We start from the raw sequence: 57671 nt of genomic DNA, 5'->3' as shown, positions 1-57671 counted from the left end.
ACAGTATCAATTCCTATATGAACTAATATTTCAACTCCATCATCTGAAACCATACCAAATGCGTGCTTTGATTCAGTAAGCACAGTTATTTTACCATCACAAGGAGCTACAACAACATTACTATTAGGAATAATTGCAATTCCATCTCCCATTAACTTTTTTGAAAATACAGAATCGTTTACTTTCTCAATCTTAATACTGTTACCACTCACTGCTGCATGTATCTTATAGCTTTTATTCTTCTTGAAAAAACTTAACACAGAAATTCCCCCTCATTAAATATACTTTTTACTTTTCAATACAAAAAAGGCATAAATCCTCAGGATAAAAATATCCAAGAACTCATGCCTAATTTAATAGTTACACGTTTCAAATTATATACTCATTATAAAACCTTCTCAAAAATATTGCAATATTTATTTTAATTTTATTTTTTAATTCGACAATATTTATTATGCTATTTAAGCTTGTGATTTATTTTTTTATGAAAAGGCTGAATCACTAGAATATAGTTCTTCAGCCTTTCCAAATTAAAAATATTGTATTCTTATAATACAGCTATTACTTCTATTTCAACTTTAACGTCTTTTGGTAATCTAGCAACTTCTACACAAGCTCTTGCTGGTTTATTTTCTCCAAAATATTCAGCATAAACTTCGTTTATAGCTCCAAATTCATTCATATCTTTTATAAATACTGTAGTTTTAACTACATTTGAAAAATCAGCTCCACTTTCAGCTAATATAGCTTTAAGATTTTTTAAAGATTGAGCAGTTTGAGCTTGTACATCTCCTTCAACTACTTCCATAGTTTCTGGTACAAGAGGAACTTGTCCAGATACAAATAATAAGTTTCCAGCTTTTATAGCTTGAGAATATGGTCCTAAAGCTGCTGGTGCATCATTAGTATGTATTACTTCATGTTTCATTTTAAAATCCTCCTAATTCGTTAATCTAATACACATAAAATGTATCTTCATACACTATTATACTATTTTTATTATATATTATATACACTTTTTATTATAATTCTATAATTTTAAAACCTTTTTCTTCTATAGCTTTCTTTATTTTAGCTATATGGTCATAATCTATTGTCTCTAATATAAATTCCGCACTTTGTTTTCCTAGAGCTTCCCCTGCTGATAATTTACCTTGATTAGCACTTAAAATATTTCCACCATTCTCACTTATTATTCTAGTTAGTTCAGCAAAGTTTCCTGGCTTATCTTCCATAATTGTACTAAATGAATATCTTCTTCCTTCTTTAGCTAAAGCAACACCTATTATTCTATATAATGAATTTATGTCTATATTACCACCAGATATTATACAAACTACATTTTCATCTTTTGCTGGTACATACTTACCACTTAATATAGCAGCTGTACATACAGCACCAGCACCTTCTGAAACTATTTTTTGACTTTCCATCATAAATAATATTGATTCTGCAATTTCTGTTTCTTCAACCACTACTATTTCATCAACTAATTCATTTATTATTTCAAAAGTTAAATCTCCTGGAGTTTTAACAGCTATACCATCAGCTATTGTAGTATCATTAAATGCTGTTGTTACTTTTCTATTTTTTATTGACTCTTTCATTGAAGGTATATTTGCAGTTTGAACACCAACTATTTTTACATTAGGATTTAATGCTTTTGCTGCAACAGCAACACCAGATATGATTCCTCCACCACCAACTGGGCATAGTATAGTATCAACTTTATTGTCTAGTTGTTCGAAAATCTCAAGAGATATAGTTCCTTGTCCTGCTATAACATATTTATCATTGAATGGATGTAAGAAAGTTGCTCCTGTTTCTTTTTGTATTTCAACAGCTTTTGCATATGCATCATCATAAACCGCACCATTTAAAACTACTTCTGCTCCATAACCTTTAGTTGCACTAACTTTTGCTAAAGGCGCAGTTGCTGGCATTACTATTGTAGATTTTATACCAGTCATTTTTGCTCCTAATGCAACACCTTGAGCATGATTTCCTGCACTTGAAGCTATAACTCCATTTGCCTTTTCTTCATCTGTTAAACTTGCTATTTTGTTACAAGCTCCTCTTAATTTAAAAGAACCTGTTTTTTGAAGATTCTCACATTTGTAAAACACATTTGCTCCTGTCTTTTCACTAAGTTTAACGCTTTCAAGTAAGTCAGTTCTTTTTACTATGTTCTTGATGGTCTCTCTAGCTTCTTTCACATCTGTTAAGGTAACATTTATCATTTTATTCCACTCCCGTAAATCCAATTTTTGTTTATTACTTTCTATATAATTCTATATCTTTTTTTTTTAAAAATCAACATGTAAACGATTTTTATAATTTTTTAATTAATCACAAAAAAACTAAAAATACAACAATTGAATACAATAAACATATGTCTTCAATTCATTTAAATTACATTAAATGATAATTTAAAAATATTTTTTACATTTTTATCAAAATAACAATATGTCCTTTACTATTTTTATTAAAATTTGTATTTTATATTATTTTATTCACTTAAAAACTGTTTTTTTAACTTTATTTAATATTATTAAAGTTAACAAAGTAGTATAAAATATGTCTTATTAAACAACTTCAATATAAAAGAAAGTTTTACTTTATTTTTATTCAAAGTTAGAAAACTATACATTTGTAATAAAATATAATAAAAAAACCAAAGTATTAATTAAATCAAAGATTTATTTTGTATAACAATCATTTTTTATTAAAAGGTATTTTTTATTTTAACGTATAATTAATAAGGTTAAATAGCATTATTATTTTAATTTTATACTTTACTTTTTCTATAAACCTACTATAATTAAAGTATAATCATTTTGCTAACTTGTTTATTTTATTATAAAAATGTGAAACTTATTACATAAGGAGGAATTTAACATGAAAAATCATACTTATAAAGAAATCAAAAACATATATGGAAAAATAAGCCCTTTTGAATTTAAGGACAAATTAATAGATATTGCAAAATACACTGCAAAAGAAAATAATAGGGAATTACTTGATGCAGGTCGCGGAAATCCAAACTGGACTTGTTCAACTGCTAGGGAAGCCTTTTTTACTTTTGGTCATTTTGCCATTACTGAAACTCGTTCTAATTGGGATTTAGGTCACTTAGCTGGAATGCCTCAAAAAAAAGGTATTAAAGAAAGATTTTTTAAATTTATAAATGAAAATATAGATATGCCTGGAGCATACTTAGCTAGAGATATTATAAACTTTGGTATAAATGAACTTGGATTTGATGGAGATGAGTTTGTTCATGAACTAGCTGATGGAATTATTGGTGATAATTATCCACTTCCAGATAGAATGTTACCTCATATGGAAAAAATAGTACACGATTACCTAGTTCAAGAAATGAAATACGATATATCAGGTAAATATGGTGATGTAGAGATTTTTGCTGTTGAAGGTGCTACAGCTGCTATGTGTTATATATTTGATTCATTGATGGCAAATGAACTTCTAAAAAAAGGAGATACTATAGCCTTGATGACTCCTATATTTACACCTTATCTTGAAATACCTAATCTTCCTCGTTATGACTTTAAAGTTGTAAATATAAATGCTAATGAAGTTGATGAAAAAGGTGCTCACACATGGCAGTATACAAAAAAAGAATTAGAGAAACTTCGTGACAAGTCCATTAAAGCTTTATTCGTTGTTAATCCTAATAATCCTGCTTCTATAGCTATGGATGAGACATCTTGTAATAATCTAATAGATGTAATTGAAAATTATAATAAAGATTTAATGATAATATCAGATGATGTCTATGGAACTTTTGTAGAAGACTTTTCATCATTGATGTCAAAATTACCTTACAATACTGTCGGAGTTTATTCTTATTCAAAATATTTTGGAGTTACAGGATGGAGACTTGGCACATTTGCACTTCATAAGAAGAATGTTTTTGATAAAAAAATAAATGATTTAACAGGAGAGCTAAAAAAATCAGTTGATAAGCGCTACAGTGATATGAGTCTTAATCCTTCTAGTCTTTCATTTATGGAAAGAGTTGTTGCTGATAGTAGACTTGTTGCTCTTAACCATACTGCTGGTCTTTCTACTCCACAGCAAGTACAAATGGCGTTTTTCTCTGCCTTTGCATTGATTGACAAAGTTGACGCTTATAAAAAACTTAATATGAGTATCTGTCACAGACGTCAAAAACTATTGTTTGAAGCTTTAGAGCTTCCAATTAACGAAAATAAAAACAATGCTGCATATTATACTCAGTTTGATATTGAAGAATGGGCTAAATTAAACTATGGAGAAGATTTATTTAAATTTATAAGTAAGAATGCCTCTCCAGTAGATGTCCTTTATAAATTAGCTAATGACTATTCAGTAGTATTACTTAGTGGAAATGGATTTTATGGCCCTGAATGGTCAATTAGGATATCTCTAGCAAATCTATATGATGAAGCTTACACTAAGATAGGAAAAGCTATAAGGGAAATACTAAATGGTTATATTGCTGAATGGCAAAAAATAAAAAAATAATTATATTACACTGAAATATCTAAATTATATGAATAAAAGAATTTATGTAGACCTTAACTACTTTTTTTGATATAATCCTATCGGAATTATAAATTTTATTTATGAAAGGCAGAGAATAGTATGAGTATTAAGAAAAAAGTTGCCATAGTTTTTACTGGTGGAACTATATCTATGACAGTAGATGATAAGGTAGGAGCTGCTATACCAACTTTATCAGGTGAACAAATATTATCAATGGTTACCAATATTGATAAAGTTGCAGACGTTGAAGTTTTTAACTTTGATGAAATTCCAGGACCTCATATAACACCTTATAGAATGATGGAATTGAAAAATTATGTAAATGATTTATTAGCAAGAAAAGATATTACAGGAGTTGTAATAACACATGGTACAGATAGTTTAGAGGAAACAGCTTATTTTCTAGACCTTACAATTGACAACATAAAACCGGTAATAGTCACAGGTGCTATGAGAAGTAGCTCTGAACTTGGATATGATGGTTCAAGTAATTTATCTGCATCAGTTTGTACTGCTGTATCCAAAGATGCTATGGGAAAAGGAGTCCTTGTAGTTTTAAATAATGAAGTATTATTAGCTTCTGAAGCCACTAAAACAAATACTCTTTCTTTAAATACATTTAAATCTTTAACTAGTGGACCATTAGGGATAATTGACTGCAATGAACTTGTCCTTACAAGAGATATTGTAAATAGAACAATTATAGACACGGATAAAGTAGAATCTAAAGTTGCTTTATTTAAGGCATATGTAGGAGAAAATGCTGACTTTATAAGATTTGCTGTTGATAGTGGCTATAAAGGTATAGTTATTGAAGCAATGGGTAGAGGTAATATTCCTCCACAAATGCTTTCTGGAGTTGAATATGCTAGAGAAAAAGGACTTCCTGTTGTTATAGTTTCTAGATGTCATTCAGGTAGAGTGTTTGATAGTTATGGTTACTTTGGTTCTGGTAGAGACTTAAAAAATCTTGGATGTATATTTGGTGGAGACCTTCCAGGTCAAAAAGCTAGAATAAAACTTATATTAGCACTTGGAAAAACTGATAATCTTGATGAAATCAAAGATTTTTTTGAAAAAGGAATCTATTGTTAATTATAACAATGTTTAAAACAACAATGAGAGTGTCTAAGAATGAACTTTTTAGTTCATGAGGCACTCTTTTTTGTATGAAATCAAATCTATTTTCATAATTTCAACAATGAAAAAAGGCTTATCTCTATTTTGAGACAGCCTTATTTATTTTATAACTTTATATTTTTATTCATATTTTTTAGCTATTTAACAACTACATTGACTAATTTTTTAGGTACAGCTACAACTTTAACTATAGTTTTACCTTCAACTAATCCTTTTATTTTTTCATCTTCTAAAGCTACCTTTTCCATCTCTTCTTTAGATATATTTGAGTTAACAGTTAATTTTCCTCTAACTTTTCCATTAACTTGTACAACAACTTCTATTTCATCTTTTACTAAGGCTTTTTCGTCGTATTTAGGCCAATCTATATCAAATACACTTCCTTCTTTACCTATCATAGTCCATAATTCTTCACCTAAATGAGGTGCAAATGGTGCAATTATAGTTACTATAGTTTGTACACCCTCTTTTATAACTGCTTCGTTTATATTATCTAACTCTTTATATTTATACATATCATTTATTAATTCCATAAGAGCTGATATAGCAGTATTAAATCCGAATTTTTCACTTAAATCAGCAGTAACTTTTTTAAGTGTAGAATGTATAGTATATCTCATATCTTTATCTTGAGAATTTAATTCTCCAAACTCTACATCCTTTTTAACCACATCTGCTAACTCGTCAACCAATCTATAAACCCTATTTAAGAATCTAAAGCATCCATCAACACCTTGCTCTGACCAGTCTAAATCTCTTTCTGGTGGTGCTGCAAATAATACGAAAAGTCTTGCAGTATCTGCTCCATACTCATCTATTATATCCATAGGAGATACTGTATTCCCTTTAGACTTACTCATTTTAGAACCATCCATAAGTACCATTCCTTGAGTAAGTAAGTTTTTAAATGGCTCATTGAAGTCTACCATTCCCATACTCTTAAATGCTTTTACAAACCATCTTGCATAAAGTAAATGCATTATAGCATGTTCTACTCCACCTATATATTGGTCTACTGGATGCCATCTATTAACTAGTTCCTTACTAAATGGTTCATTTTCATTATTGCTATCTACATATCTTAAGAAATACCAAGAAGAATCAACGAATGTATCCATAGTATCAACTTCCCTTCTAGCTGGCTTTCCACAGTGAGGACAAGTTGTTGGCATAAATTGCTTTGAAGTAGTAAGTGGAGATTCCCCTTTTCCAGTAAATTCAACATCTGTTGGTAAAAGAACTGGTAAATCTTCTTTCTTAACTGGAACTATTCCACATTCATCACAATAAACTACAGGTATAGGACAACCCCAATATCTTTGTCTTGAAACTAACCAGTCTCTTAATCTATAATTAATAGTTCTCTTTCCTCTACCTTCTTTTTCTAACTTATCTATTATTCCTTCAAATCCTTCTGAAGCATCTAATCCATTAAACTCTTCTGAATTTATCATTTTGTTATCTTCTGTTATTACATCTATTATTTCTAAATTGTATTTTTCAGCAAAATCTCTATCTCTTTCATCATGTGCAGGAACTGCCATTATAGCACCTGTTCCATACTCAACTAATACATAGTTAGCTATCCATAGAGGAACTTTCTTACCATTTAAAGGATTTATAACATATCTACCTATAAACATTCCTTCCTTTTCTACATCAGCTGCTGTTCTTTCTATTTCTGTCATAGTGTGCATTTTTTGAACAAAAGCTTCGACATCTGCTTCATATTCAGTACCAGCAACCAACTCTTTAACTAACTCATGCTCTGGAGCAAGTACCATATAAGTAACTCCATAAGTTGTATCTGGTCTAGTTGTGAATACTGTCATAGATTTATCAGTTCCATCTATATCAAAAACTAAATCTGCTCCTGTACTTTTACCTATCCAGTTTTTTTGCATTATTTTAACCTTTTCTGGCCATCCATCTAATGTATCTAAATCATTAAGTAATTCTTCTGCAAATTCAGTAGTCTTAAAATACCATTGCTCTAAGTCTTTCTTTAATACTGTTGCTTTACATCTTTCACATGCTCCTTGAACAACTTGCTCATTTGCAAGAACAGTTTCACAAGAAGGACACCAATTAACATAAGATTTCTTTTTATATGCAAGTCCATGCTCTAAAAACTTCAAAAATATTTCTTGAGTGAATCTATAGTATTCTGGAGTTGAAGTCGCTACTTCTTTATCCCAATCATAACTAAGACCTAATAAATTTAATTGCTCTTTCATTTCTTCTATATTTTCCATTGTCCATTTGTGTGGATGTATTCCATGTTTTATAGCTGCATTTTCAGCTGGCAAACCAAAAGAATCCCATCCCATTGGATGAAGTACATTATATCCTTCCATCTTTTTGAATCTTGCGACAACATCACCTATAGAATAGTTTCTAACATGTCCCATGTGTATCTTTCCAGATGGATAAGGGAACATTTCTAATGTATAATAATTAGGTTTTTCAGTTTGTGCAGTATCCATTTTATATTGGTTATTGTCTTTCCAAATTTTTTGCCATTTCGATTCTACTTCTTTAAAATTATATACGCTCATATTTTACCTCCTATTTTTAGTTGTGTACAACTACCTTATTTAGTATTATTTACTTATAATTTCCAAATAATTCTTTGAAAATAAAAAATCCTCGTCACTAAACTTGCGTTTAGGGACGAGGATAAATCTTCGCGGTACCACCCTAATTAGCCTACTTTATATAGACTCTCTTAGATAGCTTTTAATCCAGCTATGGAGAATAGATTTCAATCTAGTAAGTTCAAAGTTATATAATATTAGTTCCCACCTTCCACTAACTCTCTGAAAAAATATAATCTTTTACTGCTCTAGTCTATTCAATTTAATATAATTTTTTAAATTTTCTAATTATAATAACATATATTATCATGTTTATGCTAATGTGTCAATATCTATATAAGGTGCATCTTTCCATAATTTTTCTAAATTATAAAATCCTCTATTTTCCTCATTAAATACATGAACCATTATGTCTCCATAATCAAGAAGTACCCATTGAGTTCCTTGTCCTTCTTTACCTCTTGGCTCTAATCCTAGTTTTGCTAATTCATATTCCACATTATCAGCAATAGCTTTTACCTGTCTCTGAGAAGATGCTGTAGTAATAATAAAATAATCACACAAACTAGAAACTTTTCCTATATTTATTATAACTGTATCTTGACCAAGTTTATCTTCTATGACATCATATGCTATTTTTGTCATTTGTTCCACTGTCATATAAAAATTCCTCACTTTCCTAATTAAAATACACTTAGTTATTGTAACATATTAATACGATTTTGTAACATAGTCAACTTTAAATTTATTAATATGTTTGCCTTTATGTAGTTTTTTTATAATAACTTTTCTTTAATTAGATAGTTTCTTGCCATAACTGTTCTTGGATGTATCTCTTCTTTTTTATTGATGACAAATATTAAAGTATTATTAAAAGAAGTTAAAAGTGCTTCATCAAGCTTACCTCCATAAGCTAATTCTCTTAATGTATCTACAACTGGGAATTTTCTTCCTTCTTCAATTAAGTCAGCTATGTAAATTATTTTTTCTAAAAGAGACATATCCTCTCTTCCTGTTGTATGGTATTTAATTGCATTTATAATATCTTCATCTTCTACTTCAAACTCATACTCACATATGTATGCCCCAATTACACTATGAGATAAGGAGCGATTTCCATCCTCTATTGGGTCTAAATATATTTCATACTTATTGACATAATCCTCTATTTCCTTGTCACTTAAATACTTTGCACAATCATGAATCATTCCTGCTAAATACGCTTTTTCCTTGTCACATCCATAAATCTCACATAATTTTTCAGCGCATTTTGCAACATTTTTTGAATGGCTAAGCCTCCCCACTGGTAGCATTTGATTTAATCTCTGGTTAATATTTTCTAAGTTCATTTAATCATCTCCATATTGATATAGTTTATTTTCATATAAATAATTCTCTACATTTTCGGGTACTAAGTAACGTATTGACTTGCCTTCATTTAGCTGTTCCCTTATATAGGTGGACGATATATCCAGTGATGGAACATAAACTGTTATAATGTCAGCATTATACTTCTTAGTTAGTTTTTCTATAGTCTCTTGTGACCTTAACAAGCTAATTCCTGGTCTAGTAGCAGCTATAAAAGTAGCTAACTCAAAGTTTTTCTTTACATCTTTCCACTCTTCAACACTACAAATAGCATCTGCACCTGTTATAAAATAAATGTCTGCATTTTTGTATTTCTTCTTTAAGTATTTTAATGTATCTATTGTATAAGTCCTTTTTTTTCTTTCGATTTCTACTTTTGAAACTAAAAAATCTTCGTTGCTTTCAGTTGCTAGAAGTGTCATGTTATATCTATCATACTTGTCTGTAGTGATACATAATTTATGTGGTGGATTTCCTGATGGTATAAAGATAATTTTGTCAATGTCATACTTGTCTCTAATAAATTCTGCTGTTGCTAAATGAGCATAGTGTATAGGGTCAAAAGTACCTCCCAATATACCTATTTTAATTTTGCCTTTATGGCGATTAAATTTCTCTAGTTTTTCAGTATTTTTCAACTCTGCCATCTTAACTAGATTTTCACTTCTCATATTTTGTCTCCTTTTAATGTTATAATACTATTGTACCATTATTTTTTATTTCTTAAAGGTTATAATTTGTTTTTTTGGGTATATAATTATATTTATACACTAAAAAATGCTTTAAAAAATAATTATTTAACATGGTTTCACTTTACTTTTTAATAAAAATAACTTTTTACTATTTTGTCTTAATTTTGATAAAATATAACATATAAATATAAGTTTTTTATTAAATTTTATTAGTTGTTTTTGTTAATATAATTACATACAAAAAGGGAGGATTTATGGGCATAATTACGAAAATAGAACAACAAAAAAGAAATGATGATAGAGTTAATATTTATGTAGACGATAAATTTTTTATTGCTATATTTAAAGAACTTGTTTATACATTTAATCTAAAAAAAGGGAATGAAATAAATGAAGAGGAATTAAAACCCATTTTAGATGATGAAATGTATATAAAAGCTAAAAATAAGGCACTAAATATTTTATCTCATGCTGACCAGTCTGAAAAAAAAATAAAAGAAAAGTTAGCATCAGAATTTGATGAGAACATAATTGAGAGGGTTATAGATTTTCTTAAAAATTATAATCTAGTAAATGATAGTGTACTAGCCCAAAAAATAGTTAACACAAATGTTAACTTAAATAAATGTGGCAAAAACAGAATTAAGCAAAATCTATACAATAAAGGTATCAATAGAAGTACAATTGATGAAGCAGTATCTGAATTAGATAAGGATACTGAATTTGAAAATGCTATGTATCTAGCAAAAAAAAGGTATGAAAGAGTAAAGAATGAAGATAAAAAGAAAATATATCAAAAAATTTCTCAACATCTTTCCTATAAAGGCTTTGATTATGATATTATTAAAAGAGTTTTAAATAAACTTTTAAATTTTGATGAATACGATATATAAGTATAGATACCAAGGAGGTAAATTATGAAATTAATTATCGGTGGTTTAAGCTTTTTATTAGGATTATATAATATATATCAATTATATAGAGAAGATAGTATGAGATAAATATTATTTTTAGATATAATATTTATTATGGAGGAGAAATAAAATGAAAAGTCAAAGAAGATTTAAAATTTTAGATATTGATGTATACCTACAACCATTTGAATCTGATATAAAAAATCGAATGAAGCATTATAAAGATATGAAAGCAAAAATATTAACCAACTATAAAGATTTTAGTTCTTTTGCAAATGCCCATCTTTACTATGGCTTTCATCAAACAAATGATGGATGGTTTTATAGAGAATGGGCTCCAAATGCAGACAGCTTATCATTAATTGGAGACTTTAATAATTGGAACAGAAAATCTCATCTTCTAAAAAAAGTGAGTTCTGACAATTGGGAAATATTTATTCCTGGTAAAGATAGCTTACCTCACAAATCAGAGGTAAAGGTACAAGTCACTGCAAACGGAAAAACATTTGACCGTATACCACTATATATAAAAAGAGTAATTCAAAAAGATTTTGGTGGATTTAATGGACAAATATGGCAACCAAATACTTCATTTATCTGGACTGACAGTGAATTTGACTTAAAAAACATAACTTCTCCACTAATCTATGAATGTCATATAGGTATGTCTACTGAAAGCGAATCTATTGGAACTTATAATGAATTTACTGAAAATATACTTCCTAAGATAAAAAAAGCTGGCTACAATACTATTCAGCTTATGGCTATTATGGAGCATCCATATTATGCATCTTTTGGATACCAAGTTTCAAATTTTTATGCAATCTCCTCTAGGTTTGGTACTCCTGAAGACTTAAAAAATCTCATAAATACTGCTCATTCAATGGGGATTGCTGTTTTATTAGATTTAGTTCACTCTCATGCTGTAAAGAATACTTTAGAGGGAATAAATGAGTTTGATGGAAGTGAACATCAGTTTTTCCACTCAGGTTCAAAGGGAAATCATCCTGCTTGGGGTACAAAACTCTTTAACTATGGTAAACCAGAGGTAATACATTTTTTACTTTCAAATATAAAATTTTGGTTAGATGAGTACCATTTTGATGGCTTTAGGTTTGATGGTGTAACTTCAATGTTATATCATAATCATGGTCTTGGAGTTTCATTTGATAGTTATGAAAAATATTTTAGTATGAATACAAATATTGAAGCCATAACATATCTTCAATTTGCAAATGAATTAATAAAAGAAATTAAACCTAATTCAATAAGTATTGCAGAAGATATGAGTGGAATGCCTGGTATGTGTATCCCTATAAAAGACGGCGGAATTGGATTTGACTATAGACTTTCAATGGGAGTACCTGATTTTTGGATAAAAACTATTTCTAACTTATCTGATGAAAACTGGGATTTAGGTAAAATGTGGTATGAGCTTACTACTAGACGTCCTAGTGAAAAAAATATAGGCTACTGTGAATCTCATGACCAAGCATTAGTTGGCGATAAAACAATTATTTTTTGGTTAGCTGACAAAGAAATGTACTGGAATATGGAAATAAACTCAAATAACCATGTTATCAATAGAGCAATGTCTCTGATTAAACTAATTAAGTTAATAACTTTTTCTCTAGCTGGTGAAGGGTATCTAAATTTTATGGGAAATGAATTTGGGCATCCTGAATGGATTGATTTTCCACGAGAAGGCAATAATTGGAGCTATAAGTATGCCAGAAGACAATGGAGCCTTTCAGAGGATAACAATTTAAAATATAAACAATTATTAAATTTTGATAAAGCCATGCTTGAACTTACAGAATACAGTGATATTTTTATCCAAAATAGCCATGAACTTATACATATGGATAATGATAAAAAGATTTTGGTGTACAGTAAGGGCAAATATTTATTTATATTTAATTTCCACCCTAATCTAATGCAATCAGTTGATATTTCAAAGTTTCAAAATACAAACTACAAAATGATATTAAATACTGATATGGTAGAATTTGGAGGAAACACAAAAAAAGAAAACTTAATAGATTATGATGTATACTTTAGCTCAACTCCACCTTCTTCTAAAATACCTATTGCCTCTCGTACAGCAATAGTGCTTTTAGATAGTAGTATTTAAAGTTGGTTTTCCCAATATAATAACACTCACATTAAAATAAATACTAAAAGCCAAATAACAATTTAAATACAAAATGTTATTTGGCTAATTTAGTTTATTACTATTTAACTATCTTTTACATTCAGTGCTATAATTTCCAACTTTTAATTTGTGGTATTATATTCATCTTAACAGTTTGAGTCTTTAAAGCTTTTCTAAATTTCTCAGCTAAAGAATTCTTTAAACATTTTGCTAGAAGCACTCTTTAAGTCTTCTATAGACTCCCAATGTTGTATCATAATCCACTTTTGAGACTTTTCATCATATAAAAGCTCCGTATCAATAAAACCAGATTGAATAGAATGAAATTTTAGTTCACTTTATATTTATTTTATACATTTTTTCAATACCTTAGAAATAGGAAGCGCTATTATAAGACCTATCAATACTTGCATTAAATTACCTGGTATTGAAGTAAGAGGTACTATAAAATTACCATAAAGTATAACTTCTGTTACATAATATCCAAATAGCATCCAAATTGATGAGACACATATTCCTATTACATTGATTAAAAAATTATTCCCATTATTACCATTTGCCCATGCAATCTTTCCAAGTAAATAACCCATAACTCCTCTAACTATAAAGGTAAACGGTGCCCATAAAGTCCACCCAGATATCAAATCAAAAAGTGACATACCAATAGCCCCTGATAAAGCACCTTTTTTACCTCCAAATACTATTGCTGATATGAACAACATTGCAGTTCCTAAATGCACAAGCCCACCATTTATAGATATTGGTAATCTTATATTTATAAATTTAGTTGCAATAAATACTAATGCTATTAATAGTGAGGTTTCCACCATGTCTTTCGTTGTAAATTTTTGCTTAGCTGTAACTTCCATACTATATCCCCCTATCTATTAAAAATAATACTTATTAAATAAATTTAACAAATTTCCATTTCCTTTGAATCCTAATGCACTTAAACTTTTATCCAAAACATTTAGTACATGTTCTATTTTATTTAGATTTGCATTCTCTCCCATATGACCTATTCTTAAAATAGTATCCATATATTGATTTAATGATGTTGCAACAAGTGTATTATAATTTTTAAACATGTAATCAGTAAGCTTTAAAGCTCCTATACTTTCAGGAATTTTTATAGCTGTAACTGTGTTAGAATACCCTTCTTCTAAAAATAATTCTAGACCATATTCCTCAATAGCTTTTCTAACACTATAAGCTATTTTTTCATGTCTATTTAATACGTTTTCTATTCCCTCTTCTAATATATTATCAAAAGCTTTATCAAGCCCCATTATGTCACTTATTGGCATTGTGTAAGGGAAGTATTTTTTTTCATAATAGCCTTCCCATATATTTAAATTACAATAAAAACCTATTACATCAGTTTTTCTATTTTTTATACAATTTTTTGCATCCTGACTTATCCCAACTATAGTAAGTCCTGCTGGTGCAGAAATAGCTTTTTGTGAACCACCTAATATTATGTCTATTTTAGATTCATCTACACTTAATCTTTCTCCTACCATACCTGCTACAGAATCAACTACAGTTAATATGCCATGTTCCTTAAGTAATGGGCATATTTTACTTACATCATTTAGTACACCAGTTGGAGTATCACAATGCACCACTGTTGCATACTTAAAGTTACTATCCTTATCTAAAAATGCTTTTAATTCATCAATATCTATACTTTTTGTATATTTACTTGAAAAAAGCACATATTCTCCACCATACATTGTTACAAAATCTTTAAAGCCCTCTCCATATATACCATTATCAATTACAAGCACTCTGTCTCCCTTTTCTGTAAGTGATGCACAAGCTGCTTCGAGTCCTAATATGCCTTCACCACTCAATATGTAAACATCATTTTTTGTACCAACTATATTACTAAACTTTTCACATGTCTTTTTATAAAACTCAACAAAATCAACATCTATATCTGGATTTGTTGTCTTTTCTGCTCTTGCTAACCTTACATTTTCCCTAGTTTCTGTTGGCCCTGGTGCATAATTAATCTTATTGTTCATATATATCAGCTCCTCTTTATTTTCTATACAATTATTATACAAAATTTTCATTTTATATGGTACAATTTTATATTTTTCTAGAATTGTACCAATACATTTTCTAATATGAATAATATCAGCCATTAGACATATTCTTGATTACACAATAAAATACAGAGCAAACATCATTTTAAATTGTTTGCTCTGTAACTATACTTCAATCTATTTAATTATCTTTATTATATCCTTTTTTATTACCTAAAAACCAACCATAAATATTTATATTTTATTCACTATATCTTACTCTATCAATAAGAGATTCTTTATTAAAACTTCGTCCTATCAAATAAGTTGTTATAAATTGAGCTATAAAAATACATATAACCATCAGTAGGATTGGTACTATTGGCAAAGAATACGTTGCATAAGATAATCCAGTCTTTTTTAGAACCATAACGGCAATATATCCCAATATCCCCCCAAATAAAATACTTCCTATCATCATTCCAGAAGTATAAGATATCGCCTCTGAATTAAGCATTTTTACCAATTGTTTATTAGTAAGACCAATCGCTTGAAGCATGCCAAGTTCTTTCTTTCTAGTAACTATGCTAGTTATCATTGTATTTACAAGATTCATAAATCCAATCACACCTATTATACCTGTTAGTGTGTATCCCATTATTTTTATAAATGAAATAGTAGCCTTATTTGATTCAATTCTACTATCTATAAAATCTGTTTCTAAAAATCCATTAGATTTAGCAATTTTCTTTATACTATCTTTTACTTCTTGATACTGCCCTTCTTCAGTATATATTCCCAAACTACTTGTTGAATCGTATTTCAAAGTTCTATCTATAAAATCTTTTCCTATACCAAAACTTGGAACTCCCATAGCTATTGCTTGAACCTTAAATTCTTTTTTTATCTCTTTATCTCCATCATATAGAGTTAATTTTATTTTATCTCCTGCCTTTACTCCCATTTCTTTTGCTGTATCAATATGAGTAATTACTATTTCATCCCCAGTTTGAAGTCTTTCAAGATTTATTTTTCCATCTACTAAATTCTTGTTTAATGATTTTACATCATTTTCGTTTATACTTTGCAAAAGGTCATGTTTAAATTCAACATCATAATCTTCCATACCAATCTTTACACTTCTTGCAGACTCTATTTTTTTAATTCCTTCTATTCCCTTTATTTGATTTAAAAAATCTTTACCTAAAGGATTATTCATTTGTAAAATATTCAAATTATTTTTAGGATTTTTATCACTATCCATTTCATAACCAGAAAGTCTAACTTCTATATCATAAGGAAAATGTTCTCTTGCCATCTTCTCAGCATCAAAACTTTCTAAGGAAGTCGATACAGTTATAAATATAGTTCCACTAAGTATAAGTGATGCCAATGTCATGTAAGTACGCTTTTTATTTCTTTCTAAATTAGCATGTGATAATCTCTTTAAATTTATATTTTTATAACCTTTTCTCTTATTTTTGCTACTTATTTTATTTCCAGTATATCTTACTGCATCAACAATAGATACTTTTGATGCCACTTTCATTGGTTTTAAAAGTGATAAAACAACAGATATAAAACTTATTACTGCAACCAATAATATAACTGGTAATTGTGATGATTTTACATCTATATTCATAAATGATTTTATTATAATGTTTGCAAGCACATAACCTAAAATTATTCCTATTGGTATTGATATTCCTGCTAATATAAATCCTTCTTTAAATACTATATTTTTTATTTGTTTTTTAGTTGCACCAATTGCTCTAAGTTTCCCAAATTCTTGAACTTTTGTAACTATTGAAATATAGAATATATTGTATATTACTAAAATACTAGATAATACAATTACTAATCCTACAAAAAATCCACCCATAATTGTTTCCATATCTGGTTTTAAAGCATTTATATAATTTTCATTGACAACTACATTAACAGTATCCAATCCTATATCATTAGCAATCTTATTTAATTTTTCTTTTGCTTGTTCTATTGACAAGTCACTTTTATCTTTTAATTTAACATATATATTAAAATCTTCTTGTGACATATCTCTAGTATTTTTCATATATTTTTCTGATATAAGAGCATTATAATATTTACCCGCTTCAGATATTTCGCTAGTTTTTAAAATTCCAGTTATAATAAACTCTTTTTCAATATAAGATATCTTTATTTTTTCACCTAGCTTCTTATTATTATAACCCAATGCCTTTAAAGCTCCACTATCCAATACAATTTCATTCTCTTTTATTGGCAATTTCCCTTTAATAAATTCGAAATTGTTTAGTTTTAAAGCATCTTCATTCATATATGCTAGAGAGATATTTGAATCATCTTCTAATTTTTCAACACCTACTCCATTCATTTCACCAGACAATTCAATGTCTGCATGATTTCTCAATATATTAACTTGCTTTTCGCCTACATTAGCCAACACACCATGATAATTTCCTGAATACTTTATAGTATTTTCTTTTTGATATGCACCTGCATCAACAATATAAATCCCAATAGATGAAAGCATTAAAGTTGAAAGTATTATAGTGATTATTATTAGAATACTTTTTGATTTATTTTGCTTTAAATTACTTTTTGCTATTTTAGTAGTATTAATCATTTTTATCACCAACCTTTGATACCCTACCATCCTCTATAAATACAACTCTATCAGCCATTTGAGCTATGCTGTCATCATGAGTTATCATAACTAAAGTTTGACTGTATTTCTTAGACATAGACTTCAGTATACTCATAACCTCATCAGATGTTTTAGAGTCTAGGTTTCCAGTTGGTTCATCAGCAAGTATTATAGCTGGTCTTGTAGCCAATGCTCTTGCTATTGCTACCCTTTGTTGTTGACCACCTGATAATGTATTTGGTAAAACGTCGTGTTTATTTTCAAGTCCCAATGATTTTAAAAGTTCTTTTATAAAATTTTCATCTACTTCTCTACCATCTAGACCGATTGGTAACACTACATTTTCCCATACATTAAGAGATGGAATTAAATTATAGCTTTGAAATATAAACCCTATTTTTCTTCTTCTAAATACAGCAAGTTCTTCTTCTTTTAATGTAAATATGTTTTTATTATCTATGTACACCTTTCCAGATGTAGATATATCAAGACCTCCTATCATATGTAAAAGTGTACTTTTTCCAGAACCTGATTTTCCTATTATTGCAACAAATTCACCTTCATTTATTTCTAGGTTAACATTATCCAAAGCTCTTACTAAGCTTTCTCCTTTTCCATAATGTTTTGATAAATTTTCAGTATATAATATTTTCATAAAATTATCCTCTCATTCTAAGTTATTATTACCCCATATTTTATTACTTTTTATTTCTGGAGTTGTTTATACTTATATAATAAATGTAGAGGCTTACATTTTCCTTTCATTTAATATTACATAGTTGTAAGAAACAAAGAAAACTTACTTCCTCTCCCTACTTTTGAAGAAACTATAATATTTCCACCTTGTTCTTCTAAAATTTTTCTACTTAGATACAATCCTACTCCACTACCTTCTATAGATTCAATTTCCTCAGATACACCTCTATAAAAACGCTTAAATATATTATTAAATTCATTTTTTTCAATTCCTCTACCATTATCCTCTATTATAACTTTAAAGTAATTGGCAGTTTCTTTTACAGATATATTTATTTCTCCATTTATTTGTGTATATTTTACAGCATTATCTAGTACATTAAAAATACTCTCTTCAGTCCATTTTTTATCATGTGGTATAATCCTACTGTTAAGTTCATTTAAATTTAATGTTATGTTTTTATTCTTAGCTTTAGGAGTTACACTTTTTACGGCATTTAGAATAGTGTTTTTTATGTCATTATCTTCTTTTTTTATGTTTATCATGCTAATTTCTAGTCTTGATATGTTTACTAAAGAATTTATTAAATTTTCTAATTTATTTATAGAAGCTTTGTTGGTTAATAAAAACTCATTAGCTTCATCTTCTTCTAATTCCTCTTCTATAAGTAATGTATTGTATAATTTCAAGGATGCTAAAGGAGTTTTTAATTGATGGGAAATATCTGTTACCAATGATTTTACACTTTCTTTTTCTTTTTCTAATTTAATAAATTTTATCTTTAAACTTCTATTCAACTCATATAAACAGTTATTTATCTTACTAAATATGCCTTCTTTAAAATACTCATTGTATTCTACTAGATAACCAGATTCTTCTAACTCAGTACTTTCCTTCAAGTAATTTTCTTGCGACATCTTATCTACTATAAAATAAATTTTACTCAACCTTTTATTTATGCATCTTATAAAATAATATATTATACCTATAACAACTATAAACATCATAAAAAAAATAAAAATTGACTCTCTAAAAAAAGATTTTAAGTATAGAGCAAAATTTTTATCATTTGACATTTTATTTTCTAATCCATATCCAAATTGTTTAAGTGCCTTTTCTCCAATAGATGCCTTACTATAATCAGAATTATAAATAGACTTTACTATATCTACCTCATCATTTGGATATTTTTCAATCAATATTCCAGCAATATTCTGAGTATTTTTTATTTGATGTTCATACAGTTTATGTAATCTACCGTATTCAAAAAATATAAATACAAGGGCTACTATCAATACAGATAAAACAGAATATACAATAACCCTTCTCATTATATAATCATCTTTCACACTTAAGCCATCTTTGAGGCTCACATTTTTTAACATTTTTTTATACTCCTTTCCCCCCACATATATCCAACCCCTCTTACTGTTTTTATGTACTTAGGTTCAGATGGATTTTTTTCAACTTTTTGTCTAAGTCTTCTTATATTTACTGCAATCGTATTATCATCTACAAAATTGCCACTATTATCCCACAAAGATTCTAACAGTTGCTCTTTAGCCAATGTCTGCATAGAATTTTCCATCAAATATTTTAATAGTTTAGTCTCTGTTTTACTTAAAATTATCTCTTCTTCCTTATCATCAGTTTTTATAATCAATTTATTTTCTATATAGTGAAAAAATAAATCATCACAAACCAATAGAGTATAATTTTTTACTGTATTTACCCTTTTCATAAAGGCATTCACTTTTGATATTAATACCATCAAGCTAAATGGTTTTGTAATATAATCATCTGCACCTAAATCATACCCTGTGACAATATCCACTTCTTCATCAAGAGCTGTCAACATTATTATATAGACATCACTTTTCTTTCTAATCTCCTCGCAAAAATCAAAACCACTACCATCAGGTAGACCTATATCAGAAATAATTAAGCTTATCTCCTCTTTTGCAAAAATATTTTTTGCTTCTTCTATACTAAATGCATTAAAAACATTGTATCCTTCTTTTTTTAATTTAAAACTAATTCCTCTATTTAAAGATTTGTCATCTTCTAAAAGTAATATATTATTCATCCTTCTACCCTCCATTATTATACATACTAGCTAAATTATATCATACTAGTAAAACCATTTTATTTATCAATTTGTAAATATATAAGAAGTTGTTTGCATGATTTTATTTACTTAAACAAAAATTAAACATACTCATAGTACAATTTAATATGATTATTTTTTATAAAATATAATTTTACTCAAAAATAATCATGCTTAAGTAAAAAAAACAAAGGAAATTAAGATTTATATAACTAATTTCCTTTGCTTTTTTATTATTGTCTTAGATTAAATTACTATCTACTAACTTTTGCTCATTAATTTTTATTTTGACTTTTTACTCTTTAAATCTTTTTGATTAAAATTTAATAAGTATATTAATGTACTTGAAACTATAAATATAGTCATACTATTTGAAAAACCTAAATCTCCTGTTTTAGGAGATTTTTCTTTAGTTTCCCTTTTGGACACTCCTATAGTAGAACTTTCTCTAGGATTTCTTTTATCAAATTTTTTATTTTTATCACTATCAGAATTTTCTATATCGTTATTAGGGATACTCCCTTCATCATCATTAATATTTACTTTATTTTCACTTAATACAAAATCATCCTTATGATTATTACTTATTAACCCATCTTTAGATTTAATACTAATTCTTCCATCTATACTTTTCGATATTTCTTTTTTGTACTCTATATATTTAATCACTATGCTCTCTAGACTTCCAAACTCCTTTAGTATTGGTTCTTTTGAAAAACAAGGAAACTCATCCCCACCTGATGCTATATAATCATTAGTTGCAACTACATATTTTTTATTCAAATCTAATGGCTCTCCATCTTTTAGAATATCTGTTATTTTTTCTCCTTCTTTTTGTTTTGGGTCAAAGTGATATGAAATTCCTCCTACTTGTAAAAAGGCGGAATTTTTCTCTGGATAAAGCTTTACTCCATGCTCCAATACATCTTTAATTTGTGTTCCTGTAAGCTCTTTAGTAACTATTGTATTGCTAAAAGGGAATACGTCTACAATATCTCTTCTTGTTATATTCCCTTTCTCTATCGTATCCCTAATATTTCCTCCATTAAATAAAGAAATATCAGCCTTAGTTTTATCCAGTAAAATATCACCTATTAAATTACCTAAATTAGTTTCTTTTGTCCTTACATTTTCATACGAACCATCTAAAGTATTTTTAGTTACACCTATAACTTTATCTAATATTTCTTCTTGTTGTTTTTTTATTTCATCAACCTTTTTACTTATATTAGAATCAAGCTTATACCTTAATGCTTCTTCTTTTCCGATTAATCTAGCTGATTTATTTTCTATTTTTATATCTTCTATATCATTAGTATCCAAGGTTAATTTTACCTCACCAATATTCTCTAAATATTGTCCAGTACTTACAATCAATGTATCACCCACCTGTTTGCCATTTTCAAACTTAGTATGACTGTGTCCATCAATAATTAAATCAATTCCTTGGACCTCATTTGCTATATCTATACTATTTGGCTTACTTAAACTATTCGTACCAATATGACATATTGCAACTATTACATCTGCACCTTTTCTTTTTAATTCACTTACTTGCTCTGTTGCACTTTCTATAGGATTTCTAAACTCCAACCCTTCTACATTTTTAAATCCAGTTTTGCTCTTTGTTTCTTGAGTTGAAAGTCCAAAAAATCCTATTTTTATCCCATCTATTTCTTTTATATCATTACTATCAAAAACTTTTTTACCATTTTCAAAAATATTTGCTGATAAGAATTTTAAAGTATTTTCTCCTGAATTAGCACTTTTGGATAACTCAAATAATCGGTCTTTTCCATAATTAAAGTCATGATTTCCAGGAGCAATATAGTCATATCCAGCACATTTAATCAATTCCATTGCATCTTTCCCTTTATCCATATTTACTAGTGGAAGTCCATGCAAACAGTCTCCTGCATCTACTAAAATTGAGTTTGGAGTTTCTTTTTTCAATGTAGCTAGATTACCTATTTGTATATGTTCATTGCCTTCAGCATATCTTCCATGTATGTCATTAGTGTGAAAAATAGTTATTTCTTCAAATCTCTCTAGCCCATAAGAAATAAAACTCTGACTTGTTGTAATTAGAATTATAATTACCAAAATTAAATACCTTCTAATTTTCAATATAAATTAGCCTCCTCAAATTAGTTTTGGCTTTAGTATAAAACTTATATTTTACATAAAGCTTTTTAGATTAATATTAAAATATATAAGACTAATTACTATGATTTTTAATATTTATCTATCAATTTAATTTTGTCCATATCCAATTAGTTTTAATCTAATTACATTTTTTCACATCTATATTTTTCTTTTATTTTATATAAAATTATTTTAGAACCTTTTTAATTGTTCTCTTTTAAAAGTCCATTGAGGTATTGTCAAATCCCCTTCAAAATCTAAACTATACCAAGGACTTAAGTTTGTATTTTTACGATTAATAAGAAGTTGAGTTTGTTGTGCAGGCATATAGCTTTGAGCTATCATAAATACCTTTTCTCCAGTTTTTTCATTTTCTGCCATATCCATGATTATACTTGCATGCCCTGGACTTCCACCAACTATAAACACATCTCCTATTTTCATATCTTCAACTTTTACAGGTTTCAATTCTTTTTCAAGAGATAAAGTTCCTGAATAAGCAAACACTATATCCATAAACTTTCTAAAGCTCTCATATGATGTTGAATATTCAGCTGCTTTATACCAACTTGAACCACTATCTTTTACTGAAATTCTATACCCTTGCGCCCATTTTGAATACTTAGCCTTAAAACCATCAACAAAATCAAAACTTATTTCATCATATCTCTTATTCTGATACAAGTATTCTGCTCTCATAAGCATAATTGCATCTGCACATTGATGCAAATCTCTATTACCAATATCAACATCAAATACACTATCATAGATGCCTTTTGATTCCTTAGTTCTACCATCATAATACTTGACTTTCTCACCATAATTTTTCAACTTAGTACTCCTAAGAAATGATTCAAAACTTCCTTTTTCTACGTAACTCTTTTAAATCCTTTTGGTGGCTCATACCTATCTTTCAATATATTTGCATCTTTATGTACTATTATAGGCTGTTCATCTTTTTTAGAATTTTGAATTTTATTAGACTCTTCAGCTACTTTTTTACTTTCTCCATTACTACAACCAACTAAAGTTAATGTAATCAATGACAAAACAGTAATTTTCTTTAATACTTTCATTAAATTTTCCTCCTTTAAATGCTCCTAAAGATAATTTTCACTTTTTGCTCCCAAAATTTTTATACATTGTTATATAAAAACTCTATTTGACAATATTTCTTGACTCAAATACACATTTATTGTTATATTTAATGTTAAAATAATTATAATAGGATATCATAATAAAAACAAACAACAGATTTGTGTTAATTTTAGAAAGGGGAAAAAATGATAGATTTAACTTTACTTGGATGTGGTGGAAATGTACCTATGCCAAACAGATTTCTATCCTCCGTATTTATAAACTATAAAGGTAGAAAAATACTAATTGATTGCGGCGAAGGTACTCAGGTATCTATGAAGCTAAAAAAATGTGGCTTTAAAGATATAGACTTGATTTGTATAACCCATTTACACGGTGACCATATATTTGGACTTTTAGGACTTTTATCAACAATTGGAAATAGCGGTCGTACAAGTGATTTAACTATAATTGGCCCAGTTGGAATAGTCGATTGTATTCGTTCTATGAGAAATTTAGTAGAATATGTACCATATACTTTAAAAATTATAGAAAATCCTCAAGGTAATTTTTCTTTAGATAATGAATTTTTAAAAAATCTAGAAATCTCAACAATCAATTTAGAACACTCCATAGAGTGCTTGGGATATAGTTTTAATTTTAGAAGAAATCCCAAATTTGATATAGATAAGGCAACTAAAAATGAAGTTCCTAAAATATTATGGAAGAAGCTCCAAGAAGGTCAAAGTATAGTTTTAGATTCCAAAACATACACTCCAGATATGGTCTTAGGAAAATCAAGAAAAGGAGTTAAGATAAGTCTTACAACCGATACAAGACCTATAGAATCAATACCAGACTTCATAAAAAATAGTGATTTATTTATATGTGAAGCCATGTATGGTGATGACTTAGATATATCAAAAGCTGTTAAAAACAAACATATGACTTTTAGAGAAGCTGCGAATCTTGCAAAACTAGGAAATGTTAAACAACTTTTACTAACACATTTTAGCCCTTCTCTAGATATACCTAATATGTATTTAGAAAATGCTACTAATGTTTTTGAAAATACCATTCTTGGAGAAGATAGATTAAGTTTACATTTAAATTTTGATGAATAATTTAATGTAATCCTTATTTCTAAGAATTTAGAATAAAAATTTAGGAATGAATTTTACCTTGATAAAAATATTTTCGGTAAATTCATTCCTTTAATTACCTGTCAACTATATTAACTATAATCTAGATACTATTATTTAGATACATTTCCAGCTACATTTAAAACATCCCATGTTCTTGCAAATGGTGGAGCATAACACAAATCTAACATTCCAAGTTGATTTGTAGTCATTTTTCCAAAGATAGCAGCTGCCAATACATTTGCTCTTTGGACAGCATCCTTAAACCCTGCCACTTGTCCACCTAAAATAACTTTTGTATCTGCATCATAAACAAGCTTTACATGTATTTTATTTCTACCTGGATAATAGTGAGTTTGATTATAGTCAGAAATAAATTTAGATTTAACATTTATACCTAAATCTTTAGCTTGTCTTTCTGTAATTCCAGTTGATGCTGCTTCCATATCCATAATCTTTATACAACTTGAAGATAATGAACCTTGATAAGAAACTTCTTTTCCTGCTAGGTTCTCTCCTACTATCCTACCCAATTTATTAGCTCCAGTAGCTAAAGGAACATATACATTTTCATTACTTACTATGTTCTTTATAGTTGCACAATCTCCAGCAGAGTATATATCTTCTACAGAAGTTCTTCCATACTCATCAACTACTATAGCTCCATTTTTTAGCATTTTTATATTAGTATTTGACAAAAACTCTGTATTAGGTCTCACACCAGTAGCAATTATTACTACATCTGTATCTATTTCCCCTTTGTTTGTTATAACTTTTTCTACTTTATCTTCTCCATACAGTTCTACAACCATTTCATCCAAGTGCAAATTGACATTATGTCTATTTATTTCTTCTTCTAATACATCTGTAATTTCCTTGTCAAATACTTGTGGTAATATTCTATCTTCCAATTGAATTACATCTACATCTTTGCCTAATTTCTTACATGCCTCAACTGCTTCTAGTCCTATAAAACCAGCTCCTATTATCGTAATTCTTTTATTTTCTTCATTACTTAAAAGTTTTTTTAGATATTCTCCATCATATAAACTTTTTAATGTAGAAACATTCTTCAATTTTATGTTTTTTATAGGAGGCATAATACTTCTTGCTCCAGTGGCTATCATCAATTTATCATAGTAGTCTTCATATATTTCATCTGTTTTTACGTTTTTTACTTTTATTTTCTTAGATTCACTGTCAACTTCAACGACTTCTCTAAATATATTTAAATCAATCCCAGCTTCTCTAAGTTTTTCAGGTGTTCTTGCTAATAGGTCATCAGCATCATCAAAAAATCCACCAACAAAGTATGGCAATCCACAAGCACCAAAAGATACTATCTCTGTTTTTTCATAAACAACAACTTCATACTCAGGTTTTATTCTTTTTAATTTTGCTGCAGCACTCATACCAGCTGCAACACCACCGATTATTACTACTCTCATTTTATCTCTCCTTCGATGTCTAATTAATTTCTTTACTTATTTTAAGCTTTTCATTTGATATATATTCTATGTAAACATTTTTTATAATAATTTTACGTTATTTATTTAACATTTTTTTATTTGAAATCAAATCTTATAAAAGCCATTTTATCCTTTCTTACCCTAGTTCAAATTCTTTAAACATATATTATACCCTATTTCTACGTATTTAATCACATTTTTAAAATTTAAATCTTCTTACTCTATTTAAGTAAATTGTGATATAATATTGACATTTTTTTAATATATTGATATCATTTAAACTTAGAAAAATTTATTTTTAAATAAAGGAGAAAAAATATTGGAAAGTTCATTTTTATCACAATTTCTTATGATTACAGATTTTAAAACGATTTTCTTCATAGCCTTACTTCTAAGTACATTTTTTATTGTTAGACAATTTGAAAAGAAAAAAATCAAATTTTCATTGAGAACAATATATGCTACAATACTAGGACTCATATTGGGAATTATAATCCAAGCTTCTGCTGGTTTTCCTAATGATACCACTCAAGTCACTTGGCTACAAGAAGTAAGTAAATGGTATAGCCTATTTGGTTCTGGATTTATGGACTTATTAAAAATGTTAGTAGTACCTTTAGTTTTCTTATCCATTATAAAAGTAATTATAAATATGAAAGATAACAATCTTGGAACTCTGACTTTTAAGTCTTTAGGGATGCTTCTTGCTACTACTGCTATAGCTGCAATTGTTGGAATTGTCGTTGCAAATATAATGAAGTTAGGTGTAGGAGTTAATCTACCTGCTTTAGGTGGAAATCAGGAACTTAAAGAAATAAATTCTCTTGTAGATACTTTAAGAGGATTACTGCCATCTAATCCTGTAATGGCTATGGCAAATGGAAATATTGTGGCTACAATAATATTTGCTACATTTATAGCTACCTCAATAAAAAGACTAAGTAAAAAACATTTTGACACAATAAAGCCATTTATAGATTTTATAGAAGCATCTTACAAGATAATTGTAAGTGTATCTATGACTGTTATCAAATTTATGCCTTATGCTGTAGTTGCTCTGCTTGCAAATACAATAACTTCCCAAGGTATTAGCTCAATAGTCTCTGTTTTATATTTTATATTAGCTCTTTATATATCAGTTGCAATATTATTTATTATACATTTAATTTTTATAACTTTAAATGGTCTAAATCCCATTACTTATATAAAAAATTCAACTGAAGCTTTACTTTTGGCATTTACTTCACGTTCTAGTTTAGGAACATTACCTGTAACGATAGAAAGCCTAGTACAAAATCATGGAGTTGATGAGGGTGTATCAAGCTTTACAGCAAGTTTGGGTGCAAATATGGGTATGAATGGTTGTGCAGGTATATATCCTGCTTTAATGGCTGTAACTCTTGCTAATATGGCTGGAGTAAACATGGATATGAGTTTTTATGTTATGTTGTTAATTGTTATAACAATTAGTTCATTTGGAATAGCAGGACTTCCAGGAACTGCTACAATGGCCGTTTCCGTTGTTATCTCTGGAGTTGGTCTTGGTTCTTATTTTCCATTAGTTGGTGGTATACTTGCAATAGACCCTATACTAGATATGGGACGCACAATGATAAATGTTAATGGTGCTATGGTATCATCAATTACTGTAGGAAAATCACTTGGAAAAGTAGATAAAGAAGTATTTAGTAAGAAAAATATTTCTTAAAATAATTATCAAAATAAATGGCTAACTTTTAAACAGTTAGCCATTTATTTTTTATTTTATCAGAAAATTGCTTTATAAATTTACTCACAAAACGGGAAAAATTCTTTTGTAAGATTTTGAGGATAGACAGATATAAAAACAAAGTCATAATCCTGAGACTTTGCATATTCTAGTATGTCTCCGTCATAATATCTAGGGTCTATCATATCTATAGTTGAACAAACAGAGGAAAAGAATGCTGCTGTTGGTACAATTAAAGAGTCTTTAACAAATAGAACTTTTAATCCTTCTGGATTTTCTATATTTTTTATTTTAACTAATGGTCTATTCCCCAATAAGTATGTAAAATACTTATCCGATTGTCCATCCATTAAATTAAGGTCTGCATTAAAAGGATATGATAATATCAAGCTCTCTTCAAATCTTCCTTTTAACTCAAATTTTTGAGATTTAGAATCTGTATAATAAGTATAATTAGTCTTAAACTTAGGATAAATTAATGTAAAGTCATCTATACCACCATATAAAATACCAGTCTTTCTTCCCATAGAACCAAGAAATGACTTAGGATATACAATTGAATTATAATTTTTCTTATCTCTATAGTAGTAATTCTCATCTAAATTTATACTGTATTTCTTATTAAGTTGCTCAACTAGTTCTCCAAATGCCCAAAAAGAAGTTTCTACTCTCCAGTGATGGTCTGTTTTAAAAAACAAATCATCTTTTGGAATACCACTTTTTAAAATATTTTCCCTAAAATCAATATAGTCAACATTGTACTTTTTTAGTTGATTTAGAAAATTATCTGCTGTCTCATTACTATAAGAATAAGGTATCCCTTTTGGAAATTTTGTCACTCCTTTTATATACTTATCTGGAGTCATTAAGTAAACCAATTTAGTATTTTGTTTTTCCATTTCCTTAGAAAATTTTCTTACCCTATCTGCTATCACACCAACTGGATTTGGAGCTTTGGCAAAATACGTATAATGCATCTTTCCAGAAGTATCTTTTACAACACTAAATTTTGAAAACTCATTTTTGCCCATCAACTTTTGTAAATATCCATAAGTTTCAATAAATGTATTTTTATATATTACTTTATCATTTACTGTATTATCAATAGATGATATTGTATCTTTTAAACTACTTTTTTCAGCAACTGAATTTTTTATTTCCTGCATCATATCTTTTCCAGAATAACAAATATTAAAGATAGAGAAAGTGAATAAAACAATTAAGAACATAATTGCAGTTATTAATCTTACTTTAAAAAATCTATTCATACTTTTCCTCCCCAACTAAAAATTAAAATAAATAAATGGATTATAGCTTCCAGTTACTAAATATGTCACAGAAATAAAGAACAATAAAATAGCTGAGATTGGATAAAATACATTAAATATCATACTACATTTAGCTTGTTCAACTACAAACTTATTGATTTTCTTCGCAATAGGTACACTAAAAATAAACGCAAATATAAAGAAAATCCAGTATTCTTTTAAAAACATATATGTATAATCACTCCATATAACTCCATTGCCTCCAAACATAGCTTTGAAATAATTATATGCTTCTTTTAAATTAGGTGACCTAAACAATACCCACCCAAAATTAACTACTAATAAAGTATAAATATGTTTTATAAAATTGTGATTTTCAATCTTTTCAAACATTATAAATCGCTCTATAATCAAGAAAACAAAGTTTAAAATTCCCCAAATTACAAATGTCCACTCTGCTCCATGCCATATTCCAGTAAATAACCACACTATAAACATATTTCTAATCATAATATCTTTATTTGCTACTCTAGAACCTCCAAGCGGAAAGTATATATAACTCTTAAACCACATTCCCAAAGAAATATGCCATCTTCTCCAAAATTCAGTAATTGACTTTGATATATATGGATAATTAAAGTTCTCTTCAAATTTAAAACCAAACATAAGACCTAAGCCTATAGCCATATCTGAATAAGCAGAAAAATCAAAGAATATTTGCAGAGTATAAGCTATCGAACCAAGCCATGCAAGTGATGCAGCTATTTCTCCTTGACTATTCATAGTATAAATGTAGTCTGCTACTATAGCCATATTATTTGAAATTAATACTTTTTTGCCTAAACCTGTTATAAACCTACAAGTCCCAACGGAAAATTTATTCCAATTTTCTTTTCTATTGAGAATTTGTTCTGCCACACTTTCATATCTAACTATAGGACCTGCTATTAATTGTGGGAAAAATGCTATATATAGTCCCACATAAAAAGGATTTTTTTGAACTTCTCCGTGTCTACGATATACATCTATAACGTAAGACATTCCTTGAAATGTAAAAAATGAAATTCCTATAGGTAAAACAATACTAGGTATAGTCAATTCAGTGCTAATAAGTTCGCTAATATTTCTTAGTGCAAAAGCTAGATATTTAAATATAAATAAAATGCCTATATTATATGCACACATCAAAACTAAAAAAATTTTTACTTTTATTTTACTTTCCCTATATCTATCTACTAGTAAACCAAATATATAGTTCATTATTATGGAAGCTATCATAATAACAACAAATTTTGGTTCTCCCCAAGCATAAAAAAATAAGCTAACAGCTAGCAATATCATATTCTGTATCGTTCGATTAAACCTAAATATATAATACAATACCAAAGTTATTGGTAAAAAATAAAATAAAAAAATTAAGCTTGAAAATAACACAATCTAACCTCCTCTCTTTACTTAGTTTTTGAGTATTTTTTCCAATACAAATATATTCCAAAGCATATTATTACTAGAGATATAAATAAAATTCGAATAAATGTTATGATATTATTCATAAAATTTATTTTTTTCATATCTTGTACTGTTGGTGATTGCTCAGGAGATACTAATGTATATGGAACACCATCCTTATCTTTTTTATTAATACTCCAAGATTCAGTCAATGTTATTTTCTTTCCAATTTTGAACTTATCATCAACATTAACTTGTAGAATGATTTGCCCAGGTTTGGCTTTATTACTTAATGTTAATTTACCTTTTTGAGATATACTTACATTATCTTGTTTTCCCATAAGAGAATACTTAATTTTGGAATTACTTTCAAGACCTAATACATCATATTGACTTATACTTTGACCCAATACTGGTATTTGTACTTCTTCATCGCCAGTTATTTTAATATTATGCAAAGATTCTAATTTATCCCCAGCCAATAAAGACATCTTTTTTATAGTAACAACATTATGTTCTTCATCAGACGGAATAAACGTAATTCCCCAACTAACAATATTTGAAAGCATATTCGAGTCCAGCACCACATTACTTTTCTCATTTATAAGATTATTAAAATTCACATAAATTTTGCCCTCAAATTTACCTGGTACTTCTATACATCCATCTTTTATTTTATCTGAATATATTATATTTTTATCTTCAAAAAATATTTCACTGCCTTCTTTTAACCTAAATTCAAGCATATTCTTACTTTGTATACTTAAATTTACTCTCTGAGAGCTTTTATTTTTATTTTGAATCTCAATATAAAAATTATGGTACATACTCCAATTTTCTTTCACATTTTGGTAAATATATAAGTAACGTTCCTTATCACTTTTAGAACTATCTGTTTCTATTTTTATACTTGTATCTTCGTGTGCAATTTTAGAACTTAGGTTATTCTCTATCTTTTTAAAAGATAAATCTAAGGTTTTGTCACTTGTTGCTGAACTTATAAAAGTAGCATTTATTAAAAAAATAAACACAAAAATAAGATATTTTACAGAACAAAAAAACACTTGTAAAGTCTTCATTTCATCTCTCCTAAATATATTCCATTGGCTCAAACTCATCTGTACTTTTTTCTTTCTTTTCACTAGGTTTTGAAACAATAATTGTCTTATTCTGTAATATCCAATACATCATTTCATCTCTTAAAAAGAAATTTTGCATTATGCCATTAATATTATTCACTTTATATAAAATACCTCTTTCATCAATTTTCCCCTCACATAAATCACATTCTAACACAATATTTTCATTAATTTCCAACTCAATTTCCTTAGGATGAATATTTTTATTCTCAAAATTTAATAGTACATATCGATAATTAAAATTTACTATTCTTAATTTACCTATATTTTTTATATCCATATGAAAATTCATATTGATTCTTGGACTTCTTCGCGATAATGTTCTAGTTTTTTCAATACGTTTTTTCACATTAATTTGTAAATCATCAAAAAAACCTAGTTGATTAGATATTGTCATTGGTAAAGTAGGTATTCTATCATGAACAATACACATCCAGCTATCTATTTCACTATCTTCAATATGTGTAATATAAGCTGCATACTTCCATTTTGAATTCACTTCCACAACATTAACAATCTTTGCCTTCATACTAGCTATATACATTTCATTTCCCGATTTTTCTCTAAACTCTACCTCAAACTCTTCTTCTGGAAAAATATATTCTGGATTTTCTAACAAAAACGCAAATCCATTTTCTGATATGTCAATTGTTTTTGAAGAAATAACATAAGAGTTTTGTTTTAGCTTAAAATCAATTTCAGCAATATAACGCTCAGACTTTCTTAATTGTTGTCTTCCTGATATAAATAATGTAGCCATAACAAGATTAAAAAGGTTTCCAATTAACCAAAATAACACAACTGAATATGTCATTGAACTCATTTTAAATATTGCTATAAACATTTTTAAAATTCCTATTATAGATAAGACTATATAAATAAAATAAGGTATTCCCTGTAAAAATTTATACACTTTATTTTCTTCTAATTTATTCTTATTTGTTACTGAAAATTTATTTTTAGATATTGCAAATGTTTCAAGTATTACTGCTGGCATCAAAGACTGAAACATTATAGTTTCATATATATTGGTCCATCTAGTATTTCTTATATTTTGAGAAAATATTTTAAGAGATAAGCTACTTAAAATATACATTGGTAGCCAAAATATCAATACTTGAAGCAATGTACATTTTACTACAATTACATTAAACACAGAAAATAAAATAGGTGCCATTATATATACAAAGCGTTTTATACTTGCATACCAATAAGTAATTGAAGAAATATAACTTATTTTCTGCCAAAATCCTAAACCTCTCCTAAACAAAATATTTAGACGTCTACCAGTTTGTATACATCCACGGGCCCATCTTTCACGTTGCTTAATAAGACTTTTTAAATCAGTAGGAGATAAACCTGATGCATGTACTTCTGGAATGGCATAGCATCTATATCCTTTACTTTGAATTAAGATACCTGTTGCAAAATCTTCTGTAATAGAATAAGTATAAAATCCATCAACTTCTTTTAGAGCTTCTCTTGAAATAACTGTATTACTACCACCATAAATTACAGAATTCGTCCTGTTTCTAGCCAATTGAATATCTCTATAAAAATAATCCTGCTCGTTTGGAATTCTTCCTTCAGAGTGCAAATTAAATTGGAATAAATCTGGATTATAAAAACTTTGGGGAGTTTGCACAAAACCAACCTTTTCATACTCCTCTTTTTCCCCATCTTTTTTAGCTTGCTCATTTTTCAAAAAGTATGGTACTGTGGCAATCAAGAAATCATGCATTGGTATCATATCTGCATCAAATGTAGCAATCAAAGGAGAGTTTGTATGTTGCATTGCATTATTTAAATTACCAGCTTTAGCTCCTTCTCTTTCTGTTCTAGTTATATAATTTACACCCATTTTTTCTGCTAGAATACGCATTTCTTCACGATTTCCATCATCACATACGTATATATGTACCTTTTTCTTATCTGGATATTGCATATGAATACATCCATTTATGGTTTTTCTTACCAAATCAACAGATTCATTATATGTTGCAATGAATACATCTACATGTGGATAAAGTTCTTCACTTATAATTGGTTTTTCAGGATATTCAATATTTGACATACCATAATAATGTACAAACATTTCCATCATTCCTATTATCTCTACAAAAAGCAGTATTACAGCGCATACTAAGGCAAATATACCTTCTTCTTTAGGTACTGTATAAAAGATTCTCCATAATATATATATGATATTAGTAATAATAGTTAAAATTATAAGTATCTTTTTTGAATTTTTCTTCATAAAATCACCTCTATTCTATTAATGCATTTAATATATCCTTATCCCAAGTCCCTTCAATCTGATTGTATATTCCAAATCCAGAAGCAAGTTCCCAATAAGCCCATGAAAAGTTTCGTTTTTCAGCTTCTTCTCTTACAGCTTTTATCCAAGCTTTTCTTGAAGCTCCTGGCGCCTCTTTTGTTATTCCAAATTCACCTAAGAATACTTTCACTTTATTTTTATTTGCCCAATTTTCCACAGTATCAAACCTTTTTTTTAGATACTCCATTTGTTCATTTGTTCCTTCCCAAGTAATATTACTCAAATGCTCAAATCCCTTATGATAGACATTCCCTTGAAACGCAAAATCATTTGGTTCATAATAGTGAAAAGAAATTACTATATTAGAATCTTTAGGAATATTTAATTCATTTAAATAATCGATTTGATAGAAATTGTATGGTCCTACTATAAGTGTTCTTTTAGGGTTAGTTTTTCTAATTATGTTTATTGCTTCTTCAATGTATTCATTTAATAACTGTGAAGATAAATTTTCTTTAGGTTCATTTAACAGCTCAAATACCAATTTTTTATCATATTTTTGGTACCTGTTAGCTATTTGCTGCCATATTTTTAAAAACTTCTCTTTATGAACTCCTGGTTCTTTCATAATTTCTTCAAAATGATGTAAGTCTAAGATAACTATTAAGTCTTTCTCCAATGCATAATTTGTGTATCCATCAATTTTTTTAAAAAATTCTTCATCTATTTTAAAATCATTGGAATCTGATGTATAGTCAGAAAACCTTACTGGTATACGTACTGTGTCAAAGCCTGCATCTTTTATGTCATCAAAAAACTTATTTGACATTTTTACATCCCAAGGAAAATCTTTAGGTGATTCTAGTGCATTACCTATGTTTATCCCTCGTTGCATCGTAACTGTATCACTGTTTCCCCTTATTACAAAATAAAATCCAATAAAAGCTATGCTTAAAAAAAACATTATAATAACACCTATTCTTTTTATATTACTCTCCTCCCAACAATGTTATCTTCCATATAATATTATTCAATCCCTATTATAACAAATTAAATTATATCATGTTATATATAATTATTGTCATTTACAAACTTTATCGTGATTATAGTTTTATAAATATTGAATACAACTAAAAAATAAAATAACTTTCTCAAAATAGAGATAAGCCTTTTTTCAGTATTGAAATGATGAAAATATATTTGATTTCATACAAAAAAAGTGCCTCATGAACTAAAAAGTTCATTTTGAGACACTCTCTTATATTTTTATAATCTATCTAATAACTCTAATACATGTTTTTTAACTTTATCATATCCACAATTATCAAGCGAATAGCCTAGTTCTATGTTTCCAAAACCTTTAATTTCAGCATTTTCTTTTTTATTTAATAATTCTTGCATAAGTTCAACTTCTATATACTCTCTTCCCTTTTCTTTTTCTAAAATTGTAAATAACTCAAAATCTTGTATCCCAAACCTTAAATTTTCCATTCTAACACTTCTAACTGGCTTTAAATCTTTTCCAGGATAAACAAAGAACATATCTCCAGCTTTCCAAATAGGGAATTTGTAACTTGCATCTTTCCAAGGGTCTTCCGTCCATAAATTATAATCCCATCTTAAAAATCCATCAAGGCCAAAGTAATAAGTATACCATCCTATTATTCTATTTTCCACAAAAGGAGAACTTATAAAACTGTTTGGTTTTTCTGGAAAACAGCACACAAACCAAGTCAATATTCCACCCTTATCATTGATTTTTTTCTTTAGATTTTCTATATCTTCGTAATTTTGAATAGTAAGTTTTAAATTTATTGACATATCATCAACTTCATCTTTAGCTCTATCTAAAAAGTTTTGGTCGTGAGTTGCTGATTTATATTTAACTTGATGAGTACCTACAGTAGAATTTATAAATTCTATACACTCTTTGACTACTTCTGGATTATTTGGTTCGTCAGCTATAATCCTTACTCTGCCCCATAATCCACACTCTATTAAATGATTTAACACTAATCCTATATATTCTTTTAAATCATTTATATTATTTATAAATTTAAATACTTTATCACTTTCATCAAAATACCTTACTCTTATAGGGTCCTTATAGCCTTCTATAGGGTTTCCAAACTCACCAGCACACCAATTACCTAATAGACCAAATAAATCTATTTCCTGAGCCATTTTGTATTTATCAGCTATGCTTATATACTTGTCCATACTTTTAAAATTACATTTAATTTTTCCATCTAAACCTTTTGAGACACTTACCATATTGTATTCATATAAGTTTGATGGATTTTTATAAACTTTATAACAACTTTGTCCTGCCCATGGATAATCTGAAACTATAACTGTTGCAACTTTTTCTCCTAAAGATGCTAATTCTTTTAAATAGTTATCGATTATTTCAAAATGTATATCAGACCATAACTCAACTTTATACATTCTAGCTAGACAACTTGGATGTTGCCATAAATCTAAAAAGAATTTACTTTCATCTAAAGGTTTTAATACAACATTTTTTACTTCTATAGGAACATCTATTGTACAAACTTTTTCTTCATCTTCATATCCAAAGCTCTTAAATATATCAATACCTATATTAAAGTTATTCTCTGCAAAATCTTCAGGTACTTGTCCTTCAATCCAAAATGTTTGAGGTAAGTGTTGCTCTACTAACACATCTTTATCCCTTAAAATAGCATCATTTACAAATGCTTTTGTATCATCTTGGACATAACCTAATATATTTATACTAAAATTATTTTCTAAACTATTAGGTACATTTAATGCCAATCTTACTCTATTTTCCAGACCTTTCCATGATATAGTGCTGCTTCTATCAATTGTACAATTAAATTCTTCAGTTGCTTTTAACATAATTTGAAAAGCAAATTTTTCGCCTTTAGCTACTACAATATTTAAATCCTTATGCTCCCAAGTTTCAGATTCTATAACTGAATATTTATTGTGTTTAAATGTACAATCTTTCAATACATATGAAATTTCCATATTTTAAATTCCTCCATATTTATACAATTTTATTTTATATTACTAAATTAGACTATTTAACCTTTTATGCCAGATAAAGACACACCTTCAACAAATTTGCTCTGTAAAATCAAATAGAAAATAAATGGAGGTAAAAATGTTATTGTGGCGCCTGCCATCATTTGTCCATAGTTTGTTATCTGGAATGTCTTAAGAGTAGATAATCCAACAGTTAATGTCCTCATTGCATCTTTAGTTGTCGCTATAAGAGGCCACATAAATTCATTCCATGCTCCCATAAAAGTAAATATTGCCAGTGTAATTAATGCTGGCTTAATTAGAGGTAATACTATTTGTATTAAAATTCTAAAGTCTGAACAACCATCTATTTTTGCTGATTCTAATAGCTCTTTTGGCACTCCTAAAATAGCTTGTCTCATTATAAATACACCAAATGCTGTTGGTATTGGCATAATAAGTGCAAGATAACTATTTATCCATCCTAAATGTTTCATTATTATATATAGTGGTATCATTGTAACTTGAGATGGTATAATCAAAGTCATTATCATAAACAAGAATAGTTTATCACTACCTTTAAAATCCATCTTAGCAAAAGAATACCCTGCTAATGTGCTAAATACTAAATTTAACAACACACCTGAAAAAGATACTATTGCTGTATTTAAAAAATATTGTGCAAAACCTTTTTTTGTAAATATATCTATATAGTTTTGAAGGGTTACTGTTGAAAAAGATATATCCAAACTGTACGAATTGTATGTTATCTTTAATGATATTATCAACATGTATATAAAAGGTACCAGACTTGCACATGCTATAAATAAAAGTAACCCATCACTCAATAACTTCTTTGCTGTTTTCATATTATACCTACCTTTCTAAAAATCTGAACTGTCTCGTTTTACAAGTTTGTTTTGCAAAATCGAAACTACTGCTATTAACAAAAATAATACGTTTGCTACAGTCATTGCATATCCAGAATTAAAGTTTTTAAAGTTTAAGTTAAATGCGTGCATAACTATACTCATAGTAGATATACCTGGACCTCCACCTGTCACAGTATAAACTAAGTCAAACACTTGTAATGACCATATTGACCCTAAGAATACAACCATTATTGTAGTTGGTTTCAATAAAGGCACAGTTATTTTCATAAATTCTTGAAATTTTGTAGCTCCATCAACCTTAGCCACTTCATAGCAGTGTTTTGGTAAATTCATTATAGCTGAAATATAAATTACCATAAAATATCCTATATTTTTCCACATAGATATGAACATAAGTGTAGGTAATGCTGTCTTACTATCTCCTAAAAGCTTAGATGACTCTATTCCAAAAGCACCTAATACCTGATATATAATGGAACCTTCTCCATTCAATAAAGCTCTCCATACCATACCTATCAAAACCATAGATGATAATACTGGTATAAATATAGCACCTTTAGCAAATGAGGCTATTTTACTATTTCCCTTTCCTGTAATCCAAACTGCCAAAATCAATGATAAAATAGTTTGGCAAGGTACTACTACCACAGCAAATTTAATAGTATTTATAATAGATACTTTTAGCGTTTCATCTGTAAATAATTTTTTATAATTTTCTAAACCTATAAATGTAGCTGGACTAATAATATTATACTTTGTAAAACTAAAGTATATTGACATTATTATTGGTAGCACATAGAAAGCCACTAAAATTATTCCTAATGGCAATATATACATATATGGTTTAATATTTAGTTTTATTTTTTTCCTCTTTGAATTCTCTTCAAACTCTCTAACTAAGTTTTCCATTTTATCCTCTCCAATATAAATATTAGCATTGTATTTATAAATACAATGCTAATTTTAATCTGTAAAGTACTTTACTATATATTACAGTTTTAAACTTTTATTGTGCCAATAAATCATTTGAATATTTTGCAGCATCATCTAACGCTTGTTTTGGAGTTTTCTCCCCTGAAATCATAGTTTGAAGTTCTTTCCATAAATATTCATATATTTCAACTCCATGAGGACCTACTACCAATGGTCTATATACATCTTTGTCATTTTCCACCATTTCTTTGAATCTTTCATCACCTTGATATGGTTCACCTTTCGTTATTGGTGCTCTTGGTATTGCCTTATGAAACTCTGTCATTGATTCAACACTTAACATATGTTGTATTAACTTATATGCAAGTTCTTTATTTTTTGCTGATGACATTAAAGATAAATGGTCTACTGCTCCAAAAGTTGCCGCTTTCTTATCCTCTAGTCCAGTTACAAATCCCCAATTTAAATCTGGGAATGATTTATCAAATACACTTGTTGCAGCAGAAGATAACATTACTGTAAATACTGCTTTTCCTGGTCCAAATACACTTTCTATCATTTCATTACTGTCTTTAGACAAAGAATCTTCAGGCACATATGCTTGTAATTCTTTTAAGAAATTAGCTGCTTCTAAACCACTCTTATCATTAAACTTAACTGATTTTAAATCATCATTAAATATATCTCCACCGGCTTGCCATAAATAAGGATACCAGTTCCAGTTTAAGTTACCAAAAGTTTTAGCTCCCCAACCTTGAGCTAATCCCCATTGGTCTATCTTTCCATCACCATCAGTATCTTGTGTTGCTTTTTTACAAATTCTTTTAAAGTCTTCCCATGTTTTAGGAGGTTTTTCTCCTAGTTTTTCTAAAATATCCTTATTATAGTATAATACACCTGGATTTGCTGCTTGGAATGGCATTCCATACATTCCACCCATCATTTCAGATGTTTTTATATAAATAGACTGTTCTTTATCTTCTTTAGTTACATAGTTAGTCAAATCTTCTACTGCCCCACTTTGTATAAACTGTGGATACATTTCTGCATACATATATCCTACATCTGGACCTTCGCCAGCACTTATAGCTGTTGCAAATTTTTCAGAATAATTATCCCAAGGAATTATCTGCAAATCAACTTCACAGTTATTTTTTTCCTCAAATTTATCTAAAATAGGGTCCCAAACTTCCTTCATATTATCTTCTACTGGAGGCATCCAAAGAACTAAATTTTCTTTGCCATCCTTTTTTGAATCTTTTCCATTACCACTTGAACACCCTGTTATAAGCGTTGTAGTCATAATTGCCACCATAGCTAGTGAACACAATTTTTTAAACATACCCACTTTTATTCCCTCCATCTTAATTATTTTCTTTTTTCATTATAATTCTACATATTTTTATTCCATTTTAAATATTATCAAAGCATGTATTTATTGTCTAATCAGTTTTTTCTATATGCTTTTTTTTATTATAGTTTTTTCTATAACAACGTTTCTAATATTTCTAATTGATATTTCTCAACTAATTTTCACCCATTTCAAAATTAATTAATTATCTTTTTAATACACAATAATAAGAGCTGTAGATTTTTACCTACAGCTCTTAAGCGATACTACTTATTTATAATTAATATACTTTAAAGTTCATTAAAATACTTTCTTTACCTTAGTATTCATAGTGAATTACACCTTTATACTCATCAAAAATCTTCTTATTTAATTCATCTCCACCATCCATATTGGCACTATAGAAAATTGGTGGATTCTTTAACCCTCTATTAACTAATTCCTGAGTAACTTGAGCTATAATAGAATTCATCACGGTAGTAGCTATTACGGTAGAGGTTGGACTAACTCTTTGATCTAATCCATCTATTTCTACACATGCATCTCCCTTTTTACCATGATTATCTATTACTAAATCGCATACTTCATAAAGATTTTTTCCTGAAGAATGTCTTGAGGATACATTTTTTGAGTAACTTAAATTAGTTATACATATTACTATTGCCTTATTTGCTTTAGCTTCCATAGCAAATTCTATACTTACTGGATTTCTGCCAGATACTGAATGAACTATAACTACATCTCCTTCTTTGATTGGAGTCTTATCAGCTAAAGCTGTACCATATCCTTCTAGTCTTTCCATCGTGCTAGTATGAGTTATAGGTGCTGTATCTAACATTAGAGACTTTGCAAATACTGGATTTATAAGAACACAGCCACCTGCTCTATAGAATAATTCTTCTGTTAGTATTCCTGCGTGTGAAGCTCCAAATGAAAATATCGCCTTTTTGTTTTCTATTGCTTCAACAAGGATTTGTACTGCTTTTTCCATATTGGCTTTTTCTTCATTTTCTATTATATCAATTAATCTTTTTATCTCATTTATGTATTTAAATTCCATATCTATAATATTCCTCCAAATAATGAACCTATAAGCTTACTGATTATACCAAATAGTGAAAGGTCGTTACCACCAAATATTAGTATCCAGTTTTGAATAGTTCCTGAGTAAATTACAGCAGATATTCCTACTAAAACTACCATAAATATTGCAGCTACAGCTGTACCTATTATAGCACCACGTATACCACCTTGTGATTCTCCTATTACTGCTGCTGCTCCACACTCAAAGAATGAAGTTATAACAAGTGGTATAAGTAACAAATCAAATACATTAAAATAGTTACATATTAAAATCATAGCTGTAGATGTTAACATAGCAACTAAGAATCCTATTAATACAGCATTTGGCTTATAGTTAAATAATATTGGACAGTCAAAAGCAGGTAGTGCATTTGGTACAACTTTTTCTGATATACCTTGGAATGCTGGCATTATTTGATTTATCAACATTCTTACCCCATGAAGCATTATTATAAGACCTGCTCCAAAAGAAAGACCTTGCTTTATTGCATACGTTCCAATAAACTCATTACTATCTTTAAATGCATCTGGTATTACTATCCCAACAACTATAAACATTAAAAACACTGCCATTCCACCACTTATAGATATTTCTCTAAAAAATGATAAACTTTGAGGTATGTTTATATCTTCTGTAGATTTTTCTTTATTTCCTACTAGTTTAGCAACAAATCCTGATATAAGTGCTAAACAGCCAGATGGATGACCTAGTGTAAAAGAATCATCTCCTATAACATCAAATACATATTTTCTTAATAACCATGGCATTATTGACCAATAGAGTGCTGATAATACTGCTGCAAAAGCTATTAATACTCCACCATCTAATCCAGCTTCAACTCCTGACGCTACAAATATAAATGGGAACCAGTAAAGCATATGACCTGTTAAGAAGATTGTCTTAATAGGAGTAAATCTTGCTATTATTAAGTGAATAGCTAAACCTGCAAACATTGCCAACCCTATAATTCCACCATAACTTGCAGTAAAAGTAACATCACTTAAGCCTTTTGTTACTGCACCACCACTTATGCTCTGGAAAGCTCCATTAATTGGTGCTATTGAACTAACTAACATACCTGTTCCAGTCTCCATAATTATAATTCCGAAAGCTGCAAGTAACGACCCCTTTATAACATCGGATACTTTCTTTTTCTGTAATATAAGACCAAATGCTGCTATTAATCCAATTAGCATAGATGGATTACGTAAGATATTATTTGAAATAAAATCAAGCATTATATTTTTTAGTGGTAGGCTAACTGTTTAAGTTTTCTACCACTAAATCCCTCCTCTCCTTCTTACTACTTTTAATTTTAGTAAGTTTTTATTTTATGCTGGTTAACTTAAATTTACTTTTTAAAACTTATACTATTTCTTATCCCTTAAAAAAGTTTGAACAACTTCTGTAACTTCTGCTAAGTCCATGTACTTTTTAACTGGATATACCTCTACACTACAAGTTCCTTTTAATTCATTTAATAATTCTTGACTTGTAAATATACAATCGCAGTCAGCACCTCTAGCTGAATTTATATCTGTATTTTCTACTTCACATTCTATACCTAACTGTTTTAGAACCTTTTGTATCGTCATTTTTAATACCATTGATGAACCTACACCAAATCCACATACTGCTAATATCTTCATTTTACATTCCTCCTAATTTTGCTTATTTATAAGTTCTAGTATTGAACTTTTATCACCATTAATTATTAATTTTACATTTTCTTCCTCATACATCATCTCTGATAGCGATGCTAATGCTCTAATGTGAGTAGTGTTATCTATAGCAGCTAGTACCATAAATATATTTACTGGCTTTCCTAACAAATCAACTTCATCTTCTACTATGAGTAAAGACATGGCAAGCTTGTTTACTCCCTCTTTAGAACTTGCATGTGGTAGAGCAAACCTATCGGCTAAAACAATATATGGTCCATATTTTTCAACTGACTTTATCATATTTTCTATATATAACTCTTCTATAGAGTTATCTTCTAACAATGGCTTTGAGGCTATTTTTATTGCTTCTTTCCAATCTTTAACACTTTTTACTATGTTGACCCTCTCTGCATTAATTAATTCCTTTAACATTGGTTGATACATCTCTCCTTCATCTATCTTATGTATTATGTTTAATAAATCAGCTTTTAGTGCTTCTTCATTACTGATAACGCCATTTTTTCTTATAGCTTGCATTATTAGTTCAAGATTGAAATACTTCTCATTTTCTTTTATACTTATGAGTTTGTTCATAAGTAATTGGATATCTGATGCTGTTAAAAGAGGATTTACAACGATTACATTACTTACATTTTGTATGTCTATAGTTGTAATTATGTAATCATAGTATACATTCACTTCTTTTAGTTGCTTAATAGACACTATACCCACTATTTCTATAGTTGGTATATATTTGTATAGCTGTATTTCCAAACTCTTTGATACCATAAGACCATTAGGACAGACTAATAATACTTTATTTCTTCTTAGACCATTATCCCTAGACCCTCTCAAATATCCTCCAAAATACGCTGCTATAAACCCTATCTCTTCTTCTCGTATCCCCTCAAATACAGGAAACTCTTCTTCATTTTCTATAATTGATTTTATAATTTTATAAAGTGACTCATGCTTATACTTAGTTTCATCTAACATTGGGTTTCTAATCGGAAACTTAAATCGTATTCTGTTGTAAGAAGAATGGAGGTGTCTTAAAATATTTTTCTTAAACTCATGCTTGCTTTCTAATTTTATTGCTGTATTTACTTCAAACTTATCTATAAGTTTATCTACATATTCCTCAACAACATCTTCCTTAACTTCACTATTTAAACTAGGAAGTGAACTTACATAAGTACATACATATGCTTGCTCATTTTCATTAGCCTCTTCACATAAAAGGTCTTTACAGTTATTAAAGTAACTAATTTTTTTAGCTTCATTTAGATATTTATAGGAGTATAATGTTTTCCCATCTCTTATTCTTTTATTTAGAAATTCTATAAACTTAGTTAGATTCAATAAAGAGTAATCTGTAAGGTTTATATGTCCTTTTGTATCGAAACTACTTACTTCCTTACTTATAGAATTAATTTCCAGTACATTTTCTTGAACAATTATCAAAAATAGTTCTCTAATAACGTATTCATCACCTATAATCTCGTATTTTCCCTTATACTCTAGTTTTAGCCCCATTGTGTGAAGGTATTTTTTTATATCAGTTATTGTCTGTACTACTGTGTTTTTTGAAAGCAACATTTCATTTGTTAGCTTTTCTATTGATACTTTTTCACCAAGTAATATTTTGTTTAATATAAAAGTTTTTCTATAGTCACTATCTAAAAACTTATCTTCTTCAGCTGAAATTATTTTTCTTGCATTACATAAATTACCTTCAAATATAAATTTGTGTTTTACATTTTTTATATTACCATTTTTTCCTAGTTGTTCATTTATAGCTAGAATATCGTAATAAATGGTTCTCTTTGATACATTAAACTTTTCTTGTAACTCTTGTGATGTTACATTGTTATTTTTAATAATAAAATCTAATATTTTTTTAGTCCTTTCCTTCATACTACCTCCTTAATTTTATTATCTACATTTTCTATATGTAGTACCATACCAAATAATTGCACATGATTTAATATTATTTTGTAATTTTGCACAGTTTAACTCTAATCTGAAAGAATATAGTTCTAAAAGTATTTAAAAACATGAAAATGACCTATATTATTTATACAAAGAGATAAGCCAATTGTAATAAATAAAAAATTAAACTATATTAGCTAATATCAAAAAACAGGATATAATTAATCTTAAAAATATGATTCATTAATAATGAATTGCTATAAAAAAAGAGAGCCATCACACATTAATTAAGATTTTTTGTGTGAAGCTCCATCTTTATTCATTTAAAATTTATTTTTTAGGTCTAAGCTCAGCCTTATCTCTTTTTACTTCTTCTAATATTTCTTTTAAATTATACTCAACACTAGAAAGCACATCTTCTGCATATTCAATTGACCCAATTCTTATCTCATTAGCTATTCTCTCAGCTCTATCTACTATATCTTTAGCTCTTTGGTCTGCTTGAACAACAGGTTCACTGGATTCTACATATGCCTTTACTACATCTTCAGAATTTTTCTTTAATTCTTCTATGTTTTCTTGATATTCTTGTTGTATTCTCTCAGCTTCTTTTTTTGCTTGTTCAACTATATTTGCAGCATCTTGTTTAGCTTGACTTATTATTTTATTTCTTTCTTTATTAATCCATACTGCTTGCGTTACTTCTTCTGGTATCAAAGTTCTTATATCATTAATTATTGCTAAAACTTCGTCTTTATCTACCGTGCACTTATGTGAGAAAGGAATTGTAGAAGCACTTCTAAATATCTCCTCTAACTGCTCAAATAGTTCAATCATTTCTAAATCTATCTTCATATATCAATTACCCCCACTAGTTTTTTTCTTTAATTCTTCCAAAACAATCTTTGGAACTAAATTTTTTATATCAGCATCAAAGAGCAAAACCTCTTTTATTAAAGATGAGCTTATAAATGAATATTTTGTACAGCTTGGTAAAATTATAGTCTCTATATCTGGATTAAGTTCTCTATTCATATGAGCCATTTGAAGTTCATAATCAACATCAGCACCACTTCTCACACCTCTAACTAGTGCTCCAATCCCATTTTCTTGACAGTAATTTATTAATAAACCATTAAAAGTCACAACTTTTATATTATTTAAATGGCTTGTACTTTTTTCTATAAGCTTTACTCTTTCATCAAAGCTAAATAGACCCTTTTTATTAGGATTATTTAATACTCCTATTTGTAATTCGTCAAATAACTTTGAAGCCCTGCAAATAATATCTAAATGTCCGTTAGTAATTGGGTCAAAGCTTCCTGCAAATATAGCTTTTCTAGGTTTATTTTCCATATTACGCCTCCATCTTATAAAAAGTTAATGTAGTATTTCCATATTTCTTATCTCTAGTTTTCTCTAATTTACATATCTTATCTGGAAATAAATCATTAGTATCATGTTCTACAACTATTATTCCATCTTCGTTCAATAGATTGGAATTATCAATTTTCTCAATAGCTTCTATAAACATATTTTTATAATACGGAGGGTCCATAAAAATTATGTCAAATTTACTATTTTGCAATTTAAGTTTATCTATGGCAGTTTTAAAATCAAGGTTTAAAATTATACTTTCATTTTCAACTCTTGCCTTTTTTATATTAGACTTAACAATATCTATACTTTCTTTATTGATATCTACAAAAGTACATGCCTTGGCACCCCTAGATAAGCACTCTATTCCTAAAGAACCAGTCCCAGCAAATAAATCTAGAACTTCACTTTCCATTATATATGAATTTATCATATTAAATAGAGACTCTTTTACTCTATCTGTAGTTGGCCTTACATCTTCATTTTTTGGAGTATTTAGTTTTAATCCTCTCGCTTTTCCTGAAATTACTCTCAATATGACAATCTCCCTTCAGCACATTATTACATTAGTAATATTTTAACATAATTTAAAATTAATTTAATGAAATTTCTTTCAATGTATCTTTAAATTTATCTATAATTTCTTTTTTGAGTGCCATGTTTTCTTTCAATTGTAGATTATTATCTTCACCCAATATATACCTAGCTTCTTGCTGTGCTAACTTCAATATTTTTATATGCTTAAACAGATTTGCTACTTTAAGTTCTGGAAGACCATGTTGTCTTGTACCAAAAAATTCTCCAGGGCCTCTTATTTCTAAATCTTTCTCTGAAATTTTAAAACCATCGTTCGTCTCTTCCATTATAGCCATTCTCTGTCTACATACATCCGTTTTAGAATCATAAATTAGTACACAATATGATTTATGACTTCCTCTTCCAACTCGTCCTCTAAGCTGATGCAATTGTGCAAGTCCAAATCTTTCTGCATTTTCTATTATCATTAGTGTTGCATTTGGCACATTAACACCAACTTCTATAACCGTTGTTGAAACTAAAATATCTATTTCTTTATTTTTAAAACGTCCCATTACCTCGTCTTTTTCACTTGACTTCATTTTTCCATGAAGCAATCCAAGCCTTAAGTCATGGAAATATTCATCTTTTAATTCCTCAACAAGTTCAACGGCTGATTTAGCTTCTATGGCTTCACTTTCTTCTACCAAAGGACATACAATATATACCTGTCTCCCTGATTCAACCTCTCTTCTTACAAGGTTGTTATATGCTCTATCTCTCTTGCTATTTTCAATAGCAAATGTTTCTATTGGCTGTCTCCCTGGTGGAAGTTCATCTATAATAGAAATATCCAAATCGCCATAAAGTATAAGTGCTAAAGTTCTTGGGATTGGTGTTGCTGTCATGACTAGTATATCTGGATTTACACCCTTTAATGAAAGTTTACTTCTTTGCATAACACCAAATCTATGCTGTTCATCCGTTATAACTAACCCAATATTATTAAATTCGACCTTATCTTCAATTAGTGCATGTGTACCTATCAATATATCAATTTCATTATTTTTGATTTGTTCTAATACTGTATCTTTTTGTTTTTTTGTAAGACTACCTATTAATAAACCTACATTTATTCCAAAATCCTTCAGAGACTCAGTAAGCGAAACATAATGTTGCCCTGCTAATATTTCTGTAGGAGCCATCAAAGCACCTTGATACCCATTTAAAACGCAATTTGCAAGTGCTAAGAGAGCTACTACTGTCTTACCACTCCCTACATCACCTTGAACCAACCTATTCATTATTTTATCTGAATTCATATCTTGTATAATTTCATCTAGTGCTCTATTTTGAGCTTTAGTCAGTTTAAATGGTAAAGCACTTATTATGTTTTTTAAATCCTTACTTGTTTCAAATTTTATTCCATCTTCTTTATTTCTTCCACTTTTAAATACAAACAACCCTAGTTGTAGTATGAGTAATTCTTCAAATACAATTCTATATAAAGCTATTTTTAATGATTCCTTATTACTTGGTAAATGTATATTTCTAACTGCAAAATCTATACTACATAGTCTATATTTCTCTATAATTCTCTGTGGCATATATTCTTGTATAATTAAGTCTTTATCTTCAAGTACTGTTCTAATTATACTCATAATTTCTTTATTTGTAACACCATATGTAAGCTGGTACACAGGCATAAATCTACATGTATTCTTAGGTGAATTAGTGAGATATTCTAATTCACATGATGTAAGTTCTAAATTATTAAACTTTTTCTTAACTTTCCCAAAAACCAATATTGAATCTCCTGGACGAAATGTATTTTTTATATAGCTCTTATTAAAAAATACTAATTTGGCTGAACCTGTTTCATCCTTTACATCAATTTTTGTTAAAGTCATACCTTCTCTTGGACTAAACGTATTTATACTTGATATTACTGCTTTTATTGTAACTTTCTCTTCATCCTCTAATTGTGCTATTTTCTTTAGATTATTTCTATCTTCAAATTGCCTTGGAAAATAATACAATAGGTCTTTTAATGTAAATATACCCAACTTACTTAGCTTATCTGCTTTTTTAGGTCCTATTCCTTTAACATATTGAACATCTTTATATAAATCCAACAAATATATCACCTACTACACAAAAATCCTGTACAACCAATTTTATAAAAGCTACTTGGTCATACAGGTTCTTATAATCATTATTCAACTGAAATTAAGTAATAATAAAGAGGTTGTCCTCCATAATATAACTCTACATCTACATCTTCAAATTTTTCTTCTAAAGAAGTACGTAGTTCATTTGCTTGAGATTCTGTAACATCTTCACCAAAGAATAATGTTATTATAGCAGTATCTTCATCAACCAGCTTTTCAATAAGATTTGATGTTACCTCATCCACATAATCTCCTGCTGATAATAAATTCCCTTCTGCAATTCCAATTATATTACCTTCTTTAACATCAATTTCATTCATCACTGTATCCCTAACAGCAAAAGTTACTTGACCTGATTTAACTGAGTTTAAAGCGTTCATCATAGCTTCTTTATTTTCTTCTTCACTTAATTCTCCATTAAATGTTACTAATGCAGCAAATCCTTGAGGTGTATTTTTTGTAGGTATAACTATTATATTTTTCTCACTCAATTCTTTTGCCTGATTAGCAGCCATTATTATATTGCTATTATTTGGGAAAATAAATATATTTTTAGCATTTATATCCTTTATAGCATTCATAAAGTCCTCAGTACTTGGATTCATAGTTTGACCACCTTCTATTATATGGTCAACTCCAAAATCTTTAAATATATTTGCCAAACCTTCACCCATAGAAGTAGCTATAAACCCAAACTCTTTTTCTTCTTCTAAAGGTTCACTATCATCTTCTTTCTTTTCTTCTACATCTAATAATGTATTTTCATGTTGTAATTTCATATTTTCTATTTTTATAGTTAATAATTGACCGTACTTTAGAGCTTCTTGTAGTACATTTCCTGGGTCATTAGTGTGTACATGCACCTTTATAACTCCATCATCTCCAACTACTGCTAGGCTATCACCATAAGCCATCATTATATCTCTTATTTTAGTATCTTCTATTTTAGAACTTTCTAGTATAAATTCTGTACAGTAGCAATATTTTATATCATCCGTGCTAGTAGTACTTTTTGCAAAATCCGTGCTTGCTGAAATATTAGTATCTAAGTCAGCATTTTTTATTTCTATATTATTGCCTTTTATAGAAGCTAACATTCCTTCATATATAAGTACAAGACCTTTTCCACCAGAGTCAACTACACCAGCATCTTTTAGATTTTTTAGAAGGTCTGGAGTTCTTTCTAATGAAGAATTAGATTCCTTTACTAGCATACTTAAAAACCTTACTATATCTTTCTCTTTTTTTGCAGATTTTATTGCAAAATCTCCACTCTCTCTAACTACAGTAAGTATAGTTCCTTCAATTGGTTTTATTACAGCTTTATATGCTGTGTCTGAACCATTTTTAAAAGCTTTTGCTAAATCATCTGTTGATAATTTACTTTTTCCTTCTATAGATTTAGCTATACCTCTGATTATTTGTGAAAGTATAACTCCTGAGTTTCCTCTAGCTCCCATTAAAGAACCTTTAGATAATGCTTTTCCGATATCTGATATATTATCATTTTCCACTTTTGCTAATTCTTTTAAGGCATAAGATATTGTTAATGACATATTAGTTCCTGTATCTCCATCTGGTACAGGGAATACATTTAACTTATCAACTAAATCTTTATTGTTTTGGAGATTATTTGCACCTGAAATAAACATCTCTCTTAACCTTTTACCATCTATATACTGAATCATTTGTTTCCTCCTATGAAATTACTTAACTCTTATTCCTTGTACATTAATATCAATTCTAGTAACTCTTACACCAGTCATTTTTTCAACTACATATTTTACTCTATCTATTATATTATTGGCAACAGTAGATATATTTGTACCATATTGTATTATAACATAAAGTTCTACTGCTATGGCATCTTCTTCTACTTCCTCGACTCTAACACCTTTAGTTGCATTTTCGCCTTTTAATAGCTCTACGATTCCTTTAGACTTATATGCTAAACCTACTAATCCATAACTTTCCATTGCAGCTCTATATACGACTTGAGCTATTACTTGATTATCTATTTCTATACTTCCATATTGATTCGTTACCTTTGCACTCATGGTTGACCCCCTTAAGCTTATTTTTATTAAAAACATTTCTTAATTTATTTTTTACTATTTTTACTTATTTATTATATAAAATTATAATCATATCATACTATAAATATGGTATAATTTAAACCTAGAAAAGTTTTTGGATAAAATTTCTTTTATCAGTATATATATTCAAAGGAAAAAATAATTATTTTCCAAATATATTTACTTTATATAAAATTATATATATAATTTTATATGATAATAAGAAATTCTTCAATATGTGTAAGGCAAATATATATTTCTATTGCAAATTTTTGTTATTTATGATAATATAAATATGTTTTTAGTCTTTAAATAGTTATCATTTTAAGGAGGTGTGCGTAGATGGCAAAAGTATGTAGCGTATGTGGTAAAGGTAAGGTTTCTGGAAACCAAGTATCACACTCAAATAAACATAATAAAAGAACATGGTCAGCTAACTTAAGAAGCGTAAGAGCGATTATAGATGGAGCTCCTAAGAGAATAAAAGTTTGCACTAGATGTTTACGTTCTGGTAAAATTGAAAGAGCTTAGTAACCACGTTTAAAAGCCTACTTCCGTAAGTAGGCTTTTTAATTTAATCATTTTTACTCTTTCTCATGAATTTTAGGATTATATTTGAAATCCATTTTGGTAATTTTATTGTTACTACTTTCATCAATACTCACCCCACACTTTATAGTTAAAACTATTTTAACAAAAAAATAATAATGCTCCACATCCAATAAGTATTAATGCGGTAAGTGCTGACCAAATCCAGCCAGGAAGCAACATTGACAGAATTACAGCCATTCCTGTTGCCAGACATAGTATTCCTAGCAATACCTTAGACTTGTTATTTCTCATGGAACACCTCCACATAGAACTTGTATCTATAAATATTTTCATATTCAAGTTTATGCTACGGTTTCCCATTTTAGACCAATAAACATATTATGTAATTTTAATTTTTAATACTAGAATTGTTACTACACTCTGATATAGATTCTACAATATCTAAAATACCTTTTTTTCTACTTAACCTTTCAGGTCCACTATATAAAACCACTGGTATGACTTTGGGAAGTTTAAAATTCTTATCTTCTATTTCTTCAAGACTCTTTTTCATAATGAAACTTTTCCAAATTTGTTCTCTATACGATTTCAATCTTGGGACAATATCAGTATCCATTTCTGTTTGAAACTCTAACACTATATAATGTGATACTTTACCATTTTTAGAAAATACTTTATAAATTATATCAACTTCCTTTCCTTTATATTCACATATAAAAGATGTTTCTAGCTCTATATTTTTAAGAGTTAGTTCTTTTGCTATTGAGACACTTGTAAAATTTTGAATCAAACTTAAAAAACTTTCTTTATCTGAATACATTCTTCTATACTCTTCTCGTTTTTCGTTGCTTCTTTTTAAATTCATACAGTTCCTCCTAGATTATAGACTCTCTATACTTTAATAAGGACAATCTATAAATTTTATTTTTTAATTTTCACTAGTGAGTATTGACACTTGTGTGTAAAATATCCAGTAAAGATATTTTTTTATATTTTTATTAAAAGATATAAATTTTTATATTTTAACATATTGACATTGACGTTGCGTAAAAGTGTATATTTAATTTACAGGAGGTATTGCTTATGGAATATACAGTTCAAAAATTAAGTAAAATAGCTGGTATAAGTACTAGAACACTTAGATATTATGATGAAATCGAGCTTCTTAAACCACTTAAAATGAATTCTTCAGGCTATCGTATATATGGTCAGAACGAAGTTAATAAACTGCAACAAATACTTTTTTATAGAGAATTAGGTATTAGCTTAGAAAATATAAAAAACATTATAAATTCGCCAACCTTTGACAGCCTAAGTGCGTTAAAAGAACACCACAACAAATTACTAGCTAAAAGAAAACAAATTGATTTACTAATAGAAAATGTAACTAAAACTATATCCTTAGAGGAGGGGAAATGCACTATGGCAGATATAGAAAAATTTGAAGGTTTTAAGGAAAAGATGATTTGTGAAAATGAGAAAAAGTATGGAGCTGAAATCAGAGAGAAATATGGTAAAGATACTGTAGATACATCAAATAAAAAACTTAAAAATATGTCTAAACAAGATTATGAAGATTGGCAAAACTTAGGTATTGAAATACTTAGTAAACTCAAAAAAGCTTTTAAAACTGGTGATGCTTCTAGTGAACTGGCTCAAGAAGTTGCAAGATTACATCATAAATGGCTAAATTATACTTGGAACACATATTCTAAGGAAGCTCATGCCTCCTTAGCACAGATGTATGTATGTGATGAACGTTTTACATCATATTATGATAAAGAACAGCCTGGACTAGCTAAATTTTTGAGGGATGCTATAGTAGTCTATACAATATATAAGTAATATAAAATAATAAAGGTGGTGTCTCAAAATGAACTTTTTAGTTCATGAGACACTCTGTTTTGTATGAAATCAAATATGTTTTATCATTTCAACAATTGGTGTGCAGTAAAATCTCTATTTTGAGACAGACCCTTTATTGTATATAATTACAATCAATATAAAATAATAACAAATAATATAAAAATTACTTATACTACTTATATTATCAATAAAAAATTGCTAACATTATGTTAATAGTAAACCCAGATATTATACTATTTAGAAACTCTGTAACACTAAATAACATTTTGTAAAATAAAAAGGTGAACCCTGTATATTAGGATTCACCTTTTAAAATAAATCATCATTCTGTTTTGAAATAATGTTTACAAAATGTTTTAAAACAATACTTATAAAATTTTATTTTATAGACTTTATAATTATTGAAAAAGTCTAATCTACTCTAGTTTTTGTTAAAAGTAATCGTAACTTTAAATAAATCACCATCCACACTTATATTCATCTTACCGCCCTGTAACTCTATAAAACTTTTTGATATTGCTAGACCAAGCCCAGAACCTTCTGTATTACGTGACTTATCTCCTCTCACAAATCTCTCCATTATATCATCTACACTAAAATCAATTTCAGTTGCAGACATGTTTTTAAGCATAATATTTACTTTATTATCTGTTTCTAAAATATCAATATACACTCTTGAATTTGGCATTGCGTACTTACTTATATTTATTATAAGATTTTCAAATACTCTAAATGTACGCTGACTATCTAGTGGTAATATTATTTTTTCACTAGAAAAATTATTTTTTACTATTAGAGATGAATCTGCAATTTTGTCATCTAATTCTAAAAGTGTTTGTTTCATTAAAGATACAATATCTACATTTACTATATTCAAATGAACATCTCCACTATTTACCTTACTTACTTCAAACAAATCTTCTATTAAGTGTTGTAATCTTTGTGATTTTCTATCTAATGTATCAATATACAACTTGCGATTTTCATCTGTTATATTTTCATCTTTTAATAAATCTATATAAGTGATTATAGATGTAAGAGGTGTTTTTAGGTCATGTGATACATTTGATATAAGCTCTGTTTTCATCTTTTGACTCTTAACCTCTTCATCAACAGCTTTTTTAAATCCAGTTTGAATATTTCCTAGTTCATCTTTTATAGGATTAAAAAATCCTAAATCTTTTTCCATATTTACGTCTAGGTTTCCATCTGAAATTTTCTTCGTAACATCTAAAAGTTGATTATATTCATATATTGTCTTTTTAGAGTAGTCTGATAGTAACTTAAATAATATTACTGAATATATCACTGCAAGTATTATTCCAAAGAACCACATACTACACATTATAACTATAATTAATAAGTTTATTCCTAAAATTATAGCTATAGTTTTATTTGGCTTTTCCTTTAAATCTATTATTCTAATTTGATTAATAACTGTTTTTCCTGATTTTCTCAACCATACAAAAAACATTCCTGTCACAGTATTCTTTATAAAATACTCTTTTATTCCAACATTTAAAATATGTTTTAAAAGGGTTATAAATACAAATATTATTGAGAAGATTACAAACCAATAAGTTAAATTCATTAGGCTTACCAATATACTTGCCATTTTAGCACTTATATCATTGTTTATCAGATACTCCACATAATTTCCATTCAAGGTATCACTTATTATACCAGTAGGATATAAATCTACAATCCCTTGTATAATAGCAAGAGCAATAAAAAGTATCTCTAATGGTATTCTTGATAATGTATCAAATCCTAGTAACTCCTTAGATTTTCTATATGGGAATGCTAAAGCTACAATCACAACTATAGCTAATATAATTTTTAAAATCATTCCAGAAATTTTATAATAAGAATTATTTTCTACATTATTTATATATGAACTTATATTATCATTATTATAAATATTTCCATAACTATACTCTCCACTATCACCTTTACTTATTACTTTAGGTACTGCATATACTAATGTCATATTTTTTATTGGAGATAGCTTATATGAAATTGAATTTCCACCTAAACTTGTATCCATTAAATCTTCTCTTGCTTTAGATAACAACATTTGATTAATAACTTTTTGATTTACTCCATAAGAATCTACAACATTTACTTTTCCATCTTTATCAAAATTCATTACAATATAGAATCTATAGTTTGCTTTTATATTCGTAATCTGCTTTTGTCTTTCCTCATCATTCATGTTTGTATTTTTTGACTGATTTTCATCAGAGTTTTCTTTTGAACCATCATTCTTTGTTGTATCAAGTACTCCTAATTCTTTATTCTCATTAAAAAATTCAAAATTACTTCCTTTATCAACTAAATAATATTTTAAATTTTTTCCTGACTCTTTAATGAAAGACTCCCAACTTTCAAAGTTTTCATTAAAATCTGCATTAATACTATCATCTGTATAATAAGTCTCTGAACCATCATAAGAATCTTTTTCTTTACCTACATTTTTTATATAGTTCATGGTCTCTTCATTTATAAAGAGCTTTGATGGTTGTATCATCTTACCTTCTTGTTCTTCTTTCATATTATGATATAAAACATAACTTCCTTTATACATATTCTCTACAAAACTTTCCAGTTCAAATGGATTTTTCGCTCCACCTTTAGCACTTGCTTGTATAGTAGAATATTGACTAATCATACCTAATGATGCTGATAACATAAGTATAAAAACTATAATAGTAACTATATATTTATCTTTAAATTTTTTCAATTTTGTATCCAACACCCCACACCACCTTTAAATATTTAGGATTTTTTGGGTCAATTTCTATCTTTTCCCTTATATTCCTAACATGTACCATAACTGTATCTGTATTTACAGCATTTTCATTCCAAACTCTTTCATATATTTCATCAGCAGAAAACACTCTTCCTGCGTTCCTCATAAGTAAGCTTAATATCTTAAATTCTATAGGAGTTGTTTTTATATACTTTCCGTCAATACTAACTTCTTTTGTATTTTCATTTAATTCTAATCCACCTATTGCAAACACACTATCATTAGTTTCTACATCTTGCTCTTTATTTCCAATCATGTTTAGATACTTAGTGTATCTTCTAAGTTGTGAATTAACTCTAGCCAATAATTCTAATGGCTTAAAAGGTTTTGTTACATAGTCGTCTGCTCCTATATTAAGCCCCATTATTTTATCAACTTCTTCTGATTTTGCAGATAGCATTATTACTGGAAAATTATGATTTTCTCTAAGCTTCATTGTAAGTGTTATCCCATCCATTTTAGGCATCATTATATCAACTATTGCTAAATGTATCTCTTGGTTTTCTATAACCTTAAGACCTTCCAGTCCATTGTACCCCTTAAAAACATTATATCCTTGATTTAATAGGTATATTTCTATAGCATCTGCTATTTCCTTTTCATCTTCTACCACTAAAATATTATATGAATTCATTTTAATCTCCTTTATATCAATTAATTTAATAAATTTTCTTTACATATATGATTATACAATATGATAGAAGTTTTTCCATTTTTTTATATATTTATATCTTTTTATTCTAGCTATTTGTATTTAATGCTCATTTTAAAGACCTCCCTTTAGTCTAAATTTAGTATTTTTTCATTTTGTTTATATACTTAATATTAAAGTTAAAAAC

General features: G+C 28.3%; 48 protein-coding genes (1 of these 48 running past the window's edge). 8 read left to right on the top strand and 40 right to left on the bottom strand.

Translation table 11 applies throughout. From position 1 onward, the window contains the following. The 3 genes from KGF42_RS05020 to ilvA form a co-directional block, all read right to left on the bottom strand. Nucleotides 1-260: the 5' portion of a PTS glucose transporter subunit IIA gene (locus KGF42_RS05020; protein WP_227821090.1), read on the bottom strand. It extends 223 nt beyond the left edge of the window; the window shows 260 of its 483 coding nt (coding positions 1-260); it begins with the start codon at nucleotides 258-260; its stop codon lies off the left edge, out of view. A gap of 287 nt (nucleotides 261-547) precedes the next feature. Continuing rightward, entirely contained in the window at nucleotides 548-928 is a 381-nt protein-coding gene (locus KGF42_RS05015) for a RidA family protein (RefSeq protein WP_003416451.1), read from the bottom strand. Between the two features lie 94 nt (nucleotides 929-1022). Next, a complete protein-coding gene (gene ilvA / locus KGF42_RS05010) occupies nucleotides 1023-2240 on the bottom strand; it encodes a threonine ammonia-lyase (protein ID WP_227825902.1) in 1218 nt (405 codons plus the stop codon). Between the two features lie 658 nt (nucleotides 2241-2898). Here ilvA and aspD point away from each other — a divergent pair. Next, nucleotides 2899-4527 carry an aspartate 4-decarboxylase gene (gene aspD / locus KGF42_RS05005; RefSeq protein ID WP_054274513.1) on the top strand — a complete coding sequence of 543 codons (1629 nt, stop codon included), beginning with the start codon at nucleotides 2899-2901 and terminating at the stop codon, nucleotides 4525-4527. 120 nt (nucleotides 4528-4647) lie between these two features. Next, entirely contained in the window at nucleotides 4648-5643 is a 996-nt protein-coding gene (locus tag KGF42_RS05000; RefSeq protein WP_003431031.1) for an asparaginase, read from the top strand. Nucleotides 5644-5825: 182 nt separating this feature from the next. Here the strand turns inward: KGF42_RS05000 and leuS are convergent, their stop codons facing one another. The 4 genes from leuS to nadD form a co-directional block, all read right to left on the bottom strand. Next, complete coding sequence (leuS, locus tag KGF42_RS04995; RefSeq protein WP_227825901.1) at nucleotides 5826-8246, bottom strand: leucine--tRNA ligase; 2421 nt, start codon at nucleotides 8244-8246, stop codon at nucleotides 5826-5828. A gap of 351 nt (nucleotides 8247-8597) precedes the next feature. After that, nucleotides 8598-8945, bottom strand: a complete 348-nt coding sequence (gene rsfS, locus KGF42_RS04990; RefSeq protein ID WP_227825900.1) for a ribosome silencing factor — start codon at nucleotides 8943-8945, stop codon at nucleotides 8598-8600. 116 nt (nucleotides 8946-9061) lie between these two features. Beyond that, nucleotides 9062-9634 (bottom strand): bis(5'-nucleosyl)-tetraphosphatase (symmetrical) YqeK, encoded by a 573-nt coding sequence (yqeK, locus tag KGF42_RS04985; RefSeq protein ID WP_054274516.1) that lies wholly within the window; start codon nucleotides 9632-9634, stop codon nucleotides 9062-9064. Beyond that, complete coding sequence (nadD, locus tag KGF42_RS04980; RefSeq protein ID WP_003416411.1) at nucleotides 9635-10324, bottom strand: nicotinate-nucleotide adenylyltransferase; 690 nt, start codon at nucleotides 10322-10324, stop codon at nucleotides 9635-9637. It abuts the gene before it with no gap. A gap of 275 nt (nucleotides 10325-10599) precedes the next feature. On the opposite strand from nadD, the gene recX reads away from it, so the two are divergent. Further along, entirely contained in the window at nucleotides 10600-11238 is a 639-nt protein-coding gene (recX, locus tag KGF42_RS04975) for a recombination regulator RecX (protein WP_054274517.1), read from the top strand. Nucleotides 11239-11389: 151 nt separating this feature from the next. Continuing rightward, nucleotides 11390-13393: an alpha-amylase family glycosyl hydrolase gene (locus KGF42_RS04970; RefSeq protein ID WP_227825899.1), complete on the top strand. Its 2004-nt coding sequence runs from the start codon at nucleotides 11390-11392 to the stop codon at nucleotides 13391-13393. Between the two features lie 365 nt (nucleotides 13394-13758). Here KGF42_RS04970 and KGF42_RS04965 read toward each other — a convergent pair whose 3' ends face one another. The 9 genes from KGF42_RS04965 to KGF42_RS04925 all read right to left on the bottom strand — a co-directional run bounded on the left by KGF42_RS04965 (nucleotide 13759) and on the right by KGF42_RS04925 (nucleotide 24119). Further along, the gene (locus tag KGF42_RS04965; protein WP_009903232.1) at nucleotides 13759-14283 is read right to left on the bottom strand and encodes an ECF transporter S component; all 525 of its coding nucleotides are present in this window, start codon (nucleotides 14281-14283) and stop codon (nucleotides 13759-13761) included. Between the two features lie 18 nt (nucleotides 14284-14301). Further along, complete coding sequence (locus tag KGF42_RS04960; RefSeq protein ID WP_227821095.1) at nucleotides 14302-15444, bottom strand: pyridoxal-phosphate-dependent aminotransferase family protein; 1143 nt, start codon at nucleotides 15442-15444, stop codon at nucleotides 14302-14304. Nucleotides 15445-15709: 265 nt separating this feature from the next. Continuing rightward, complete coding sequence (locus KGF42_RS04955) at nucleotides 15710-18073, bottom strand: FtsX-like permease family protein (RefSeq protein WP_227825898.1); 2364 nt, start codon at nucleotides 18071-18073, stop codon at nucleotides 15710-15712. Beyond that, nucleotides 18066-18749 carry an ABC transporter ATP-binding protein gene (locus tag KGF42_RS04950; RefSeq protein WP_227825897.1) on the bottom strand — a complete coding sequence of 228 codons (684 nt, stop codon included), beginning with the start codon at nucleotides 18747-18749 and terminating at the stop codon, nucleotides 18066-18068. The genes KGF42_RS04955 and KGF42_RS04950 overlap by 8 nt, the downstream gene beginning before the upstream one ends. A gap of 116 nt (nucleotides 18750-18865) precedes the next feature. Further along, complete coding sequence (locus tag KGF42_RS04945) at nucleotides 18866-20176, bottom strand: sensor histidine kinase (protein ID WP_227821099.1); 1311 nt, start codon at nucleotides 20174-20176, stop codon at nucleotides 18866-18868. Further along, entirely contained in the window at nucleotides 20170-20877 is a 708-nt protein-coding gene (locus tag KGF42_RS04940) for a response regulator transcription factor (protein ID WP_227825896.1), read from the bottom strand. The genes KGF42_RS04945 and KGF42_RS04940 overlap by 7 nt, the downstream gene beginning before the upstream one ends. A 303-nt stretch (nucleotides 20878-21180) precedes the next feature. Then, nucleotides 21181-23025, bottom strand: coding sequence for a 5'-nucleotidase C-terminal domain-containing protein (locus tag KGF42_RS04935; protein WP_227825895.1), 1845 nt, complete (start codon nucleotides 23023-23025; stop codon nucleotides 21181-21183). Between the two features lie 210 nt (nucleotides 23026-23235). Continuing rightward, nucleotides 23236-23874, bottom strand: coding sequence for a DUF4846 domain-containing protein (locus tag KGF42_RS04930; protein ID WP_227825894.1), 639 nt, complete (start codon nucleotides 23872-23874; stop codon nucleotides 23236-23238). Nucleotides 23875-23912: 38 nt separating this feature from the next. Continuing rightward, nucleotides 23913-24119, bottom strand: a complete 207-nt coding sequence (locus tag KGF42_RS04925) for a hypothetical protein (RefSeq protein WP_227825893.1) — start codon at nucleotides 24117-24119, stop codon at nucleotides 23913-23915. Nucleotides 24120-24326: 207 nt separating this feature from the next. Here KGF42_RS04925 and KGF42_RS04920 point away from each other — a divergent pair, with 207 nt between their 5' ends. Continuing rightward, nucleotides 24327-25244: a ribonuclease Z gene (locus tag KGF42_RS04920; protein ID WP_107595444.1), complete on the top strand. Its 918-nt coding sequence runs from the start codon at nucleotides 24327-24329 to the stop codon at nucleotides 25242-25244. Between the two features lie 131 nt (nucleotides 25245-25375). Here the strand turns inward: KGF42_RS04920 and KGF42_RS04915 are convergent, their stop codons facing one another. Beyond that, nucleotides 25376-26710 (bottom strand): CoA-disulfide reductase, encoded by a 1335-nt coding sequence (locus KGF42_RS04915; RefSeq protein WP_227825892.1) that lies wholly within the window; start codon nucleotides 26708-26710, stop codon nucleotides 25376-25378. A 340-nt stretch (nucleotides 26711-27050) separates the two neighbouring features. On the opposite strand from KGF42_RS04915, the gene KGF42_RS04910 reads away from it, so the two are divergent. Beyond that, a complete protein-coding gene (locus KGF42_RS04910) occupies nucleotides 27051-28439 on the top strand; it encodes a cation:dicarboxylate symporter family transporter (protein WP_227825891.1) in 1389 nt (462 codons plus the stop codon). An 80-nt stretch (nucleotides 28440-28519) separates the two neighbouring features. Here the strand turns inward: KGF42_RS04910 and KGF42_RS04905 are convergent, their stop codons facing one another. The 19 genes from KGF42_RS04905 to KGF42_RS04815 form a co-directional block, all read right to left on the bottom strand. Then, nucleotides 28520-29728, bottom strand: coding sequence for an alginate O-acetyltransferase AlgX-related protein (locus tag KGF42_RS04905; protein WP_107595446.1), 1209 nt, complete (start codon nucleotides 29726-29728; stop codon nucleotides 28520-28522). A 15-nt stretch (nucleotides 29729-29743) separates the two neighbouring features. Further along, a complete protein-coding gene (locus KGF42_RS04900) occupies nucleotides 29744-31162 on the bottom strand; it encodes an MBOAT family O-acyltransferase (RefSeq protein WP_227825890.1) in 1419 nt (472 codons plus the stop codon). Between the two features lie 17 nt (nucleotides 31163-31179). Further along, the gene (locus KGF42_RS04895; protein ID WP_227821107.1) at nucleotides 31180-32256 is read right to left on the bottom strand and encodes a hypothetical protein; all 1077 of its coding nucleotides are present in this window, start codon (nucleotides 32254-32256) and stop codon (nucleotides 31180-31182) included. A 10-nt stretch (nucleotides 32257-32266) separates the two neighbouring features. Beyond that, a complete protein-coding gene (locus KGF42_RS04890; RefSeq protein WP_227821108.1) occupies nucleotides 32267-34573 on the bottom strand; it encodes a glycosyltransferase in 2307 nt (768 codons plus the stop codon). A 10-nt stretch (nucleotides 34574-34583) separates the two neighbouring features. After that, nucleotides 34584-35558: a glycoside hydrolase family 5 protein gene (locus KGF42_RS04885; RefSeq protein WP_227821109.1), complete on the bottom strand. Its 975-nt coding sequence runs from the start codon at nucleotides 35556-35558 to the stop codon at nucleotides 34584-34586. 302 nt (nucleotides 35559-35860) lie between these two features. Continuing rightward, complete coding sequence (locus tag KGF42_RS04880; RefSeq protein WP_227822876.1) at nucleotides 35861-37609, bottom strand: DUF4091 domain-containing protein; 1749 nt, start codon at nucleotides 37607-37609, stop codon at nucleotides 35861-35863. Nucleotides 37610-37665: 56 nt separating this feature from the next. Then, entirely contained in the window at nucleotides 37666-38475 is an 810-nt protein-coding gene (locus KGF42_RS04875; RefSeq protein ID WP_107595451.1) for a carbohydrate ABC transporter permease, read from the bottom strand. A gap of 15 nt (nucleotides 38476-38490) precedes the next feature. Then, nucleotides 38491-39408, bottom strand: a complete 918-nt coding sequence (locus KGF42_RS04870) for a carbohydrate ABC transporter permease (RefSeq protein WP_054274540.1) — start codon at nucleotides 39406-39408, stop codon at nucleotides 38491-38493. Between the two features lie 97 nt (nucleotides 39409-39505). Next, on the bottom strand, nucleotides 39506-40795 hold the full coding sequence (locus KGF42_RS04865; RefSeq protein WP_311315303.1) for a sugar ABC transporter substrate-binding protein: 1290 nt from the start codon (nucleotides 40793-40795) through the stop codon (nucleotides 39506-39508). Nucleotides 40796-41102: 307 nt separating this feature from the next. Beyond that, the gene (locus KGF42_RS04860) at nucleotides 41103-41843 is read right to left on the bottom strand and encodes an SIS domain-containing protein (protein WP_227822874.1); all 741 of its coding nucleotides are present in this window, start codon (nucleotides 41841-41843) and stop codon (nucleotides 41103-41105) included. A 2-nt stretch (nucleotides 41844-41845) separates the two neighbouring features. Next, nucleotides 41846-43105, bottom strand: coding sequence for a PTS ascorbate transporter subunit IIC (locus KGF42_RS04855; protein WP_054274543.1), 1260 nt, complete (start codon nucleotides 43103-43105; stop codon nucleotides 41846-41848). A gap of 132 nt (nucleotides 43106-43237) precedes the next feature. Beyond that, nucleotides 43238-43516, bottom strand: coding sequence for a PTS sugar transporter subunit IIB (locus tag KGF42_RS04850; protein WP_227825889.1), 279 nt, complete (start codon nucleotides 43514-43516; stop codon nucleotides 43238-43240). Between the two features lie 12 nt (nucleotides 43517-43528). Then, on the bottom strand, nucleotides 43529-45448 hold the full coding sequence (locus KGF42_RS04845) for a BglG family transcription antiterminator (protein ID WP_227822872.1): 1920 nt from the start codon (nucleotides 45446-45448) through the stop codon (nucleotides 43529-43531). A 345-nt stretch (nucleotides 45449-45793) separates the two neighbouring features. After that, complete coding sequence (locus tag KGF42_RS04840; protein WP_054274546.1) at nucleotides 45794-46318, bottom strand: hypothetical protein; 525 nt, start codon at nucleotides 46316-46318, stop codon at nucleotides 45794-45796. 3 nt (nucleotides 46319-46321) lie between these two features. After that, entirely contained in the window at nucleotides 46322-46819 is a 498-nt protein-coding gene (coaD, locus tag KGF42_RS04835) for a pantetheine-phosphate adenylyltransferase (protein ID WP_227825888.1), read from the bottom strand. A 1-nt stretch (nucleotide 46820) separates the two neighbouring features. Beyond that, nucleotides 46821-47375: a 16S rRNA (guanine(966)-N(2))-methyltransferase RsmD gene (gene rsmD / locus KGF42_RS04830; RefSeq protein ID WP_227825887.1), complete on the bottom strand. Its 555-nt coding sequence runs from the start codon at nucleotides 47373-47375 to the stop codon at nucleotides 46821-46823. A 58-nt stretch (nucleotides 47376-47433) separates the two neighbouring features. Next, the gene (gene recG / locus KGF42_RS04825; RefSeq protein ID WP_227825886.1) at nucleotides 47434-49491 is read right to left on the bottom strand and encodes an ATP-dependent DNA helicase RecG; all 2058 of its coding nucleotides are present in this window, start codon (nucleotides 49489-49491) and stop codon (nucleotides 47434-47436) included. A gap of 80 nt (nucleotides 49492-49571) precedes the next feature. Next, a complete protein-coding gene (locus tag KGF42_RS04820; RefSeq protein WP_227822868.1) occupies nucleotides 49572-51215 on the bottom strand; it encodes a DAK2 domain-containing protein in 1644 nt (547 codons plus the stop codon). 18 nt (nucleotides 51216-51233) lie between these two features. Next, a complete protein-coding gene (locus KGF42_RS04815) occupies nucleotides 51234-51584 on the bottom strand; it encodes an Asp23/Gls24 family envelope stress response protein (RefSeq protein WP_054274549.1) in 351 nt (116 codons plus the stop codon). A 360-nt stretch (nucleotides 51585-51944) separates the two neighbouring features. Here KGF42_RS04815 and rpmB point away from each other — a divergent pair, with 360 nt between their 5' ends. Then, nucleotides 51945-52133, top strand: coding sequence for a 50S ribosomal protein L28 (gene rpmB, locus KGF42_RS04810; RefSeq protein ID WP_227822867.1), 189 nt, complete (start codon nucleotides 51945-51947; stop codon nucleotides 52131-52133). A 159-nt stretch (nucleotides 52134-52292) separates the two neighbouring features. Here rpmB and KGF42_RS04805 read toward each other — a convergent pair whose 3' ends face one another. Together KGF42_RS04805 and KGF42_RS04800 are read right to left on the bottom strand one after the other, a co-directional pair. Further along, complete coding sequence (locus KGF42_RS04805) at nucleotides 52293-52445, bottom strand: hypothetical protein (RefSeq protein WP_009893656.1); 153 nt, start codon at nucleotides 52443-52445, stop codon at nucleotides 52293-52295. 97 nt (nucleotides 52446-52542) lie between these two features. Further along, complete coding sequence (locus tag KGF42_RS04800; protein ID WP_054274550.1) at nucleotides 52543-53019, bottom strand: Rpn family recombination-promoting nuclease/putative transposase; 477 nt, start codon at nucleotides 53017-53019, stop codon at nucleotides 52543-52545. A 218-nt stretch (nucleotides 53020-53237) separates the two neighbouring features. On the opposite strand from KGF42_RS04800, the gene KGF42_RS04795 reads away from it, so the two are divergent. After that, complete coding sequence (locus tag KGF42_RS04795; protein WP_227822866.1) at nucleotides 53238-53999, top strand: MerR family transcriptional regulator; 762 nt, start codon at nucleotides 53238-53240, stop codon at nucleotides 53997-53999. Between the two features lie 442 nt (nucleotides 54000-54441). Here KGF42_RS04795 and KGF42_RS04790 read toward each other — a convergent pair whose 3' ends face one another. Together KGF42_RS04790 and KGF42_RS04785 are read right to left on the bottom strand one after the other, a co-directional pair. Then, complete coding sequence (locus KGF42_RS04790; RefSeq protein ID WP_227825885.1) at nucleotides 54442-56778, bottom strand: sensor histidine kinase; 2337 nt, start codon at nucleotides 56776-56778, stop codon at nucleotides 54442-54444. After that, nucleotides 56750-57466 (bottom strand): response regulator transcription factor, encoded by a 717-nt coding sequence (locus KGF42_RS04785; RefSeq protein WP_054274557.1) that lies wholly within the window; start codon nucleotides 57464-57466, stop codon nucleotides 56750-56752. Before KGF42_RS04785 ends, KGF42_RS04790 begins: the two co-directional genes overlap by 29 nt. Nucleotides 57467-57671 lie beyond the last annotated feature (205 nt).

The organism is Clostridioides sp. ZZV15-6383 (genome assembly GCF_020657735.1).
Lineage (GTDB): Bacteria > Bacillota > Clostridia > Peptostreptococcales > Peptostreptococcaceae > Clostridioides > Clostridioides difficile_D.
Note: the sequence above shows the minus strand (reverse complement) of the source record. Positions and strands in the feature narration are given on the sequence as shown.

What these genes read in the sequence shown, in the direction of transcription:
- KGF42_RS05015 (WP_003416451.1), bottom strand. Translation starts at nt 928, where the DNA reads ATGAAACATGAAGTAATACATACTAATGATGCACCAGCAGCTTTAGGA.
- ilvA (WP_227825902.1), bottom strand. Translation starts at nt 2,240, where the DNA reads ATGATAAATGTTACCTTAACAGATGTGAAAGAAGCTAGAGAGACCATC.
- aspD (WP_054274513.1), top strand. Translation starts at nt 2,899, where the DNA reads ATGAAAAATCATACTTATAAAGAAATCAAAAACATATATGGAAAAATA.
- KGF42_RS05000 (WP_003431031.1), top strand. Translation starts at nt 4,648, where the DNA reads ATGAGTATTAAGAAAAAAGTTGCCATAGTTTTTACTGGTGGAACTATA.
- leuS (WP_227825901.1), bottom strand. Translation starts at nt 8,246, where the DNA reads ATGAGCGTATATAATTTTAAAGAAGTAGAATCGAAATGGCAAAAAATT.
- rsfS (WP_227825900.1), bottom strand. Translation starts at nt 8,945, where the DNA reads ATGACAGTGGAACAAATGACAAAAATAGCATATGATGTCATAGAAGAT.
- yqeK (WP_054274516.1), bottom strand. Translation starts at nt 9,634, where the DNA reads ATGAACTTAGAAAATATTAACCAGAGATTAAATCAAATGCTACCAGTG.
- nadD (WP_003416411.1), bottom strand. Translation starts at nt 10,324, where the DNA reads ATGAGAAGTGAAAATCTAGTTAAGATGGCAGAGTTGAAAAATACTGAA.
- recX (WP_054274517.1), top strand. Translation starts at nt 10,600, where the DNA reads ATGGGCATAATTACGAAAATAGAACAACAAAAAAGAAATGATGATAGA.
- KGF42_RS04970 (WP_227825899.1), top strand. Translation starts at nt 11,390, where the DNA reads ATGAAAAGTCAAAGAAGATTTAAAATTTTAGATATTGATGTATACCTA.
- KGF42_RS04965 (WP_009903232.1), bottom strand. Translation starts at nt 14,283, where the DNA reads ATGGAAGTTACAGCTAAGCAAAAATTTACAACGAAAGACATGGTGGAA.
- KGF42_RS04960 (WP_227821095.1), bottom strand. Translation starts at nt 15,444, where the DNA reads ATGAACAATAAGATTAATTATGCACCAGGGCCAACAGAAACTAGGGAA.
- KGF42_RS04955 (WP_227825898.1), bottom strand. Translation starts at nt 18,073, where the DNA reads ATGATTAATACTACTAAAATAGCAAAAAGTAATTTAAAGCAAAATAAA.
- KGF42_RS04950 (WP_227825897.1), bottom strand. Translation starts at nt 18,749, where the DNA reads ATGAAAATATTATATACTGAAAATTTATCAAAACATTATGGAAAAGGA.
- KGF42_RS04945 (WP_227821099.1), bottom strand. Translation starts at nt 20,176, where the DNA reads ATGTTAAAAAATGTGAGCCTCAAAGATGGCTTAAGTGTGAAAGATGAT.
- KGF42_RS04940 (WP_227825896.1), bottom strand. Translation starts at nt 20,877, where the DNA reads ATGAATAATATATTACTTTTAGAAGATGACAAATCTTTAAATAGAGGA.
- KGF42_RS04925 (WP_227825893.1), bottom strand. Translation starts at nt 24,119, where the DNA reads ATGAAAGTATTAAAGAAAATTACTGTTTTGTCATTGATTACATTAACT.
- KGF42_RS04920 (WP_107595444.1), top strand. Translation starts at nt 24,327, where the DNA reads ATGATAGATTTAACTTTACTTGGATGTGGTGGAAATGTACCTATGCCA.
- KGF42_RS04915 (WP_227825892.1), bottom strand. Translation starts at nt 26,710, where the DNA reads ATGAGAGTAGTAATAATCGGTGGTGTTGCAGCTGGTATGAGTGCTGCA.
- KGF42_RS04905 (WP_107595446.1), bottom strand. Translation starts at nt 29,728, where the DNA reads ATGAATAGATTTTTTAAAGTAAGATTAATAACTGCAATTATGTTCTTA.
- KGF42_RS04895 (WP_227821107.1), bottom strand. Translation starts at nt 32,256, where the DNA reads ATGAAGACTTTACAAGTGTTTTTTTGTTCTGTAAAATATCTTATTTTT.
- KGF42_RS04890 (WP_227821108.1), bottom strand. Translation starts at nt 34,573, where the DNA reads ATGAAGAAAAATTCAAAAAAGATACTTATAATTTTAACTATTATTACT.
- KGF42_RS04885 (WP_227821109.1), bottom strand. Translation starts at nt 35,558, where the DNA reads ATGTTTTTTTTAAGCATAGCTTTTATTGGATTTTATTTTGTAATAAGG.
- KGF42_RS04880 (WP_227822876.1), bottom strand. Translation starts at nt 37,609, where the DNA reads ATGGAAATTTCATATGTATTGAAAGATTGTACATTTAAACACAATAAA.
- KGF42_RS04875 (WP_107595451.1), bottom strand. Translation starts at nt 38,475, where the DNA reads ATGAAAACAGCAAAGAAGTTATTGAGTGATGGGTTACTTTTATTTATA.
- KGF42_RS04870 (WP_054274540.1), bottom strand. Translation starts at nt 39,408, where the DNA reads ATGGAAAACTTAGTTAGAGAGTTTGAAGAGAATTCAAAGAGGAAAAAA.
- KGF42_RS04865 (WP_311315303.1), bottom strand. Translation starts at nt 40,795, where the DNA reads ATGGAGGGAATAAAAGTGGGTATGTTTAAAAAATTGTGTTCACTAGCT.
- KGF42_RS04860 (WP_227822874.1), bottom strand. Translation starts at nt 41,843, where the DNA reads ATGGAATTTAAATACATAAATGAGATAAAAAGATTAATTGATATAATA.
- KGF42_RS04855 (WP_054274543.1), bottom strand. Translation starts at nt 43,105, where the DNA reads ATGCTTGATTTTATTTCAAATAATATCTTACGTAATCCATCTATGCTA.
- KGF42_RS04850 (WP_227825889.1), bottom strand. Translation starts at nt 43,516, where the DNA reads ATGAAGATATTAGCAGTATGTGGATTTGGTGTAGGTTCATCAATGGTA.
- KGF42_RS04845 (WP_227822872.1), bottom strand. Translation starts at nt 45,448, where the DNA reads ATGAAGGAAAGGACTAAAAAAATATTAGATTTTATTATTAAAAATAAC.
- KGF42_RS04840 (WP_054274546.1), bottom strand. Translation starts at nt 46,318, where the DNA reads ATGAAGATAGATTTAGAAATGATTGAACTATTTGAGCAGTTAGAGGAG.
- coaD (WP_227825888.1), bottom strand. Translation starts at nt 46,819, where the DNA reads ATGGAAAATAAACCTAGAAAAGCTATATTTGCAGGAAGCTTTGACCCA.
- KGF42_RS04820 (WP_227822868.1), bottom strand. Translation starts at nt 51,215, where the DNA reads ATGATTCAGTATATAGATGGTAAAAGGTTAAGAGAGATGTTTATTTCA.
- KGF42_RS04815 (WP_054274549.1), bottom strand. Translation starts at nt 51,584, where the DNA reads ATGAGTGCAAAGGTAACGAATCAATATGGAAGTATAGAAATAGATAAT.
- rpmB (WP_227822867.1), top strand. Translation starts at nt 51,945, where the DNA reads ATGGCAAAAGTATGTAGCGTATGTGGTAAAGGTAAGGTTTCTGGAAAC.
- KGF42_RS04805 (WP_009893656.1), bottom strand. Translation starts at nt 52,445, where the DNA reads ATGAGAAATAACAAGTCTAAGGTATTGCTAGGAATACTATGTCTGGCA.
- KGF42_RS04800 (WP_054274550.1), bottom strand. Translation starts at nt 53,019, where the DNA reads ATGAATTTAAAAAGAAGCAACGAAAAACGAGAAGAGTATAGAAGAATG.
- KGF42_RS04795 (WP_227822866.1), top strand. Translation starts at nt 53,238, where the DNA reads ATGGAATATACAGTTCAAAAATTAAGTAAAATAGCTGGTATAAGTACT.
- KGF42_RS04785 (WP_054274557.1), bottom strand. Translation starts at nt 57,466, where the DNA reads ATGAATTCATATAATATTTTAGTGGTAGAAGATGAAAAGGAAATAGCA.